Below are 57,671 nucleotides of genomic sequence, written 5' to 3' on the forward strand. Positions count from 1 at the left end.
AAGATCTTTAAAAACCAGAACATTATGATCACCATCGAAAAAGATTTGGCAAAAAAACAACTGTACATTGTACGCGAATTTAAAGCACCTGTAGAAAAAGTATGGCGCGCCTGGACTGAGGCCGAACTTTTAGACAAATGGTGGGGGCCGCGCCCGTGGAACGCCGTAACCAAAACCATGAATTTTACCGAAGGTGGCACCTGGCTTTACGCGATGGTAGGCCCAGACGGCGAGCGTACCTCATGCCGTGTTGATTTTAAAAATATAAAACCCGGCGAAAGCTTTAGCGCAAGCTCGGCCTTTAGCGATGAGGACGGTAATGTATTGGACAGCTTCCCGGTAATGCATTGGGTTAATGTTTTTAAACCAACCGCAACAGGTTGCGTTGCCGAAATGACCATCAGCTTCAATAAAGAAAGTGACTTGAAAACGATTATCGAAATGGGCTTTGAAGGTGGTTTTACTATAGGACTGAACCAATTGGAAGAGTTGCTTAGTTAGCAGTCAATGGTCGATAGACCATAGTCCATACCCAAATCACTATGGACTACGGTCTGTCAACTATGGACTACTCACCAGATAAAGAACGCGCTGTTCAGCGTAACGCGCAGGCGTTTAATGGCTTTGGTAAGATGGCTCTCCACCGTTTTTTCAGAGATACCCAGCTCGATCGCGATCTCTTTGTTCGATTTGTTTTCGCGGCGGCTCAGTTCAAAAACCGAACGGCATTTTTCAGGCAGGTCGTTCAGGCCTTTTTCGATATTCTGCTGCAGGTCACGGGTGTTGATGGTTTCTTCCGTCGAGTTATCGGTATCGATCTTAAACAACTCCAGGAAATGGCCGTAAGCCTTGCGCCGGGTCTCCTTAGCGATATAGTTGAACACCAGGTTACGCACGGCAGTGTAAATATATCCCTCGAACGAGGTTTTGATCACGAGTGTTTTACGACCGGCCCACAGGTTGGTCAGAAACTCCTGCACCAATTCCTCAGATATTTCTTTGCTGCGCACACGTTTGTAGGCGAACGAATAAAGGCTCTTCCAATAACGGTTGTACAGTTCCTCGAAGGCTTCCATGCTATCGTTCCTCACCAAGCCCAGCAACTCACCATCGGGCAAAAGTTTGAATTCGGTATTAGCATTGCTTAAAGGCATGTACAGTCAGTTTATCACTCAGTCCAAAACGGTTAATACAAAAGCCAAACGGAGCTTAATGCATTATCCGGTTCTTATTATATAAGTAATACACAGTTGGGGGTAAAAGGTATTACAATTGGTTTGTAACAAACGTAGTACACTATCAGCATTTAACTGTCATGCACAATCCTGCCCGAATTATGAAGTTCTGAATACCCGATCTTACAGGGTATAGGTGAAGTGGACTACCTTATGCTCTCTGCCACCGCTTGAGCGGTAAAAATCGAGGGCATGCTCATCTTCGGCGTTAGCCTGCACATACATGGCCGACATCCCGCTTTTACTGCAATAATCTTTCGTAAAAGCGATCAATTGTTTGCCGATACCCCGGCGCTGGAACTCCGGTTTTACAGCTATATCGTAGATATACAGTTCTGAAATCTCGCCATTGTACATGGGCGAAATATAGCCCGTTAGCCCACCTGCAAGTTCACCATACACTATCGCGGCAAACGCAACAAAAACAGGGTTGGCTAACAGCCTTTGAGTATAGGTTTTGCTTACTTTAATGGGATGCTCCGCCCCGAAAACCTGTTGCAGCAGGATAAAAAGCTGCTGGGTTAAATCTAAATCGGTTGTGCTTAACTGTTTTATTTCAATTTGACGGGCGAAAGACATGGGCATTTATGGGTATTATTAATTTGCTTTTTGCTGATTTGACGGATCAACACGTAAAACCTTACGAAGTATGCCGATAATAATATTAGCTATAAAAGCTATCTGACTAACAGTAAACAATAATAGGCCTATAATAAATGTAATCACCCAGGCATTGTAACGCGATCCCATACTTTGAAACTCACTAAATGCATAATATCTACGCGGTGGTCCGGGAAATTCACGATAGCCAAATACGACGCAGAAAAATATACCAAGAGAAATCAATGTACCTACGACACATAGTTGACTTAGCCTTATGGATGCTAAATGTTTTTTAAAAACCAGGTTCACCGACCATAAAAACAATAAAGCTCCTGATGCAACCCTGCACAAGCTCACATTGGCGATCACAAAATATGTATCGTGCATGTTAATATCGATCACGCTCTGATTTGACGGCACAAACGAAACCAAAAACAACACCAAAGCCATTATCCCTAACAACTCGTACGGGCGCTTTTTAAGATTAAGAAAGGCAAATAGCTTTGTCATTTTGTTCTTGCTTCTCACTCTTAACCTACTCCTTCTCCAGCATCACCAACCTCACCGGCCCTACCAAACCCGATGGTTTCGGATCCCACTTAATGGCGGTAAACAAACCGTCTTCTCCACGATTATCGCGCAGGCGCGCCGGGAAATTGGTGTTATAAAATATCCGGTACGGGATGTGGCGCTTATCCATATCGCTGATGCGGTTAGCCATCAGGTTTGATACGTTTACCTCGAGCGTATTTACAGGTTTAAGCAGCGTGGCGGGGATATTGTACGAAAAATCCGGACCCAGCAATGTAGCCAGTTTCGCACCGTTCAGGTAAACCTCAGCCGTTTCGTAAACCTTACCCAGATCGAGTTTCCAGGCTGCGGCAGTTTCAAGCGGCTTATTAAAAGTAATGCTGTATTTAGCTGTTCCGCTAAAGCGCTTTACTTCCGGGCCGGGCAATTCTGTCCACGATGTTAAGCTGGTTTGCTTAGCTTCAGCAGGCAGTTCGGGGCCGCCTTCGGTAAAGGTAACCGTCCACTCGCCTTTTATTTCGGTTACCCTGGTTGTGGGCTTGTAATAAGCATACAAATTGCCTTTTACGGCCGTGGCCGATGTTTGCAAGATACAGCTTTCGCCAGGCTGCAGTTGCAGATAAACTTCGGTACCACCTGCCGGTACTTTACGGCTGCGTGCGAGGCCGCTTACTTTAAACATCGGGTCGAATAAGATTACAGATGCCGCATTTCCCGACAAGGGAACCCAACCCTCAACACCTTTGTTGCTTTTATTGGCGATGAAATAATAATCGCCGGCTCCGTAATTACGGCGCACAAACTGTAGTCCTTTTTCAACCATAGGCTCACGGCGGGTTTTGATGGTTCCGAGCAGTTTATCCAGGTTATCACCCATTAATACTGCTCCTTTGCCATAAACAGCTTTTTTTACATCGGCAGCGCCTTTTGCAAAATTCAATTTAGCAATCAGATCGGTCAAAGCGGCTTTACCAGTGCCATCCTTATCCAGGCCGGGTACATCGGCTGGCAAGTTTTTACAGATGATCACTTGCGCTCCGCCTTCGGCCAGCTTCATCAGTTGGCTAAAAGTTGCCAACGGCATGTATTTACAACCCGGCACTACAATGGCCTTGTAACTGCCGCCACCAGTTGTTTTGATACTGTTGCCATTCAGCACGCTTGCCTGTATTTGCTTATCGGATATATAATCGAAACTATAACCTCTGTCCAGCAGGTTTTGCGCGTTATCCTCAAACAAACTCCCCGTAAACTCGGGATGCATGCCATCGTAATGTTTTAACAGGTTACGGCCGGGCTCCATAAAGCTGTCGAATATGGGGTAGTATAGTAATACATCATTATCAGCGCGGCCGCTTTGCAAAAACGACTGGCAGCGGGCGATGTATTCGTTAAGCGTATGGAGATCATGCCATTGCGGATTGCTGGGCACAAAATGTACTGCCGCGTAAAACAGCCATCCCGGCCAGGGTGCGGATGGAGGCGAATAACTGATGCCATGGTAAAACACATGGTTAACGCCACCTAACAACAGTTTATCAATAGCCAGTTTTACATCGCCTAACGATGAAGTAAAATGCTCGTTGAGCCAGGTGGCCGATTCGGAAGAAGCGAGTTTTTTACCACTTACATGTGCTGCTGAAGTGGCAAACCTGTAGCGTAGCGGCTCGTTACCTTCTGTTTCGGGGATGTCGATAGCACTGTACAGATCGAGGATATTTGCGGGCGAACCGTGCGACTGGTTACGGATCAGCGCGCTACGGCCATTGGCCCAGGCATGCCACGGTGAGGTGAAGTTATCCAGCACCAGGTCTGAAATAGTTTCGCGGTAATCGCACAAAACGCGGGCGTTGTTCTTGTTTTCTTTGCTGAACAAGGCAGGCAACTGCGTAAGCAGATCATAGCCACGGCGTTTTTTAAACTCATCAAAAAAATTTGGCGTAAAGTTGGCCTGACCCCGGGCATCGTCCACCTCGTACGAATCGTTAAAAAATGCCCGGATATCTCCAACATCCTTGCTCTTAAAAGCCTGGTCAAACCTGTCGAGATAAACCTTCAATGCATCCTGCGAAAAATGATCGATTACAAAACCCTCACCTCCCGGTGCTGCTCGTTCGACCATTTTGCCATGCAACCCCATAAAAATGGCGCATAGGGTCCAATCGGGTCCGGCCGGGGCCTTCCAGTTTAACTTGCTGGTTTTGGGGTCAACCTTATCTGTCAGGTTTAAAATTTCACCGTTAGGGCCGTAAGCCATCAGCACCTGTAGAGGCAGAGCCATCTGGAAGCGAACCTGATCGAGCGCAAGGGCCTGCAGGTTTTTATTTGACGCGATGGGCAGAACCAGGGCATTGATAGGTGGCGCCTTGCCCTCCGCGCTCACCATTGGCTGCTGTATATAGCGGACTACATCTTTCAGGCTATCGTTACCTTTTACATCATAGTTTTCGAGCACCATGTTTTTGGCAGCGTTATCCACATCTATCCATGGGCCGCCAAAGGGCCAGCCGGTAGCATTGGCCATATCAATGCCCATATCCAGGCGTTTAGCCTCGTGCAGGGTATGGGTAAGCATATCCACCCATTGCGGCGACAGGTATTGAATAAATTTATCCTCCTGGCCCTTTACGCCATAAATAGGTGTGATCTCCAGCCCGCCAATACCAGCTTTGCTATAAGTTTCGAGATTGGTGGTCAGGTCGGGCTTATTTACCGCACTGCCTTGCCACCACCAACGCGCCCAGGGCTTGGCCTGTTTGGTAATGGCCGGCCAGTTGATCTGCGAAAAACTGTGCAGGCAGGTTAACAAAAATATAACGATAAGGTAAATTTTGCGCATCAGGAGTTAAGGTTTATAGGTTAAATATAAGCAATTAAATTGACCCGAACATGCTGTACGATCAGATTGAGTATTTTTTGATCTTTTAAAAACCGGCAGTCACATTAACTGTTGGTTAAATACAGATAAGGTAAATAAAATGAAAACATTCGTCATATTGATCGTCGGTATAGCGTTGACCTCGACAGCTTGCCGGGGCGATCACCCGGCAAATGCGGGCAGGGACACTGCCAGGCAACATTATAATGTTCATTCGACCCTGGATACGAGCAAAATAAATACGCCGGGCGGCGATGCCGGTTTGGATAACGGCGGTTCGGGCGGGACCAGGATAGCAAAGGATACTACACCAATCAAAAACAATAAAAAATAACGGCCATGGCTACCAAAACACAATCACGTAAAAAGCCGGTGCGCAAATGGTCGGCCAGGGTAACACAGACCAGCGATGCGCTCGATTTGGAAAAAGACATTTTCAAATCGAAAAACCCTGATAAGATCGCTTCATCGCTCAAACATTCGGCCGAGGTGAGTCACAAAAGGAAGGCCTCGCCTTTTCAAAGTGCGATGAGCATGCTCAATTTTTATGAGAACCGGGCCGGGAAAAACCTGACCAAAAACCAGAAAGCACCTTTGGAAAAAGCCAAGAAAAAACTGCGGAAACTATTTGGAAGGGAGGAAAAATAACATGACGAGGGTCAGCACGGCGCAATAATCAGGATGGTTTAAAGGCATTATGGCAATAATTGATATATTTAGCCCTGATGAAAAAACTGTTTTACTACCTGTCGCTCTTAGTGTTGCTCATTTCAGCCTGCCATACCGATAGCTCCACCTCGCATAAAACAGTTTATAACATCAATCTGGACGAAGGCCTCACCTCGCTCGATCCGGCTTTCAGCCGCAACCAGTTTGCCATATGGATGGCCAACCAGGTTTTTAATGGCCTGGTGCAGATTGACGACAGCCTGGACATACAACCCTGTATAGCCAAAAAATGGGATATATCGCCCGATGGCACCTTATATACTTTTCACCTGCGCAACGATGTTTATTTTCATGATGACCCACATTTTAAGGATGGTATTGGCCGCAAAGCCGTAGCTTCGGATTTTGTATATAGCTTTTCGCGATTGATCGATCCTAAAGTTGCATCGTCGGGTTCGTGGATATTCAGTGATAAAGTCTCCGGCAAGGAAGCTTTTACAGCTGTCAACGACAGTACCTTTTCTATCAAACTCACCAAACCTTTTCCGCCTTTCATTAGTATGTTAACTGCACAATATTGCTCGGTGGTGCCTAAAGAAGTGGTTGAATTTTATGGAAAGGATTTTCGCGATCATCCCATAGGTACCGGTCCGTTTAAATTTAAATTTTGGAAAGAGGGTGAAGAACTGGTATTACTCAAAAACGAAAAATACTGGGAAAAAGATAGTACCGGCAAAGCCCTGCCTTATCTGGATGCCGTACGCGCTACATTTATCAATGATAAGCAGACCGCCTTTATGGAGTTCCTGAAAAAGAACCTCGATTTTTTTAACGGCGTCGACGGCAGCTACCGCGATGATATCCTCACCAAAACCGGGCACATTACCCAAAAGTACCGGGGCAAGTTTCAGTTTATCAGTCGCCCGTATTTGTGTACCGAATATTTGGGCATGCTGATAGACAGCACATTGCCCATAGTAAAAAGTTCGCCTTTGCGTTATAAAAAAATACGGCAGGCTATCAATTACGCTATCGATAAGCAAAAGATGATCAAATATCTGCGCAATAGCATCGGTACGCCAGGCTACTCTGGTTTTGTGCCCTTGGGTATGCCAGGCTATAATAAAAACGAGGTACGTGGTTACCGGTACGATCCCGAAAAAGCGCGCCGTTTATTAGCTGAAGCCGGCTTTCCGAACGGGAACAATTTGCCTGAGATATTACTAAGCGCCACCACCACCACCCGCGACCTGATCGAATACATCCAGGGCGAGTTAGGTAAGGTTGGCATTAAAACCCGCGTGGAGGTAACCCAGGGCGCCAGCCTGCGCGAACTGATCTCGAAAAACGGGGTAAACTTTTTTCGCGGCACCTGGATAGCCGATTATCCGGATGGTGAGAATTACCTCTCGGTATTTTATTCCAAAAACAAGATACCTTTCGGGCCAAACTATACCGGGTTCAACTGCCCGGCATTTGACGCCTTATTTCAAAAATCATACACCGCCAAAAACAACGAGGACCGTTTTAAACTGTATCGCGAGATGGACAATATTGTAATGGAGCAAGCGCCAGTTGTGGTATTATATTACGATAAACTGGTGAATATGTACCAGAACAATATCAGCGGGTACGGTGTAAATGCGCAGAATTTGATGGTGTTGAAGCGGGTGAAGAAGTCCTGAGTCCTGAGCTCGGAGTCTTGAGTCTTTTGTTCGACGTCAGAAGCCCAGAATATTTTATTACAATATCTTAATTAAAAAGGCACAATACAAAAATGCCCAACTTTTCAGTTGAGCATTTTTTATTATTTATCATCTTGAGCTTCGAATTATTGAAGGCTCTTGGCTCAAGACTCCAGGCTCAAGACTATCTTCCCGACGGGCCGCTGTTACCCTGATCCTGCTTCAGGTCGTCGTTGTTAACACCTTTTTTCTTTTGCTGGGTCGGGTCGTTCGGATCGGCGAATTTGAATTTACCAAACCTGTAGCTGAACGATATCCCGAACGAACGGAACGGAAACTCGGTATTGCTGAACTGGGTGTAGCCCTTACCCTTGCTGCTGCTGTTGAAAGCTTTGTTCTCGGTAAACGGATCGAAAGTATTCACACCTATGCTGGCCTGTTTGTTCCAGAACTCCTTTTTCACACCGATGATCCACAGGCTGAACGATGGGATAGTGCCCTGTACAGTACGTTTCGGTGTGTTAATGATCACGAACGACTCTGCGGCGAAACCATTTTTAAAGTTTAACGAGCCGCTTACAAAAGCGTTAACCGATACATAAGTACCGTTCTGCGAAGCATCGAGGTTGAACACACCTGTCGGATCGGGTTTATAAGTATAAGCATTAACACTACCACGGAAGGTTAAATAGCTTGTCGGTGATATGGCACCGAATACACTGCTGCCGATCGAGCTGTTCGAACCGATGTTTTGATACTGGGTGATGGTCCTTTCGCTGCCTGCGGCTGTAGCTATACCTTCAATAAGGTTATTGGTATATTTATAGTATAACGAAGCATTGATAACCGATGAACCGATATAAGTAGAGTAGTTAAACTCAGTGTACTGCGATATCTCCGGTTGCAGTTGCGGGTTACCTATAGTAGTGGCTACATTGTTGCTTTTGTTAACAAACGGGTTAAGGTAAGTTAAACTTGGCCTTTGTATACGTTTGGTATAGGTTAACTTGTAAGTCGAATTTTTGATGGTTTTCGACACAGCAAAAGTTGGGATGAACACGGTATAACCGTTGCTGAAATGATTCAGGCCGGTAGCCAGGCTCGAAGGCGTACCATCGATCTGGGTATTTTCAACACGCGAACCTAATTGCAGCGAGTAGCTTTTTGGTAAGGTAAAGGTAACTACGCCATAACCCGCATAAATGTTCTGGTTATAATCGTAAGTGTTCGACAGGTACGGTGCGTAAGTAAAGGTATTCGGATCGGCATCGGTATTTACACCGTTCGACAGGCCCTGGTAGCTATCATAAACACTGGTTAAACGGCGGATGATAGTTTTACCGCCGGCTTCGATCTTTACCTTTTCGTTTACAGGCAGGGTATAATCTGCCTGTAAGGTATACTCATTGTTGGCGCCGTTATTTTTTGATAACAAATCGGTATCGGCTTTGATCGAATACAACGAAGTAGAGCTAAAGTCGGTTATACCGTGGCTCCATTCACCTGCTATATCAATTTGATGGCCTTCCTTTTTAAATTTATGCACGTAGTCGTTGTTCCAGTCAAAACCGCCAAAAGTTGTTTTGCTATGATTTTCTGAGAGGTAGTTGATCAGGGTACCGGCTTTATCAAACGCCGATGTCGAATTACCGTCGGCTTTAAAACCACCCTGGTTTAAGGCAATGTTGGAGTTAAAGCTGTTAAAGCTGTTAAAATCGTAGCTTAAAGAACCCGAACCACGGTAGCCGTAACGTGCAATACGTGTCGAACTGTTGGAGTGGGTATAGTTGTTGGCATCAAAATCGGTACCCGAAACGGTGGTACTGGTTTGCGGCCAGGTAAAGTTGCCGCCAAAGTTACCGGTAACGCTCAAACGGTTCTGGTTGATGTTCAGGTTGGCGTTGCCGTTGTTCTGACGTGTGCCCACACCACCGCTTACCGAACCGCTTACACCCGATACTTTATTGCTTTTGGTAACAATGTTGATGATACCAGCCGAGCCTTCAGCATCGTATTTTGCTGATGGCGAAGTGATCACTTCGACGTTCTTGATCTGGTCGGCGGGGATCGATTTCAACACATCGGCCAGGTTATTCGCCATAGCACCCGATGGTTTGCCGTTGATCAAAACTTTAACATTCTGATCGCCACGCAATGATACGTTGCCATTGATATCCACGTTAACCAACGGCACTTTGCGCAATACATCGCTGGCGTTGCCGCCGGTGCTGGTGATATCCTTTTCGGCGTTGAAAACGATCCTGTCGACTTTAGTTTCGATAATCGGGGCTGCGCTGGTAATGCTAACTGTACTTAATGTTTTGCCGGCCGGTGCCACCACGATGGTACCCATGTTAAAATCGGGCTTTTGCGGGGTGGTTACAACCGGGTCGATAGTTTTTGAAGGATAACCTATAAAAGTAATGGTAACTTTATACTTACCGATTTTCATATCGTTGAGTTTAAAATTACCTTTTTCGTCTGTCAAAACACCATTTAAAGGCACTTTACCACCGCTGCGGAATACCGCTACCGTGGCATAGTCCAATGGTTTTTTGGTAACAGAGTCGATAACCGTACCCGATATTTTACCAACGATAGTGGTCCCTCCGCCCAACTGCGCCCTGGCCGATATCGTGATACAGATTATTGCTGCAAGAATGTAAAAACGTTTCATTATTATTTTTTTGTAATTGGAGGCGAAAATACCCGAATTGTTACAAGTAAATGGCGAAAATTTTATAATTATGTTTTGATCGGCGCATTTTTCTTAGCGATTGCTAAATATTGTACTTTAGCGTTATGCAAACCCATACGATCACCAATACTGTAGGTAATACGCCATTAGTAAAACTGCAAAATATAGTACCGGCCGGCTGCGCTGATATTTATGTAAAGCTGGAATACTTTAACCCGACCGGCGCTTACAAAGACCGCATGGCCCTGGCCATCATCGAAGGCGCCGAAAAACGTGGCGAACTGCGCCCGGGCATGACGGTTATTGAATGCACGGCAGGTGGTACCGGCCTGGCCATGGCGCTGGTATGTACAGCAAAAGGATACAAGTTTAAAGCGATCACGTCCGACGCTTTCGCAAAAGAAAAACGCGATAGCTTAAGAATATTCGGGGCTGAGGTTGAACTGATACAAAGCGAAGGAGGAAAGATCACGCCCGACCTGGTGCCACGTATGATCGAATACACCAAAAAGCTAAGCGAAGATCCAAATTATTACTGGACCAAACAGTTTGAAAACACCGATGCATTTAAAGGCTACAACAATTTAGGCCGTGAGATATTGGCGCAGCTCAATGCCCCGGTACATGTGTTCTGTGCGGCACAGGGCACAGGCGGGATGATAACCGGCACATCGCAGGTATTGAAGCAGGCTGATCCTGATACACGTGTTATCGTATTAGAGCCCGAATCGGCTCCCCTGTTAAGCAAAGGCATTAAAGGTGCGCACTCGGTCGATGGAATTGGTTCGGGCTTTATCCCACCCCTGCTGCAATACTGCAATTACAATGAGGCCCAAACAGTTGATGAAGCCGAGGCCCGGAAAATGGCGCGACTGCTTGCTGCGAAAGAAGGCATTTTGGGCGGTACCTCAACCGGGCTGAACGTTTACGCAGCCATCCGTATAGGCAAAGAGCTGGGCCCCGGCCACAATGTGGTTACGGTAGCCTGCGATTCGGGTATGAAATATATGTCGGGTGGGTTGTTTGAGGGATAGAATTAAGATGCAAGAACCAAGATACAAGACACTTTGCATTTGAGTTTTATTCAAAAAAAGGTAAATTTTTTTTGACACGCTACCCGCCTTAAACTTCGGTCTGAAAAGCTATATTTACCTTCCAATAAAATCCGGAAATGAAAAAGTATCTCGCAGTTTTTGTTTTGATCATTGTTTCGACGCTGTCGATCTCCTGGGGCGATAAAGGCCATAGCGCCATCGGGATGATTGCCCAAAATCATTTAAACACCAAAGCGCAGGCCGCCGTTAAAGAACTGCTGGGCCGCGACAACCTTGCCGATGTAGCCAATTATGCCGATGAGATCAAGGGCAACCAGGCCATGCGTTATACAGCGCCCTGGCATTTTGTTGACCTGCCGTCGGGTTATACTTTTGAACAGTTTGCACAGGCTATTAAATCAATGCCTGTTGATAAAGGCAACGTTTATTCGATCATTTTAAATTGTGAACGCGACCTGACTAATCCGAACAAAAGCCGCACCCAAAAGGCCTTTGCTTTGAAGCTTTTGGTGCACTTTGTAGGCGATTGTCATCAACCCCTGCACATTGGCCATGAAGAAGACAAGGGCGGGAACAACATCGGAATAACATTTATAAACGAAGGCGGAAACCTGCACGGATTGTGGGATTATATGCTGATCGATCATGAAAAACTGAGCTACAAACAAATGGCCGAAAAATACGATACGGCTACCCCAACCCAGATCAAACAATGGCAGGCCGACCCGGTGATCAAATGGCTGTACGAATCGTACCTGATTGCCGGAGAATTATACAAAGAGGCTGCCGAAAATCATGATTTTAAAGAAGATTATTATACCGATCATATCGACCTGGTTCATCAGCGGATACTGAAAGCAGGTATTCGTTTGGCAGGCGTGCTTAACGCGACGTATGATGCAGGTGGCGAATAACTGTTAATTCTTAAACAGCCTGGTCCCAGCAGGCTTTAGTTGAGTGGTATCCAGTTTCGTTCCGCTCTTAAGGCGCAGTTCTATCACACCATACTGTGCCACTTTGCCGTATTTAATTATAGCAGAGCTATCCTTCAAAACGTTGATGGCCTCAATATCATTAGGGTTTAACGCTTTTGCATCGGCATCACCTTTATAAATCATCTTATCCTGCAAAAAGATCACCCAAAGCGGGGGCTTGCTCATCATTTGCGCACGGCCCGGTGTACAAATACGAATTGTGACGTTATTCCCTGGTTGCCAGGTTGTTTGCGCTGCCACGATGCCGCAAACAAATAACAGTATAATTATCGCGATGCTTCTTTTCATAAGGTTAATTGATTCACACTAAGTTGAACATTTTAAATCGGTGTAATCATAACAAATCGGTGAAATCCACTAAGGTAAAATTGAAGTTACATAATACTGCTTTCAGGATAGCACAGGATGATTATCAGCCATGCTTGTTATACTTTTAATTATTGCTGATAACATTCTGTAAGCAACAAACTAACCATTAACCTAAAAAATGTCATTGCGATCAATAATACTATTGACTGTTGGCGTATTCTGTATTCGGCAATCCCTGGCGCAAAGTAACTGGCAAAAAATAACGATGCCTGCCCTGGCCGAGGTAAAGGCAAATTTCATGAACCCGCCATCGCAGTATAGCTCCACTGTTACCTGGGGCTGGGATGGCAACATGACGCGCGATGTCATCGCCCGCGACCTGGATAAACTGTACAGTTTCGGCTTCCGTGCGGTAACCATCGAAGCAGGGTATAACATGGCTGGTAAATACCTGAGCGATGCCTGGTTCCAGTCCATAAAAGTGGCCGTCGAAGAAGCCAAAAAACGCGGTATGCATATCTGGATCATCGACGAAGGCAAATACCCCAGCGGTTTTGCGGGGGGCAAGTTTAGCGAGGAACACCCCGAATTGCGCATGCAGGCATTGACCGTCGCCGCACGCATCCATGCCGATGCAGGCGAGACCATTGATCGCGAAGTGCCCGATGCGGTAAGTGCTATCGCGGTAAACACAGCAGATAAAACCAGTAGAAGCATCGACGTAAATAACGGTAAACTCCATTTTACCTCACCTGCCGGCAGTTGGGATATTACCGTGGTTCAGCATCAGTTTAAAACATCCCCTACACGTTCGGCTAATAATCCTGCCAAAGGTAAAGATGGCACCGCTTCGCTGATAGATTACCTTAACCCCGAGGCTACCAAACAATTTTTGGCATACACCGAAGAACAGTATAAAAAGTATATCGGCAGCGAGTTTGGCAAAACCATTTTAGGCTTCCGCGGCGATGAGCCCGCATTTTCGTATACACCGTGGTCACCCAATCTGCCGATGGTATTCAAACAAAAAAAAGGCTACGACATAACACCTTACCTGGCTTCTTTCTTCATCAAAGACCCTTCACCAGAGCAAATCAAGGCCAGAGCTGATTTTTACGATGTATGGTCGGATATGTTTGGCGAGAACTTTTTTAAACCCCAGGGCGACTGGTGCAAAGCCAACGGTGTGGAATACATGGTGCATCTGGATAAGGACGATGATATGCAGCCTTTTGTACGCAGCGGCGGCGACTTTTTTAAGGATATGAAAGATGTCCAGATCCCCGGCGTCGACGTGATCTGGCACCAGATAGGCTGGGATACGGTCGCTAACTTCCCAAAATTCGCCTCTTCGGTATCACACATCTATAACAAACCAAGGGCATTGAGCGAAAGTTTCGCGGCATATCGCCCTAAGCTCGACGATGAACACGCCAAATGGATACTGGATCACCAGATGGTGCGTGGCATCAACCTGTTCGAAATGATGTTCATGGGTTCATCAGCCGCAAGCGGTACTCCCCGGGCGCAAAGCTACATGCTGGAACCGGCTTTCCCCGACCTGGTTAAGTATACCAATCGTGCCTGCTACCTGCTCAGTGCCGGTCGCCCGGCAACTCAGGTAGCCGTTTACCTGCCAACAAGCAGCTTATGGATGGGGGATACGAAAACAGATAAAAGCGAAATAGCCCTGGCTGAGCAATTACTAAATACCCAGCACGATTTTGATTTTGTAAGCGAGCAGGCTTTGGAGACCGACCTCGAACTGACCAAAGGCGAGTTTAAAACAGCATCGGGAACTACCTATAAAACCGTGATTGTTCCGGCAGTAACCGTTATGAGCGAGGTCGCCATCCATCGCATACGTGCTTTTGCCAAAGACGGCGGACAAGTTATTTTTATGGATAAAACGCCCGACATTTTAACTAAGGGCACATTTTTAAAAGCCTACGATGCTGCCCACGGCCCTACTAATTATAAGTGGTGCCGTGTGCAGGTTGGCCCGACAGATTTTGCCAACATCACCAATTTTGATGTAAAGCTGCGCAAACCCGCACCGGCCATAAAATACATACACCGCGTAATCAAGGATGCCGATATTTATTTTTTTTTTAACGAAGGCGCTGAAGAGCAGACCAATACGGCAACTATCACTCAAAATGGCTTTGTATATGCCTGGGATGCCATGACCGGCGACATGACCAACGAGATGGCCTTTAAACAGGGCGAGTACACCAGCTTCCAGCTCAAACTTAAATCACACGAAACCCGCTTTTATGTGGTTGTCAGGAAATAGCTAAAAATAATTGTAATATTGACATGAATTATAAACACCATTTAAAATGAAAATTATTCGTCAAGTTACAGCATTGGCTCTGTTTTGCCTTCCGGCGATGGCATGGGCACAACAGGCAAAAATTATTACCATCCAGGCTGATAAGCCAACAGTTAATGTATCGCCCAATATGTGGGGCATCTTTTTCGAAGATATTAACTTTTCGGCCGATGGCGGCCTGTATGCCGAATTGGTGAAAAACCGCTCGTTCGAGTTTCTAAAACCTATGATGGGCTGGAAAGAAGTGCGTGGTAATGGTGGCTCGGGCAGCGTGTTGATTATTAATCGCGGTAACGAAAATGTTAATAACCCGCGTTTTGCACGCATTACAGTAAAAGGAAATACCGGTTATTACGGTTTGACCAATGAGGGTTTTCGTGGAATGGGCATCAAAAAAGATGAGCAATACAATTTTTCCATCCTTGCCCGTAAAAGCGAAGGAAATGTAAAGATCAAAGTACAATTATTAAGCGCCGATGGTAAAACCGTTTTAGGCGAAAATGCCCTGCAGGGCTTTACCGATAAATGGGATAAATACAAAACATCGTTCACAGCCAATGCTACCGACGCGAAGGGCCAGTTTGCTATTTTATTTGAGGGACAGGGTGTACTGGATATCGACATGGTATCGCTTTTTCCGCAGCATACCTGGAAGGAACGCCCCGGCGGCCTGCGCGCCGACCTGGCTCAAAAGCTGGCCGACCTGCACCCGGGCTTTGTACGCTTCCCCGGTGGATGCATTGTGGAGGGGCGCGACCTGGCCAACCGTTACCAATGGAAAAAAACCGTTGGCGACGTGAACGAGCGCGAACTGATCATCAACCGCTGGAACATCGAGTTCCCGTACCGCTCCGCTCCCGACTATTTTCAGAGCTACGGCCTGGGTTTCTTTGAGTACTTCCAACTGGCCGAAGATATCGGCGCCGAGCCGTTGCCCATTTTAAACTGCGGTATGGCTTGTCAATATAATAGCGCCGAAGTTGCGCCGCTTGATCAGATCGATCCGTTTATACAGGACGCCCTGGACCTGGTTGAGTTCGCCAACGGCGCAGTTACCACTAAATGGGGTAAGCTGCGTGCCGCGATGGGCCACCCCGCTCCTTTCAATCTAAAAATGATGGGCATCGGCAACGAGCAGTGGGATGTGCAGTACCTGGACAGGTATAAGCTTTTCGCGAAAGCATTTGCTGCCAAATACCCCAATATCAAACTGGTAACCAGTTCGGGCCCGTCGCCAAGCGGTGATAAGTTCGACTACCTGCAAAAAGAACTGCGCGCGCAAAAGGCCAACTTTTTAGATGAGCACTATTACCAGTCGCCCGATTGGTTTATGCAAAATGCATCCCGCTACGATAATTACGACCGTAACAGCAGCAAAATATTCGCCGGCGAATATGCCGCGCATGCTAAGGAACCAAAAAACGCCAAAGAAGCCGAAGCCATGAACTGCTGGATAAGCGCCCTGGCCGAAGCCGCCTTCATGACCGGCCTTGAGCGTAATGCCGATGTGGTACAAATGGCCAGCTATGCGCCTTTGCTGGCTCACGTAGATGCATGGCAATGGCGCCCTGACCTGATCTGGTTTGATAACCTGCGCTCGGTTGGCACACCTAATTATTATGTGCAGCAGTTGTTTTCGGCCAATAAAGGCACGCAGGTAGTACCAGCTTTAGCCGATGGTAATGTAATTGCCGGTAAGGATAGTTTATACAGCAGCGCTACTATCGATAAAAAGAACAATACAGTTATTATTAAACTGGTAAATACATCGGCGAAAGCCATGCCGGTTAGTTTAGATATCAAAGGTAAAATAAACGGCACAGGTAAATGGACAGAGTTGACATCGGTAAACTTATTGGATATCAACACGCTGGATGATCCTAAAAAGATTTACCCGGTTGAGAAAGCGATAAACGGACGTAGTGTAACACTGGCGGCACATTCGGTTAATATGATAACGTACGAAACGAAACTATAAAACTATGTTATTGCGAAGGACGAAGCAATCTCTGAGGAAAGCCGGCGACATGTCCTATGAGATTGCCACGTCATCGCTGTTTTCAACGCGCTCTTCCTCGCAATGACAAATGTTAATATAAATGACCAACTGTTTTAGACCCATACTAATAATCGCATTCCTTTTGCAAGGGATAAGCGCCATAGCGCAGTTTAAACCCGATACACAGGGGTACAGCCGCCCAGTATTTGTGCAAAAGCAACATCCTAATAAAAAACATTATCTGATAACTAATTTTGGCGCCGCGGGCGATGGCAAAACGATCAACACTATCTCGATACAAAGAGCTATCGATGAGTGCTCGGCAAAAGGCGGTGGCGTGGTCGAAGTCCCGGCAGGTACGTTCATCAGTGGGTCCATCTTTTTAAAAAAGGGTGCAGATCTGCTTATCGACGCCAAAGGCGTGTTAAAAGGATCACTCAATCCGGATGATTATCCGCAGATACAAAGCAGCTTCGAAGGGGTCGATAGGATGTATACTGCCGCGTTTATCAACGCGCAAAACCTGTCGGGTTTCGAAGTATATGGCGAGGGCATGATTGATGGCTCGGGCGAAGATTATATCGCCGTTCATCGAAATATTACAACTAAACCTAAACCCGGCAAACCAAGATTGATCTGCTTCGATCATTGCAAAAACTTTACCATATCTGGCTTGCAATTGCATAACCAGGCCGTTTGGTGCCTGCACCTGTTTAAATGTACCGATGTTGTTGTTAACGGGTTAACCATAACCGCGGAGCACAACATCCCCAGCAGCGACGGGATAGATATCGACCAATGCACGCGGGTAGTGGTAAGTCATTGTGATATAGATGTAAATGATGATTGCATCTCGATCAAAGCCGGCCGCGAAACCAACGCTGTACCCAATTTGCTTTGCCAGGATATCACCATCGAAAATACCCGCTTTGGCTACGGGCATGGCGGCGTAGCGATGGGCAGCGAAACTTCGGGCGGAATTAAAAATGTTTTGGTAAGCAACTGCATTGCCGAAGCAGGTAACTGGGCTCCGGTAAGATTTAAATCGCAGCAAAGCCGCGGCGGTGTGGTTGAGCATATTGTATTCAAAAACTTTGAACTGAAAGGTGTGACTAAGGCTTTTGAAATGAATATGAACTGGACAAGTTCGCACGGTGTATTGGCTGCGCCATCAAACCCTTTACCGGTTGTGAAAGATGTAGAACTCATCAATGTGTGCGGCACGGCCAAAAGCGGCGGCAGCCTGCGGGGGTTAAAGGGTAGCCCGATAACCAATATAAAATTCACCAACTGTAAGATAGAAGCCCAAACCGGTTTAAAGATGACGGATGTTAAAGATGTGGACTATGCGGGTTTGGATTTGAAAGTTAGTGAAGGTGAGAAAATAATTAATGGAATACCAAAAGAATAACTAATTAAAACGTTGTTGCGAGCGGTAACGAAGACAACCGCACGAAGTAAGCTCATGAATACCTATAAAAAACAAACTATAGCATTCATAATCTCTACATAGGACACTCGATGCTTATAACCGGACCTGTATAGCATAGAGATTGCTTAGTGCCTCGCAATGACGTGATGGAAGAAGAAAAGAAACAACCATGAATAAACTCAACAAATTATCAACGGCATTACTGACAGCGCTGGCCATCACAGGCACGGCATCGGCACAAAAAACCGACTTTAAATTCGAGTTTGGCTCGGGAAAGAAAATTAAAGAAGGCTATACATCGGTAACACCGGCAACTGTCTATACCAAAGATCAGGGGTATGGTATCGATTTTGGGTATCCCGCCGAAGCTGTGGATAACGGCGGCAAGGATCCGCTTAAAGCGAGCAATCTTACCGGCAGCAAACCCTTTTATTTTTCGGTGGATGTACCCGAAGGAAATTATAAAGTAACCGTTACTTTGGGCGATGCCAAACAAGCTACAGTTACTACGGTAAGGGCAGAGTCGCGCCGCTTAATGCTGGAGAAAGTAGAAACCAAACCCGGCGAGTTTGTCACCAAAACATTCGTCGTTAATATCCGCAAACCGCAAATTGATGGTGGCACTAAGGTTGGCTTAAAGGACAGAGAACTAACAAAACTGGATTGGGATGATAAATTGACCCTTGAGTTTAATAATTCCCACCCAGCAGTATCGGCAGTTGAAATAACCAAAACCGACGACCAAATAACCGTTTACCTTGCCGGCAACAGCACCGTTGTCGATCAGGACGATGAACCCTGGGCAAGTTGGGGGCAAATGATCCCGCGCTTTTTTAAACCCGGCGTTGCCATTGCCGACCATGCCGAATCGGGTTTAACACTGGCCAGTTTTAAAGGCTCGCGCCGTTTGGATAAAGTATTCAGTACCGCCAAACCCGGCGACTATCTGTTTGTCGAGTTTGGCCACAATGACCAGAAAGAGCGTGGCCCTAACACCGGTGCCTGGAAAGCCTACACCGAAAGCTTTAAATATTTTATCGAACAGGCCAAAGCCAAAGGCATAATACCCGTCGTGGTAACATCAACCAGCCGCCGCGCTTTTAGCGATACTACCGGCAAAGTGGTAAACACACTGGGCGATTTCCCCGCGGCGGCACGCAAAGTTGCACAGGATGAAAGCGTAGCACTGATAGACGTTAACGCCATGACAGCCGATTTTTACAATGCTTTAGGTAAAGAGGCCTCAACTAAGGCTTTTGTACACTACGCTGCCAATACCTGGCCGGGGCAGGGCAATAAACCGTTGGCCGATAATACGCACTTTAACAGCTACGGCGCTTACGAGATAGCCAAATGTGTGATCGAGGGTATACGCTCAAACCATTTGGGATTGGAAAAATACCTGATCGATGCGCCAAAGTTCGACCCATCGCACCCGGATGACCCGAATATATTTAGCCTGCCGCTTAGCTCGCCAAGCCCGGTATTAAAGGCGGCCATGTTTGCTAAACCGGATGGGAATTGAGTTGTGAGTTGATGGTTGCGAGTTGTGAGTTAAATAAGGCATAAATGAAAGGATAATTAAAGCGTCATTGCGAGGTACGAAGCAATCCACGACTTACAGAGCCGCTCTGCATAGCATAGAGATTGCTTCGTCCCTCGCAATGACGTGATGGAGATAAAGGATGAACAGATGAAAAAAATATTACTGCTTTTGTTGCTACCGCTACTCACCAACGCCCAGGTATTACACAAACCAATACCCGATAAATTAGTGGTACTTACCTTTGACGACGCTATTGTTACGCAGTATACCGTAGTAGCACCATTGCTTAAAAAGTATGGTTTTGGTGCGACGTTTTTTGTGTGCGAGTTTACCAATCCGCCGTTTAGCGATAAAAGTAAATACCTGAGTTGGGAGCAGATCGCCGCACTGAATAAAATGGGCTTCGAGATCGGCAATCATACCCAAAATCATACGCATGTTAACAAAATGGATAGCCTGCATTTTGCCAGCGAGTTAAAGTATATCGAAAGCAAATGCGCACAATACCATATACCCAAACCTGTCAGTTTTGCTTACCCGGGCTATGATGTGGGCCCGAAGGCTTTGCCGGTTTTAAAAGCAGCAGGGTATGTATTTGCCAGGCAAGGTTTGAACCGGCCGTATGATCCGCTTACGGATAACCCGCTTTTGATGCCCGGCCTGACAACGACAGCCGATAACAGCAAAGATGTTTACGATATCTTATCCAAAGCTAATCACGGTAAGATCGTGGTGCTAACCATGCACGGTGTGCCCGACGAAGCGCATCCCTGGGTAAATACCCCGCCCGGATTATTTGAGCAATACCTCAAATTTTTAAAGGATAATCATTACAGGGTGATCGCCATGCGTGATCTGAAGCAGTATATCGATGTTGGGTCGGAAAGTCCGAAAGACCGGAAGTCCGAAAGATGAGCTAATTAAAAACGAATGCTCAATTAATTAATTCCGGACTTTCGGTCTTTCCGACTTCCGGACTAACAATAACCAATTTTATATTAACCTCACAAAAATGAAAAGTCTCAAAAAAATTGTCATCACCAGTTTATGCGGACTGCAAATGACCGCCGCGCTTGTGGCAAACGGGCAGCAAATCCCGGTATTGGAAACCGGCGGCAAAGCCATGCCCGACGAATGGATCGATAAAGACACCGGTCACAAGGTTATTCGCCTGGTACGCAGGCCGGGCACTACCAATGGCAGCTTTTATTTTAACAATTATTGCTTTGTGCCCCGCGGCGAAAAACAAGGCGACCTGATGGTGTTTTCGGGAAGCACTACCAAAGAGATGGGTAATCAACTCTTCACCGTCAACCTGAAAACGCTGGAAGTTAAACAGCTTACCCACCACCCGCACATAGCCGGCGAAATGGTTTGCCCTAAAACACACGATGCTTTTTACCAAAGTGGCGATAGTGTCTGGGCCGTAAACGCCATCACAGGTAAAAACAGGTTCATTTATGCTTTCGACCCGAGCTTTAAAGGCCGTGTAGGTACGGTTAATGCTGATGGCACTTACCTGGCTTGCGTTAAGGCTACCGGCGACCAGGAACGCGAGATACTGAAACAATACCCTGAAAAGAGCCAGTTTTTTAACCGGATATATGATGCCCACATTGAACATACCCTTTATACTCTCAACGTTAAAACCGGAGAATTGAAAGAAATTCACCGCGAAAACGAGTGGACCAACCACCTGCTGTTCTCGCCTGTCGACCCGGATATTTTGTCGTACTGCCACGAAGGCCCCTGGGAAAAGAACGACCGCATCTGGAACATCAACATCAAAACCCTAAAAAATACCCTGATGCACGTACGCACCATGCCCAACGAGATAGCCGGGCATGAATTTTTCGGCATCGGCGGCCAGCACGAGTGGTTCGACCTGCAAAAGCCTAAAGGCAAAACTTTCTTTTTAGCTGCTTTTGATATGAAGACCGGCAAAGAGGACCGTATTTACGAGATGGAGCGCAACGAATGGTCGATACATTTTAACGTGAGCAAAGACGAGCAAACTTTTTGCGGCGATGGCGGCGACCCTGGCCAGGTAGCCAAAGCTCCCGATGGCGAATGGATCTACCTGTTTAAACCTAATGGCGATCGTTTTAAATCAGAAAAACTGGTGAACATGAAAAACCACCACTATAAACTGGAGCCCAACGTACACTTTTCGCCCGATGAAAAATGGATCATCTTCCGTGCTAATTTTGAAGGGGTAGATAACGAGCAGGTGTATGCTGTGGAGATAGCGAAGCACTGATTTTGATGTGCAAATCAGAAAATGTGCAGATGTGCAAATGACTTTAAAATGATTAGTCATTTGCACATTCGCACATTACTTAGCGAAGCGCTCCTTCAAATACTTCCCTGTATAAGAGTTCTTCTCCTTGATTAAATCTTCCGGCACGCCTTCAAACACTACCTGGCCGCCGTTGTTACCGCCTTCGGGGCCAATGTCAATTACCCAGTCGGCACATTTAATAACGTCCATATTGTGTTCTATTACGATAATGGTATTGCCATGATCGATCAGCGCATCGAACGATTTCAACAGTTTTTTAATATCATGAAAATGCAGCCCTGTTGTAGGCTCATCAAATATAAATAAGGTTTTATGCGCGTTATTACCTTTAACCAGGAAAGATGCCAGCTTGATACGCTGCGCTTCGCCGCCTGATAAGGTGTTGGACGATTGCCCTAAATGGACATAACCCAAACCAACATCCACCAAAGGCTTAATTTTGGCAATGATCTTCGGCTCTTTGGCGAAAAATACCAAAGCCTCGTCGATAGTCATATTCAGCACATCATCAACATTTTTTTCATTATAAGTAACATCGAGCACGTGTTGCTTAAAGCGCTTGCCGCCGCAGGTATCGCAGGTCAAAAAGATATCGGCCATAAACTGCATTTCTATCTTCACTTCGCCTTCGCCCTGGCAGGTATCGCAACGGCCGCCTTCAACATTGAATGAAAATGCCGATGGCTTCAGGCCTGTGCCTTTTGCGGCAGGCTGAGCAGCATACAGGTTGCGTATTTCGTCCCAAGCCTTTACGTAGGTTACCGGGTTTGAGCGCGAGGAGCGGCCGATGGGGTTTTGATCCACCAGCTCAACCTGCTCAATTTTGCGGTAATCACCGTCGATACCATCGTAACTACCGGTTTGCTCGCCGGTGTAGCTGCCTAAGGCTTTTTGCAATGCAGGAGCTAAAATACGTTTCACCAGGCTGGTTTTACCAGAGCCCGACACGCCGGTTACTACAGTAAGAACCCCTATCGGGAATTTGGCGGTCACGTTTTTAAGGTTATTTTCGCGGGCGCCTTTTATTTCGATAAAGTCGTTCCATTTGCGGCGGTGCGCCGGGATGGTGATCTCTTCTCTCCTGCTCAGGTATTTACCGGTTAGGCTATGTGCATCTTGCAGTATTTCCTCGTAGGTACCTTCAAATATCAATTCGCCGCCATGGGTACCGGCCTCGGGGCCGATATCGATGAGGTAATCGGCCGCCTGCATAATTTCTTCCTCGTGCTCTACGATGATCACGGTATTGCCCACATCCCGTAAGGATTTTAGTACTTTGATGAGCTTTTGCGTGTCGCGCGGGTGCAGGCCGATGCTCGGCTCATCCAATACATAGATCGACCCTACCAAACTACTGCCCAGCGAGGTTGCCAGATTGATACGCTGTGATTCACCGCCCGACAAGGTATTCGATAAACGGTTTAAGGTCAGATATCCTAACCCTACATCGTTTAAAAATCCGAGGCGGTTAATGATCTCTACCAGCAGACGTTTAGCGATGGTCTCATCATGCTTATCAAGCTTTAGGTCGTGAAAAAACTCAAAAGCTTTGTCGAGCGGCATCAGCACAATATCGGTAATGGATTTACCGTCGATCTTTACATAAGCAGCATCCGGTCGCAGGCGGCTGCCCTTGCAATCGGGGCAATTGGTTTTACCCCGGTAACGCGACAGGATAACCCGGTATTGTATCTTATAGGTCTGCTCTTCAAGCTCTTTAAAAAACTCATCCAGCCCGCGGAAGTACTTATTACCTGTCCACAGCAATTGTTGCTGCTTTTCTGTCAGTTGATTATAGGCTCGATGTATCGGAAAATCGAACTGAATAGCGGTTTTCACCAGTTGATCGTTCCATTCGCGCATTTTTTCGCCGCGCCATGGGGCTATCGCACCCTCGTAAATGGTTTTGCTTTTATCGGGGATAACCAGGTCCTCGTCAATACCGATGATCTTACCGTAGCCCTCACAACGCTTGCAGGCGCCGTAAGGGTTATTAAAACTGAAGAAGTTGGGCGTAGGTTCTTCAAAACGCAGGCCGTCCAGTTCAAATCTGTCGCAGAAGAAACGTTCCTGCTCGCCTTCTTTGTTGTTGTATCGCACAAAGCAATCGCCTTTGCCTTCGAAAAAAGCAGTTTGTACCGAGTCGGCTGCACGGCTGATGGTTTCGTCTTCGTTGTTTTTATTGATACGATCCACAACAATGCGGATCTGGCCGCTGCCCATCGAATCATTGCCGACCGAACTATCTTCCAATAAGTCTTCTATCCGCGAAATCGAACCTAAGTATTCTACACGCACAAAACCTTTCTGCATCAAAACTGCCAACTCTTCTTTTACGCTGCGGTTATTATGCGGGTGCAGCGGGCAGAGGATAGTAACGGTAGTTTCATCGGGCAGGCTGCTGAAAAAGTTCACCACATCGGTAACGGTATCCTTTTTTACCACCTGGCCCGACACCGGCGAAATGGTTTTGCCGATACGGCTGTAAAGCAATTTCAGATAATCGTATATCTCGGTAGAGGTACCCACAGTTGAGCGCGGGTTGGAGGTGATGACCTTTTGCTCGATGGCGATGGCCGGTGCAATACCTTTGATATAATCCACCTCAGGTTTATTCATCCTGCCTAAAAACTGCCGGGCGTAGGATGACAGGCTTTCCACGTAACGCCGCTGCCCTTCGGCGTACAGGGTATCAAAAGCCAGCGAGGATTTACCCGAGCCCGACATGCCCGTAATTACTACCAGCTTATTTTTGGGAATAGCCACATCCATGTTTTTGAGGTTGTGCACCCTGGCCCCTTTGATCAGTATATTTTTCTGCGAATCTATCGTAGTTTCGTTCTTCATCCGTTTGTAAAAAATTTGGTGGATTTTCCTTCTAAGAAAATATAATTCTTAAATTTATATAGCGGCACAAAAATATAGCTTTAATCGTCCGGATAAACCCGAATTATCAATTTTATTTTTTGTTTTGTGTCAAATTATTATTTCATTTGAATCTGTTAAACCATTAATTAAAACAAAAGTCACTATAGAAGCAACTCTACTTAAATAATAATCGTATATCAATTAGTACTTAAAGTTGTATTTCTATGGATTTTCAATCGAAGAGTGACCAGGATCTGATCCATCTGTATGTTGCAGGTAACGAGGCAGGTTTGAAAGAACTCATCCGCCGTTACCAGTCAAAAATTTACACCTCCATTTACCTGCTTGTTAAAGACGAATATCTTGCCGAAGATATTTTTCAGGACGCGTTCATCAAAGTGATCAACACCCTGAAGGCTGGCCGGTACAACGAGGAAGGTAAATTTTTACCCTGGGTTATCCGCATCGCGCATAACCTGGTGATCGATCATTTCCGTAAAGAGAAACGTACCCCGGTTATCAGCAACGGCGACGACTTCGACATTTTTGAAGTGTTGGGCCGTTACGACGAAAGCATTGAGGACCGCCTGGTGCGTGAACAAACCTACAAGGACTTGAAGGCATTGATCCAGCTTTTGCCTGCTGAGCAGAAAGAGGTATTGATTATGCGCCACTATGGTGATATGAGCTTTAAAGAGATTGCTGATATTACCGAAGTGAGTATCAATACCGCGCTTGGCCGCATGCGTTATGCCTTAAATAACCTGCGTAAAATGATGCAAAATAAAGAACTTGCGTTAAAAAATTAATACCCCCGATATACGGTTCACCCATTGTGTCCCCGTAAGGTATGTTGCCATAGAAACGTACCTTACGGGGATTTGTTTTGCAAATCAATTTCATCTTTTTTTCATAATTATTTCATATAGCGTTATACCTAAATGAAATTTTCTCCGTTTCATGAATATCGTTTCTTTTACTCCCGGGCACATTTTCTTACCTGCAGCACTGCATATACAATACCAAGATGAAATTTAGATGAAAAAAAATATGTTTTTGTAAAATAATTTAAATAAGCTTGCGTTAAGATATCATAATTTAACTGCGAAGCGTATGATAGAACTGTTTACAAAAGATTTAAATTCACCTGAAATCGATAACGACATGAAGGATGCTGAAGCCATAGAAAACGTTGGGACCGATGAAATGTTGTTCTACAACTCGATACGTGCTGATCTGCAGCAGATACAGATGAAGCCAAAATCAGAAACCATAGATAACATTCTTCACTATTCGCGAAACTACGCAGGCTGATTATAATGGGGTAAATTAATTACCTTGTTATATTTGCGCATGCTCAAAGCCGAACGTTATCAGCATTTCGTCGAATATTTTTCGAAACATCAGCCTAAACCTGTTACCGAGTTGCATTACGGTAACCCTTTTCAGCTATTGATTGCGGTTATCCTATCCGCACAATGTACCGATAAACGCATCAACCAGGTTACCCCTGCACTTTTTGAACGTTACCCCACGCCCGAATCGTTAGCCGGGTCATCGTCCGACGAAGTATTTACCTATATCCGCAGTGTGAGCTATCCTAACAATAAAGCCAAACATTTGGTCGGGATGGCTAAAATGTTGGTAGAGGTTTTTCATGGCGAAGTACCTTCGGAAGTCAACGACCTGCAAAAAATGCCCGGGGTTGGCCGCAAAACCGCTAACGTTATTGCATCGGTTATTTATGATGCGCCGGCGATGGCTGTGGACACGCACGTATTCAGGGTATCCAACCGTATCGGGCTCACCACCAAAGCTACTACCCCTTTGGCTGTCGAAAAGCAACTGGTAAAATACCTGCCGCAGGAGGTAATAGGCATCGCGCATCATTGGCTCATTCTGCACGGCCGCTATATCTGTGTGGCACGCAGCCCAAAGTGCGACGTTTGCCCCTTAACCTGGTTTTGTAAATATTACGAACAAACACATACCGAGGGTTATCTGCAAAAGGCCGAAGCCGCCGAAAAAAAGAAAGCCGATCAGAAAAAGAAAAAACAAAAGCTCGATACAATCAGCAAAGAGCTTAAAAAACGCAGTGTGGATAAAGATATTTGATGATTGCACGCAGCTTCGTTATGTTTACTTTTCCAAATAAAATAAATACTAAAAAAATTAGTTATTCTAAAAATATTAGTATATTTGTTTCTCAATAATATTTAAGAATGAGCAGCGCAGAAAAATTAAAGGCATTACAGCTTACGTTGGATAAGCTTGAAAAATCATACGGCAAAGGTACCATTATGAAATTGGGTGATACCGCTATTGAACCAATAGAAGTTATTTCGACAGGTTCGTTAGGTTTGGATATCGCTTTAGGAGTTGGCGGTTTGCCAAAAGGCCGGGTGATCGAGGTTTACGGCCCGGAATCTTCGGGTAAAACAACCCTGGCCATCCACGCCATTGCCGAAGCACAGAAAAAAGGTGGCATTGCTGCCTTCATCGATGCGGAGCATGCTTTTGATAAATACTACGCCCAGAAATTAGGTGTGGATGTGGAGAACCTGCTGATATCGCAGCCCGATAACGGCGAACAGGCTTTGGAGATTGCCGATAACCTGATCCGCTCGGGAGCGATCGACATTATCGTGATCGACTCGGTAGCGGCTTTGGTGCCAAAAGGTGAGATCGAAGGCGAAATGGGCGACTCAAAAATGGGTTTACAGGCCCGTTTAATGTCGCAGGCCTTGCGCAAACTAACCGGTACTATTTCAAAAACCGGCTGCTGCTGTATCTTTATCAACCAGCTGCGCGATAAGATCGGTGTAATGTTCGGCAATCCCGAAACTACCACCGGTGGTAACGCATTAAAATTTTATGCTTCGGTACGCCTGGATATCCGCCGCATATCGCAGATTAAAGATACCGACGAGGTATCGGGTAACCGCGTAAAAGTGAAGATCGTTAAAAATAAGGTTGCTCCTCCGTTCAGGATAGCCGAGTTTGATATCATGTTTGGCGAAGGTATCTCCAAATCGGGTGAGATCATTGACTTAGGTGTCGAATATGAGATCATCAAAAAATCGGGTTCCTGGTTTAGTTATGGCGAAACCCGTTTGGGCCAGGGCCGCGATGCGGTTAAGCAATTGATTTTGGATAACCCGGAGTTAGCCGAAGAGCTGGAGGCCCGGATAAAAGAAGTAGTGACCGGCGAAGCCCTGGAAAAGTAATAATTTTGATATAACAAAATAATTAGAAACCTCCCTGAATGTCGCGGGGAGGTTTTTTTGTTTTTCACACATATATGCTACCGTTCTAAAACATAAATTTGTGTTTTGGACGTTATATTGAAAGACTAACATTTGCCTGCGTATTGAGAACATTTATACTTTCTTTACTGCTCACCATTACCGCGATAACGGCATTCGCGCAGGCACCAGCTAACGATGAGGCCGCAAATGCCATTACCCTGACCAGCCTTACATCGGCCTGCTCGGCCGATGGCGCATATACCAATGTGAACGCCACGGCAAGCCTGACTGCCGGCGATAAGGATGTATGGTTTAAGTTTACAGCTATAGCTTTTGATGTGAGCATTACTGTTACCGGCAACGGAGCCACCCCTCTAAACTCACCCGGCATCGACTTGTATTCATCGGTATCGCCAACGTATACGGCAGCTATAGGCTCGGCAGCTAACGGCACAACCACAACAACTTATTATAAAGGAGCGCTTACCATAGGCCAAACCTACTATTTCAGAGTGTACGGGCGCACCGGGAGCACAGGCACATTTAAACTCTGCATCAATAACTATAACCCCATTTTACAGGCCGGGCAGGATTACAGCACTGCATCCATTTTATGCAATAAAGCAAGTTTCACCCAAACCGGGGTTACAGGCGCGGGCGTCAATAACCGCGAATCGGCAGGCACGTGCCTCGATGTGGGCGGCGGTGGCTCGATTGAAGCAAACGCAGCATGGTACAAATGGACCGCCGCCAACAACGGGAGCCTGACTTTTACCATCACTCCAACAGTTGTTGCCCCACTTGCCGACGACATCGATTGGGTTTTGTATGACCTTGGCCCGGGGGGCACACTCCCCCTAAATGCAACAAATGCCATCCGCTGTGATGCCAGCCGGGGCGTTGATTGCGTAGCACCCGATCCTATTTATTATAAAACCGGGCTAAGGACAGGCGAAACAAAAAACAGCGAGCCCCCCGGCTGCGGAATAAACATCAATGGGTTTGATGCCCCGGTAGATATGATACAGGGACACGTATATGCCCTGCTAATCAATAATTTCTCTAACGGCAACAACGGCTTCACCATTGACTTTGGGGGCACCGGCGAGTTTGAGGGCCCGAAAGCAGCATTTAATGTAGTTGGCGGCACGCCATGTACTGCCGGGCAGGTGTTCACTTTCACTAATCAATCGAGCAATTATACCAATCTGCAGTGGAGTTTTGGAGAAGGTGCCACCCCCGCTACTGCAACAGGCGACGGGCCGTTTATGGTTACCTATGCCAACCCGGGTTACAAAACCCCGGTGCTGTTAGCCAAAGGCGGACAGGGCTGCACTGTTGTGGCCGACACGACTTTTATTGTAGGCGTAACACCGCCTAAACCGCAAATAGATACTACCCGCACCGGCTATTGCCTGCTCGATACCTTAACCCTGAGCACACCAACACAGGTGGGATATACCTATCAGTGGACGGGGCCGAACGGTTTTTCGAGCACTGATCCTACCATAAAACTGGCGCTCACATCATATAATATGGCCGGGGCGTATACCTTAACCGTTACCCAATATGGCTGTACGAGCGATGTAGCATCAGTAAACCTGGTAACCATCGGCAAAAAACCGGTGGTTGATTTTACTGTTACCGCCAATAACCAATGTACCCCTCAGGCCAGTTTTACCATCACCAACAACAGTACCGATTATACAAGCCTGCAATGGGATTACGGGTCGGGAGCCAACGCAGCTGTATCAACAGGCCCCAATACGCAGGATATCACGTACAGTACCTACGGGCAAAAAACTATTACCTTGACCGCTACAGGCGATAAAGGCTGCATTACCGTACTTTCAAAAACCATATTTTATCCTTTAAAACCGGCGGTACCAGTGATAAACCCCATCGGTAAGTATTGCGTTGGCGACACCATTAAATTAAGTACTACATCAATTGCCGACAGCTACTTGTGGACCGGGCCGAATGGGTTTACTTCTACATCGGCTATAGCTAAAATTCCGGCAACGGCAGCCGCTGCCGGCACTTACAACCTGGTGGTTACCGCAGGGCCATGCTCCAGCGATGCGGGATCCATCGTGGTCGATCCGTCGCAGATCATCCCGATACCGGTAGCCTCATTTACGGCCACCCCGGTAATACCTTCCAACTTACCCGTACCTACATCAGTAGCCTTTACCAATACCTCAGCATTGGCCGATAGTTATTTATGGAACTTTGGCGATGGCAGCACATCAACAGCAGTGAACCCTGTACATACCTACAGCACAAAAGGCGATTTTACCGTTACGCTTACGGCTACCAGCCAGGGGCAATGCAGCAATAATGTGAGCAAAGGGAAATTGATTTTGCGCTACCAGGTGGTGATCTTCATCCCGAATACTTTTACGCCGAACGGGGATGGTATAAATGATGTTTTCAATGTGAAGATAACGAGCCTCAAAACCTATCACATCAGTATATTTAACCGGCTGGGTGTCAAAATTTTTGATGGTTATGACCTAAGCAATGCCTGGCCAGGTACTTACCAGGGGCACCCGGTACCGATCGGTACCTATTATTACGTGATCGACGCGGTGAGTTTGAATGATGATGCGCTAAAAGAATCGGGTTACGTTACCGTGCTGCGTTAAACCGCATCAACATCAATACCTATTTGCCTGAGCAGTAATGACGCATTAAAGGTTTTACACTCGCCATGTTTGATCTTATAGTCAAACAGCATTTCGCCGTCAATCACCTGGATATCGAAGTAAAAATTACGAACGTACTCCGGGTATTTTTGCTCCAGTTGGGCAATCTGCAGATCGTGGGTAGCTACAAGCCCTACGCCCTTTTTGCTGATCAGTTGTTCGATCATGGCTTTTGAGCCCTTGTATTTGTCGACAGAATTAGTGCCGCGCAGCATCTCATCGATCAAAAAATAAACCTTTTCATGACCGTCGACAGCCGCAAGCAGCATCTGCAAACGATCAAGCTCGGCTTTAAATGTTGAGGTACTTTCGTTGAGCGAATCTTTAATACGCATATAGCTGATAATGGTCATTACCGATACGTTCATGCTTCGTGCACAAACGGGTGCACCGCACAACGCCAGTACAGTATTGATGCCCAGGGTACGCAAGAAAGTACTTTTGCCGGCCATGTTCGAGCCGGTGATGATATCGATCTTCAGCTCATTATTCAGTTCAAAATCATTATCGACACGATTTTTGCTATTGATCAACGGGTGTGCTATGCTTTGCGCAGATAAGGTATAACCGTCGCCATCGGCAATTTCCGGATAGCACCAATCCGGATAATTGATGGCCAGGCTACTCAAACTTAATAAAGCCTCAATTTCGGCCAACACCCCAAAAGCCTGCTCCAGGTTTTGCCTGTTGCTGTGTTTCCATTTTTCGATTGCAATGATCTGGCGGATATCCCACAGAAAAAACACATTCAAAAAAATGCCGATGATAATATTGAGATGATAATTAAGCTTTTCGATCAATCGCGACAGTTGTTTGATCTGTACCGAGGTGCTCCCCAACTGTTCGCTTTTAATTGTACCGGCAAGGTCAATAAGATATTTCGATTGCCATTGTCCATCTTCAATTTTCGCGAAGATATCGGCGTACATACCCAGCACCCTACCTATCTTACCGGCTATCGTATCGGTTTTTTTGATGTATTTACCCCTTGAAGATACCAATCCGATATTAATCAACCCCAACCCTATAGCAGCTTTATCGAAAGGCGAATAAAAATATCCGGCGATCATTAGCAATACCAATAAAAAAGGCGCAATCTTACAATAAACAACGAGCCATTTTTCGCCCGGCATATCGATGGGCAGGCGCAGATAGGATGACAGCTGCCTGATCTGATCTTTATCCTGCTTCATCGCAAAAAGTACTGCCGCCTGGAAATCTGTTTTCCAGGATGATTTGCCGGATAACTCTTTTACTGCCTGCTGGCGTTGCAGTATCGCTTCTTTATCAGCCGCCGAGCTTAGCCAGTCTGCCAGTTTACTGTTGCCATCTGCTGTAGCGCAGCGGTTAATTAACTGAAAAAGTGAAGCTTGACCGAAGATATCCAGATCGGAAGTGTAATAATGTTTTTCATCTGCGAAAGCGGCGCCGTTATCGTAGAGGTTGCCGCGATTCAGGATACTATCGATTTCATTTTCGTTTACTCTTTTCAGGTTTTCAAAGTATTCGCGCTGAGCTTCGAAAACACTCTGCCGTTGTACCAGCCAGGCGAAACTCCCGCCAAGAACAACAAAGGATACTGCGAAAATCAGGTAGCTTTCCTGTTTAACTGCAAAAACAATAAACATTAAAAACAGCAGAAATACGCCCAGCCTGATAAACGAGTAAATATTGACAAGCCTTTTAAACCTATCTGCTTCGCTTTGAGCCGACGCTTTGGCAAGGGCATAATTTTGTAGGATATCGTCGTTCATTTCAAAGCAAATTAATCGAAAATTGATCGCTTTATCGGCATATATTCGTTCTTTTGTTTTAATAATGAAGATCACGCTCCTCGCTATCGGCAAAACCGAAGACAGCTATTTAAAAGATGGCATCGGCAAATACCTGTCGAGGTTAAAGCATTATATTAAGTTTGAGATAGTCGAAGTCCCTGAATTAAAAAACACCAAGGCCCTGAGCCAGGAACAGCAAAAAGCTAAAGAAGCCGAGCTTATCTTTAAAAATACCGCAACTACCGATCACCTTATCTTGCTGGATGAGCAAGGCGCAGAAATGACCTCGGTACAGTTTTCGGTGATGCTCAATAAAAAGATGATCGGCTCGGTGCAGAATTTGGTGTTTATTATCGGCGGGCCCTACGGCTTTGATGATAGCGTTTACAAACGCGCCAACGATAAGCTTTCGCTTTCGCGGATGACGTTTTCGCATCAGATGGTGCGCCTGTTTTTTGTAGAGCAGGTTTACCGCGCCTTCACTATTTTAAAAGGCGAGCCCTACCATCATCAATAACATTGATACACAATTAATACGGCTTTAACGCTTTTAGCGTTATCTTTGCACTATGGGACACGACCACAGCCACCATCACCACCATGGCCACGGCCATCATCATCACGATCATGCACCGAAGATCGATCATATCAATACGGCGTTCGTTATCGGCATCATTTTAAACTCAGCCTTTGTCATCATCGAGGTGATAACAGGTATTGTAACCCATTCGTTATCGCTGCTAACCGATGCCGGCCACAACCTGAGCGATGTGGCTGCTTTGGCGCTGGCGCTGCTGGCATTTAAGCTTACCAGAGTTGCCTCGAACAAACAATATACTTACGGTTATAAAAGCTCAACCATTATTGTTTCCCTGTTGAACGCTTTTGTACTGATAGTGGGTATCGGTTTTATTATATATGAAGCCGTGATGCGTTTTATCAACCCTGCTCCAAGCATTGCGGGCGATACTATTGCCTGGGTAGCTTTTGTCGGCATTGGCGTTAACGCTTTAACAGCATGGCTTTTTACCCGCGATAAGGATGGAAAAAAAGACCTGAACGTAAAAGGCGCTTACATTCACATGGCGGTAGACGCCATTGTATCATTCGGTGTGGTTATATCGGGTGTTATTATCTACTTTACGCATTTATACTGGATAGACAGCGTAGTGAGTTTGATCATCGCCGTAGTGATCTTAAAAGGCACCTGGAGCCTGCTGCAGGATAGCCTGCGCCTGGCTATGGACGGCGTACCAAAGGAAATGAACCTCGAAAAGATCAAAGCCGAACTGATGAAAGTAAAAGGCGTTACCGATGTGCACCACATGCACGTTTGGGCCTTAAGCACTACCGAAAACGCATTGACCGCGCATTTGGTTATCGACCAGGACCACATTTCGACCTTCGATAATATGAAGCACGACCTGCGCCACCGATTAGAGCATCTTGAAATAACCCACAGTACCTTTGAGCCGGAGCTGAGCAGTGTTAAATGCGAACAGGTGGACTGTTAATTCAAAACGCTTATCGCTTTCATAAACCCCTTCCTACACCTTCCCCAAGGAAGGAATCGCACAGGCCAGCGCTTCTTTTTCAATTCCCTCCCATGGGGAGGGGTGTGATGGGCCGTGACGTGGCAGGGAGGGGTTAAACTATGTATTCAACAAAGTACGATCAAACCCCTTCGGTAATTTAATATCCGATTCCTTTCTAACTATTGATAAAACTGTATCTCCCAATGTCCGGAGTACATTTATCAGATCATATTTAACTTCGGCTTCGCTAAAGCGGATAAACCTTACGCCTAAACTCTCCAGCTTTAATTGTCTTTTTTCGTCTTTTATAAATGCCTTCTCATTATTATGAGACATTCCGTCTATCTCGATAGCCAACATCAACTCTTTACAGTAAAAATCTACGATATAGTTATCGATACATCTTTGGCGGTCAAAGTCAAAACCCCATAACTTATCCGATTTCAATTCATTCCAGAGTAATACTTCACCAAAGGTCATATCCTTACGAAGTTTACGTGCAAGTGCTTTCAGTTCGGGATTGTACGGGATAATTTTAGCCATTTTGTTTATGAATGGTTTTTCACCTGTATATCTTAGAAACCCCTCCCTACACCCTCCCAAGGGAGGGAATCGCACATGTCCTTTGCTTCTTTGACTTTTTAATTTCGACTTTACAAAGGAATATTCCCGTGCTTCTTCCTCGGGTTATTTACTACTTTATTTTCGAGCATTTTAAACGCCTGTATCAGTTTAGCGCGGGTATCGGCCGGTTCGATCACCTCGTCGATAAAGCCGCGCTCGGCAGCGCGGTATGGGTTGGCAAAGATATCGGCATATTGCTGCTCCATCTCTTTCCATTTGGCTTCCGGGTCGGGTGCGCTGGTGATCTCGCGCTTAAAGATAATTTCGGCAGCGCCTTTGGCGCCCATCACAGCTATCTCGGCACTTGGCCAGGCGTAGTTCATATCGGCCCCGATGTGTTTGGAGTTCATCACATCGTAAGCGCCACCGTAGGCTTTACGGGTAATTACCGTAACACGCGGAACGGTAGCTTCGCTAAAAGCATATAGCAATTTGGCCCCGTTGGTAATGATGGCGTTCCACTCCTGGTCGGTGCCCGGCAAAAAGCCCGGTACGTCTTCAAACACTAATAAGGGGATGTTAAAACAATCGCAGAAGCGGATAAACCTCGCCCCTTTTTTGGATGAGTTGATATCCAGCACACCGGCTAAAAATGCCGGCTGGTTGGCTACGATACCAATGCTGCGGCCTGCCAATCGCGCAAAGCCAACTACGATATTTTCGGCATAGTCTTTATGTACTTCAAGGAATGAGCCATCGTCAATCACCTCGTCGATCACTTCGCGGATATCGTAAGGCTGCGATACATTTTCGGGCAAAATGTCGTTCAGTTTTGCGCGTTTTTCGTCACCAGCTTCGTAAGGCAGTATCGGCGCCTTTTCCTCGCAATTTTGCGGGATATAGCTCAACAGTTTTTTGATGTGCCGAATGGCTGCAATCTCGTTGGCGCAGGCAAAATGCGTCACGCCCGATTTGCTGGCATGGGTTTGCGCACCGCCAAGTTCTTCGCTGGTTACGATCTCGTGGGTAACGGTTTTTACCACGTTGGGCCCGGTAACAAACATATACGAGGTATGCTCCACCATCAAAATAAAATCGGTAATGGCGGGCGAATACACCGCCCCACCGGCGCAGGGCCCCATAATGGCCGATATTTGCGGGATGACGCCGCTTGCCATGGTATTGCGGTAAAAGATATCGGCGTAGCCGCCCAAGGATACTACCCCCTCCTGTATACGGGCACCGCCCGAGTCGTTCAAACCTACAACCGGTGCTCCGTTCTTCATGGCCAGATCCATAATCTTGCAGATCTTTTCGGCATGGGTTTCGGATAGTGAGCCCCCAAAGACTGTAAAATCCTGCGAAAAAACATATACCAGCTTGCCGTTAATGGTGCCATAACCGGTAACCACGCCATCGCCCGGATATTTTTCTTTCTCCATGCCAAAATCGGTCGACCGGTGCGATACCAGCATCCCGATTTCCTGGAAAGAGCCTTCGTCCAATAAAAAATGTAAACGCTCGCGCGCCGTTAATTTGCCTTTTTTATGCTGACTTTCGATGCGGTGCTTACCGCCGCCTAAATATGCCTGTTCTTGTTTTTGCCTTAGGGTATCCAGTTTTTTATCCACAACGTAGGTTTTATAATTTGTTAGTGGGTTAAAAATATGAATTATATACTAATTCTGTCATTAGTAGCGGCGCCTAATAAATTATTGCTTATATTATCTAAATTTGCGGCTATAATGGTTTTATCATAATTAACTTACCCTATGTGCGCAATAAAAGATGATGCCCCTTCGTCAGAACTTTCTCTTTACGAACAACTGTTAGCGGGTAACCGCGCCTTTGTTAAAGAAACACTCGAAAAAGACCCATTATATTTTGAAACGCTTGCCAAGGGCCAAAAACCACCTGTTTTATGGATAGGCTGTGCAGATAGCCGTGTGCCCGCCAACCAGATAACACATACCAAGCCGGGCGAAGTGTTTGTGCACCGCAATATTGCCAATATGGTGGTGCACTCGGATATGAATATGCTGTCGGTGCTGGATTATGCCGTTAATATTTTGGAAGTGCAGCATGTTATAGTTTGCGGGCACTATGGCTGTGGCGGTGTTATTGCTGCCCTGGGCAATGTAGAAAACGGTATTGTTGACAACTGGCTGCGCCACATTAAGGATGTTTACCGCTTGCACGCGGTCGAACTGGACGCTATAACCGACGAAAAGCAGAAAGCCGACCGCCTGGTTGAGCTGAACGTGATAGAGAATGTTAACAATTTAACGGCTACGTCGATTGTACAAAAAGCCTGGAAGAATGGCAAAAACCTGCATGTGCACGGTTGGGTTTACACTTTAAACACAGGTTTTATTAAAGACCTGAAAGTGAGCTTCAGCAATAACAGCAATGTTGACGCGGTATTTAAGATCAAGTAAGGTGTTTGATTAAGGTTGCAAAAGCGTGTGTCTGGAGATATGATTTTTTTTAATTTGAAAAGTCAATTTTTAAGAACAAATAGAAATATCGCTTAGGGCGTTGCCTGCGGCCGGGCTTTCCGCTCATACTGCGCAGGCATTAACCCATGGCCGGTATCCCTGTCTGCCGGCAGGCAGGCGCTGCTATCCCTCGCGGGCATGGTAAATAAAAAGCGTCATTGCGAGCGGTAGCGTGGCAATCTCTGCATAGGATAATCGATGTTTACAATCGGACCTGTATAGTATAGAAATTGCTACGTGCCTCGCAATGACGCCCGGAGAAGTACCGCCCTTACAACTCCTTATCCAAAAACGGATAACGATAGCTTTTCGGCGGGTCGAAAGTTTCTTTGATCGTCCGCGGCGAAACCCAGCGCAGCAGGTTGATCATCGAGCCAGCCTTATCATTAGTACCTGAGCCGCGCGCGCCACCAAATGGCTGCTGGCCAACTACGGCGCCTGTTGGTTTATCGTTCACATAAAAATTACCGGCAGCATTGCGTAAAGCGTGCGTAGCTTGAGCAACAGCATACCTGTCCTGTGCAATGATACACCCGGTTAAGGCGTAGATGGAAGTTTTATCGATGATGGTTAAGATCTCATCAAAATCTTGATCATCATAGATATAAACCGTCAGCACGGGACCAAACAACTCTTCGCACATGGTTACATAGTACGGGTCGGTAGTTACGATAACAGTTGGATCAATAAACCAGCCCTTGGTTTTATCATAAGTTCCGCCGGCGATGATCTCGACCGATTTATCCTTTTTAGCGTTATCGATGTATTTGGTGATCTTGTTGAACGAGCGCTCGTCGATAACCGCGTTAACAAAATTCTCAAAATCTTCGGGCGGGCCAACTTTAATGGTGGCCAGCTCTGCTAAAAACTGTTCTTTCAATTTAGGCCAAATCGATTTTGGCAGGTATGCGCGCGATGCCGCAGAGCATTTTTGCCCCTGGTATTCAAACGCACCACGGATCAGGGCGGCGGTGAGCACATCAATATTGGCGCTGTTGTGCGCCAGTACAAAGTCTTTACCGCCGGTTTCGCCAACGATACGCGGGTAGGTTTTAAATTTATGGATATTGGTACCGATAGTTTGCCAGATGTTTTGGAACACGCCGGTGGAGCCGGTGAAATGGATGCCCGCAAAATCGGGGTGGTTAAAGATGATATCGCCGGCCATCGGGCCATCAACATAGATGAGGTTGATGACACCCGGAGGTACGCCTGCTTCTAAGAAAGTTTCCATCAGCACATTGGCAGCATAGATCTGGGTTGGTGCAGGCTTCCAAACCACCACGTTGCCCATCATGGCGGCCGAGGTTGGCAGGTTACCGGCTATAGCGGTAAAGTTGAAAGGCGTTATGGCAAACACAAACCCTTCCAGCGGACGGTGCTCAACCCTGTTCCAGATACCTTTTGGCGATACAGGTGGTTGCTGCGCGTAAATTTCGCTCATGTAAGCCACGTTGAAACGCAGGAAATCGACCATCTCGCAGGCGGCGTCAATTTCGGCCTGGTAAGCGTTTTTGCCCTGGCCCAGCATGGTAGCTGCGTTTATTTTGGCGCGGTACGGGCCCGACAGTAATTCGGCAGCTTTCAGAAATATCGCGGCACGCTCTTCCCAGGGCAGGTTTTCCCAGGCAGCTTTGGCAGCCAGGGCAGCATCGATGGCAGCATGTACATGGCTCGCATCGCCTTCGTGATAGGTAGCCAGTAAATGCTGGTGATCATGCGGCGGGCGGATCTCGGCTTTTTTGCCGGTGCGCACCAGCTTGTCGCCGATGTACATGGGTATATCGGTAACTTTTGAACGGCCGTCGGCCAATGCGGCTTTAAGCGCGGCGCGCTCCACGCTGCGCGGGCCGTAGTTTAATACCGGCTCGTTTTGTGGTACGGGGGTGTTAAAAAATCCTTTGGTCATATTTAGTCAGTTAAACTATGGCGCAAAGATAAGGTTTTACCGGATGTGCGAATGTGCCGATACATAAATGTGCAAATGATATGACAATGTGCAGATTATCGCTGCTTCGGCAGCTTTAAACTATCAACGGGTGCCGATGCTGTATCATTTTTGGCAGTTTGGTTAGTAGTTGGGACAAGTATTGTATCTCCCACCAGGTGGTTATTTTCGGCCTGCTGATGGCATGCAGTTAAACCCAAAAACAGCATAGCTGCCGATGCCCATCTGAGCCATGTATTTTGCCGGGGCAGCACTTCTACCCTGCCGGCCTCAAACAGCCCGCATATCCTGTATTCGTTTTTTGCAAACACTTCCAATATCTGTGCCTCGCTCATGCCGCGAAAATCGCGCACAACTTTACGGCAGCCGTCACAGTACCAATCGCCGTTACTAGGTTGCAGTTCGTTCAATTGTTTCGGGCATTTAAAGCTGAGTTTGATATTTTGTAACGTTTCCATGGTAGTAGGTTATCTATTCTCGTTAACGAATATGGCTTACTGCTTAATACCATAGTAATTGTAATGTAACCGTTTTTGTGAAGAGTATTTTTTATAGAGGTAAGTATGCATATGTTATTCTAAGCTGAATTTGATCGGTAACGTATACTGCACTCTATAGGGTTTACCATTTTGGATACCTGGCTTCCATTTCGGCGAATGCTTTAATACCCCGACTACCATACTGTCGATCTTTCTGGTAAGGCCCCGTACTATTTTCACATCAGTTATCGAACCATCAGCTTGCACCATAAATTGAGCATACACCCTGCCTTGTACATCCTCATTACCTCCCCACTTAATATTCTTAGCTAAAAAATCTTTCCAGGCTTTCTCGCCACCTGGAAATTCGGGGTTTATTTCGATGGCGCCTACAAACACGTCTTGTGCGGTATCTTTAGGCTGAGCAGCTTTTATCGTATCTCCCTGCCAAGGTTTTTCAAGTTCGATTTGCTTGCAGGCAGTCAGGCCCAAAAACACCACCGCCGCCGATACCCAGTATCGCCATTTGTTTTGCCGTGGTGAAACCTGGATACGGCCGGCCTCTAATATGCCGCAGGTTGGGTGGGCGTTCGTGTTAATTACATCGATGATCTGTGTTTCGCTCATGCCCCTGAAATCGTGCACAATTTTCTGGCAGCCGTCGCAATACCAGTCGCCGTCGCAGGGTCGCAGTTCGTTTAGCTGTTTGGGGCATTTGAAACTAAGTTTGATGTTTTGTAACGGTTCCATCGGGTTAAAACATTTGTTTTTGAGCTAAAAAAACTGTATATTGTAGAGATGCAATTGAGCCGGCGATTCCATAAAATTTTTGAGAACAGGGGATAAAAATGGTCGAAAAATTTCTTACAATATCCCCCTTGTGGAGGAAGTCGTAAGCCTTGAGTCGGGAGCCCTGAGCCAAAAGACTCCCGACCCCAGGCTCAAGGCTTGGAGCTAAAAATGCGTTAGGGATAGCAACGCCTGCCTGTCGGCAGACAGGGATACCGGCCGTGTGACGGGCTGAGAGCAGGCCGTGGCTAACGCCTTGTGCAGTATGAGTGCCCGCCTGCCGAACGGGCAGGGATAGCCCGGGCCGCAGGCAACGCTCTTTAAAATAGAATCAAGAGTCAAGATATAAGAACCGAGCCTTAGCAAGCTCATTCACTCAGCCAAAAACAAATAATGATGTGAATAATCAGGACGATGATCAATTACCGACAATATCACCCTGTTTCTTTAACGATTGACGGATTGAATGACTGATTGATTAAAAATACCCATAAATCCCCCCCTGCCCGGAATGCAGTGGAATTCGTTACCTGTCCTGTGGGGTGCCGAAACAAGTTCGGCATGACTTCTTAAAAGATCCGAAATTGAAAATCCGAAGTTCGAAATCAAAAATACCCATAAATACCCATGTGTTCTATCAGCGGTCGGTAGGTATATTCATAATCCCCGCTGCAAACTACGGCATGTTTTCATCGGTAAATCTGCCAACCTGTCACCGGGAAATGCGGTAAAACTGCCGGATATTACTTGTTTTTTGCCACTTGGGCTGCCACAATCAATTTGGCACAGGCATTGATTATATGTTGCAGTAATCAAACAAATCAAATAGTAAAATCAATCATATGTCTAAAATCATTGGAATCGACTTAGGAACAACGAACTCCTGTGTGGCTGTAATGGAAGGTAACGAGCCTGTAGTTATTGCTAACAGCGAGGGGAAACGTACAACGCCTTCGGTAGTTGCATTTGTTGACAACGGCGAGCGTAAGGTTGGTGATCCTGCAAAGCGTCAGGCCATCACTAACCCGACCAAAACCATCTCATCTATCAAGCGTTTTATGGGTAACCAGTTTAACGAGGTTGCCAAAGAAATTGCCCGTGTGCCTTATAAAGTGGTAAAGGGCGATAACAACACCCCGCGTGTTGAAATTGACGACCGTAAATATACTCCGCAGGAGATCTCGGCTATGATCCTTCAGAAAATGAAGAAAACCGCCGAAGACTTTTTGGGCCAGGAAGTATCGGAAGCGGTTATTACCGTGCCTGCTTACTTTAACGATGCACAACGCCAGGCTACTAAAGAAGCCGGCGAAATTGCAGGTCTGAAAGTTCGCCGTATCATTAACGAGCCTACTGCCGCAGCATTAGCCTACGGTTTGGATAAAGCTCACAAGGATATGAAGATCGTGGTGTTCGACTGCGGTGGCGGTACGCACGACGTATCTGTACTGGAATTAGGCGACGGTGTGTTCGAAGTAAAATCAACCGACGGTGATACTCACTTAGGTGGTGACGACTTTGACCAGGTGATCATCGACTGGATGGCCGACGAGTTTAAAGCTGACGAAGGTTTTGACCTACGCCGCGACCCGATGGCCCTGCAACGTTTAAAAGAATCGGCTGAGAAAGCTAAAGTTGAGTTATCGAGCTCGGCTCAAACCGAGATCAACCTGCCATACATCACCGCTGTCGACGGTATGCCAAAGCACTTAGTTAAAACCTTAACCCGTGCAAAATTTGAGCAACTGGCTGATAGCCTGATCAAACGTACCATCGAACCTTGCAAAACTGCGTTGAAAAATGCCGGTTTGTCGACCTCGGATATCGATGAGATCATCCTGGTTGGTGGTTCGACCCGTATCCCTGCGATACAGGAAGCTGTGGAGAAATTCTTCGGCAAGGCACCTTCGAAAGGTGTTAACCCCGACGAGGTTGTGGCCATCGGCGCTGCAATACAAGGCGGTGTGTTAACCGGCGAAGTAAAAGATGTGTTGCTGTTGGATGTTACCCCGCTTTCGTTGGGTATCGAAACCATGGGCGGTGTAATGACCAAACTGATCGACGCTAACACAACTATCCCTTCTAAAAAATCGGAAACCTTCTCGACCGCTTCTGACAATCAGCCATCGGTAGAGATCCACATCTTACAAGGCGAGCGCCCAATGGCGGCTCAGAACCGTACAATCGGCCGTTTCCACCTGGATGGTATACCACCTGCACCTCGCGGCGTACCGCAAATCGAAGTAACTTTCGATATCGACGCTAACGGTATATTGCACGTGGCTGCTAAAGATAAAGCTACCGGTAAAGAGCAAAAGATCCGTATCGAGGCTTCTTCGGGCTTAACTGATGCCGAGATCAAGAAAATGAAGGACGAAGCTGAAGCTAATGCCGATGCTGACAAAAAGGCAAAAGAAGAAGTTGAAAAACTGAACAGCGCCGACGCCCTGATCTTCTCGACAGAAAAACAACTGAAAGAGTATGGCGATAAGATCCCTGCCGACAAAAAATCGGCTATCGAAAGCGGTTTGGAAAAACTGAAAACAGCTTATTCGGCTAAAGATCTGGCTACCATTGATACAGCTAAAACTGAGCTTGAAGCTGCATGGCAGGCTGCATCAGAGGATATGTACAAAGCTTCGGCCGATGGTGCACAGCCAGGCGCTGAACACGCTCAAAGCGGACAGGAAGCTCACGGAGCAGCAGGCGGTGATGCAGTTACCGATGTTGACTTTGAAGAAGTGAAGTAAGAGTACATCTCGAATAGATTATAATAAAAAGAGGGAGCCAAGGGTTCCCTCTTTTATTTTGAATAGAATAAGTTTTTCTTTATTAGTTGGCTTTGATAAGTTTGTTTGATAGAGAAAGTGAGCTTACAGAATTGTGTTTTTTGAGGAAACACAGATAGAGAGGCTCCATAATAAGAATTGAACTTGTTATTGGATTTTAGATTATTTGGGCGTTTCCCTACGGGTCGGGCTTTCCCTGACCGTCCGGCAGGCCGGCGCTCATACTGCACAGGCCTTAGCCACAAGGCCGGTATCCCTGTCTGCCGACAGGCAGGCGTTGCAATCCTTAACGCGGATGTACGTTCAGAGAATCCATCACCGTATCACAATAACGATATCTGAACCGATAGTTTCCCGTTTACCAAATAATCTATCCATCTCACATCTCCGTTGGGGTAATAATGGATCTCGTATTTTTTACCAGCGCTTACAGATTCGGGTGCGCCGGTCATGATGTCGGCCTGGTTATTTACGGTGTAATGTACATCAAACTGGTAGCCTTTATCCGTACATAAGGCACAGCCCGTTGCACCGAAACTGCTGACGCGGCCAAATTCGTCATAAGCCAGGTTTTGCGTCCGTTGGCTTTGATTGGTCCCGCTACTCAGGTTTTCAATTTTTTGGCTTTTGTAGACGCCGCTTTGGAATGCGGGGGGTAAGGGCAAGGTGTAGAAATTTTTCGAAACAAAATACAGATCGTAAATAGCCGCTGTATCCTTGATCAGTTCGGTACGGGTGTTCCATATGGAGCCATCGGCATTGTAGGTGATGGCTTTGAACGACATTGCCCTGCCGGCCGTTTGCGCAAAGCAAACAAAGCAGCAAAGCATTAATGCAAGGGTAAAAAGCGATCTCATTTTAGAATACGTTTAACGGACCAGCATTAATGATTTTTCTTTTTGCGCTGCGCATGCCCTGCCGGAACCGTTTCATGGGCATATTTACGCCCGTAATACCTTTCGGCGATGAAAAATAAGGGCCAGGTAAACATAAAGGCAAACCTGCTTAACAACGGCCAAAACGGACAAATAATCACGCCTGCCAAAAATACCAGCGGTGTGATGGTAGCGCGGGCTTTAAATATTTTGAGAAACTTTTGAGTGGGGCGATGCGTGATCAGCTTGCTTTTTGAATTGAATACGAAACTAACGAGCCAATAATTGAAAATACCTGAAAGTATAATGTTACAGTTGTAAAAGTAATAAGGAATATTATGCCCCGAGTATTCGCTGTAATAGGCAGATGAAAAAGGCATGAGCACAATACTGAAAAGGAAAAAGGTATTTAACCAGATGAGCTTTTCGGAGTATTGGCTTACAAAGCCGAAGACCCGGTGATGGCTGCGCCAAAAAGCAGCGATAACGAAGAAGCTGATAATAAAACCGATAAACTTCGGTATCAGTTCGGCCAGGCCGGATAGTATCTCGTCGTTGGTATCATGAGGGCCGATATGCGGCACCTTGATCTCGATCACCAGCAGAGTAATCGCGATAGCAAAAACCGCATCGCTAAAAAGGATGATACGATCTATCTGAAAATCTTTACGCTCCGGGTCGTGCTGTTCTAAAAAGTGTTCGTGCTGTTCCATCAGAAATTGAACCCAAAAGATACAAAATAATCAGAAACGGCCGAAATTGCTTTTAAAATTCAATTATCATTTCCATGCGATTATTGGGTACCGTAACACTAGTACCATGTTTCTTTTCCTGTAATTTGATGCTTTCGCCGTTTACATTGATCGCCTTAAGTTTAGTGTTGAACCCATGCAATACCAACTTAACCTGCGTAAAGCGCGATTCGAAATTACCTTCAACGGCGCTTAATACAATTCGGTTCTTAACCGGTTCAAAGCTGATGATACGTTTGTAATACGTCCCTTTTTCGTAGTTGTAGGTTATGCCGTCGTCTTCATAGTAAGTAAACGCGTTAGGTTCTTTACCATACCAGATATGGAGCTTCAGCATACCACAGCCATGGCCGGCAGTGCTTTGCACCACATCCTGCATCGGGATGATGGCTCCGGCTTTGACAAATACAGGCAGATCGGTTAGCGGTGCATCTGCTTTATGAACTTTGCCGCCTTTTAATTTTTCGTGAGTGCTTAAGCGATACCAGTTGCCTTGCGGCAGGTAAACCTTGATATGACGTTCGGTGCTGGCAGCCGGGGCTATCAGTAAAGCATCTCCGAAAAGGAATTGGGTTTGGTAGTTACCATCGTATACCTTATCGTCATGTGTGTGGTCGATGGCTAAAGTCCGGTTTACCGGCAGGCCGGTTTGGTGCGCCTGGTAAAAGCTCGAATAGATATAGGGCAGCAGGCAATACCGGTGTTCGATATCTTTTTTGATGATAGCCTCGTTCTTTTTGCCCCATCGCCATGGTTCGCGGTAAATGGTACCGATACAGGCATGGTTACGGAACATCGGCGTATAGACGCCTAACGAGTTCCAGCGAACCATCAGTTCGGGCGTGGGGTTACCTGTAAAGCCACCGATGTCTACTCCTGTAAAGGCCACTCCTGTAAGGCCGATGCTGTTTACCAAACGTGCGCCTAACAGCATGTGCGCGTCATTGGCTGAGTTATCGCCCGTCCATACTGCAGAATAACGCTGCACGCCGGGATAAGCGGCGCGGGTCAATACAAATGGTCGCTTGTTGCCGAGCAGTTTTTTAGTGCCCTGGTAAGTGGCACGTGCCATTTCCAGTCCGTAAGCGTTACGCACCTCGGGTATACTTTGTTTGCCGAAGTGTACCAGGCCGGGTATGTTTTGCCCCCAGGCGGCGGGCTCGTTCATATCGTTCCAAAAGCCGGCCACACCGGGTTCGGTTAAGGCGCTGAAAGCTTTACCCCACCATTCGCGTACATCGGCACGGTAAAAATCAGGGAAGTGGCAGCGGCCCGGCCAAACTTTAGCTACGTAGTTCTCGCCGTTGGGATAGGTAGCAAAGTATTTATTGGCGACACCTTCGTTGTATTGCTTGTAACCGTCCTCAACCTTAATGCCCGGGTCAACAATGGTAACCAGTTTAAAATCTATTGCCTTTAATTCATCCATCATCGCCTTAGGATCGGGGAAAGTTTCGGGGTTCCAGGTAAATATCTTGTAATGATCCATGTAGTCGATATCGCAATACATTACATCGGCAGGTATCCGCTTTTTTCGGAAAGTATGTGCCACTTTTAAAACTTCTTTGGCCGACATGTAGCTCCACCGGCATTGCTGGTAACCCAGGCTCCAGAGCGGCGGCATCTCCATGCGGCCGGTTAGCCAGGTAAAATCCTGCAGTATCCCGGCAATGGTTTGCGCCCCGAAAAAGTAATAGTTCATATTACCGCCATCGGCACCGAACCAACTCATCTGCTCATCGGTTGTGGCGCCGAAGTCGAAATAGCTTTTATGGGTGTTATCCATAAACAGCCCATAAGTACAACCGCTGTGTATGCCGATGAAAAACGGGAAGGTTTTATAAAGCGGGTCGGTTTTGATACCATGTTCGGACGCATCGGTATTCCAGTTTACGTAACTGCTGCCGCGCCTGTCGAGATTGCCGGTTTTCTCGCCCAGGCCGATGAATCGTTCATCCGCGAAAAGTTTGCGGTACGTGATTACCTTTTCACCCTGCCAGGTAGTGCCAAAGCGGCTATCGTCTTCGCTTAGCGGTTGCCCGCCTGGTGTGTAGAAATTGAAACGTAAAGGCGATTTGGTAATAATGAGTTTGAGATCGGAAGTGTTGACCTCGATGCTCTGTTTGTTCTCGATATAAGTTATCCTCCTGCCCGGCTTTTGTATTACAGCAAAGGATTGATCGTTAGCTGATGGGCGTTTGGTAATGTTAACCCTGATGATGGCCGGACCATAAACCCATATATGGGCTTCGGCTTCGGCAGTGGTGATGACCAGTTTCCCCGACTGCTCTCCTGAGCTTTGTACCTTGCTCAACATTTGTGTTCGCATGTTGATACAACAGTGCAGGCTTTTGAAGGTTTACATTATTTGACATTGGGATTTATGGCAGGATCCTGATGGGCGTACCTACAGGAACATGCGCATACAGATCATCAATCTCCTCATCAGTAACACCGATGCACCCATCCGTCCAATCACGCCAGCGGTGGAATTTGCCGATGAAGCCATGGCCGTTCTTTAACCCGTGTATCTTGATATCGCCTCCGGTGGCTTTACCAAGCAGTTCGGCATTCGCCTTATCGGTTTTGTTTGGATAGGAGATGCCCAGGTTTTTATGGCAAATGCTGTTAGGATTTTTGGTATTGATGGTGTAGTCGCCTTCAGGCGTTTTTCCGTCGCCATCCACCTGCTTTTTGCCTGTCGGGCAAAAGCCTAAGGATATTTGGTAGCTTTTCAATAGCTTATTATCCTCATACGCAAGCATGCGATGTTTTGACTTAAAAACGAGCAGCTTATTTATGCGCGCATTCCCAGGAAGTTTAGGTTCGGGGTAACAGGCATAAATAGCACATGCTATCAGCACGATAAGAGTGCAATAAGCTGCTGCCTTTTTTATCATTTGATATAAAACTAAACAAACCTGTTTAAAAACAAAAAAATCCCACCGAAGCGGGACTTTTTAAAATATCACAGATCAACTTACGACCATAAGTTAGCCGGGTATACACCACTGGCTACTAAGTCGGATATTGATTTTTGTACGATAGGTTTATCTTCTTTATAAGTTACACCGAACCATTTTGAGGCAGTCGGGATAACTTTAAAAGCGGCTTCGCCGGTTTTGATCAGCTCGTCGGCAACCAGCGGAATAAAGAACTCGGCTTTCGGGTTGGTTTCGTTGGCGTCAACAAACTTTTTAAACATTGGCTCGCTTTGCTTAAATACTGCCGGGTTAAAACCCCAGAAGTTCATCGATACACGGGTATCGTTCGGCAGCGGGTGCTCGCCTGTAGCATCTTTATAAGCTACTTTGCTGCCTTCGGTAAAGTAAACTTCGGTGCGTTCGTTAATCTCCACCATGTTTCCCTTATCGTCAACCTTACAAACACCACGGGATACCGAGCCGTAATCCGATAAGGTCTTATCGATCTGGTAGCCTATCAGCGAGTATTGGTGGTCGGTCACCTCCGTGGTTAAAAATTTAGCCATTTTCTCAAAAGAGTCATAACCGTAAAAATCATCGGCGTTGATCACGCAGAAAGGCTCTTTGACCTGGTTGCGCGCAGCCAAAACAGCGTGGGCGGTGCCCCAAGGTTTAGCGCGTTCGATGGTTTTATCAATGCCGTATTGGTGCAGGTCGTAGTTTTGAAAAACGTAGTCGGTTTCCACGCGCCCTTTTAATTTGGGCTCAAATATGGCTTTAAAGCTATCTAAAAACTCCTCGCGGATGATAAAGGTCACCTTACCAAAACCAGCCTTAATAGCATCATAAATTGAGTAGTCGATAATGGTTTCGCCATTGGGGCCAAAGCCATCAACCTGTTTCATGCTTCCGTAACGGCTGGCCATACCGGCGGCCAGGATCAATAATGTTGGTTTCATATGTATGCTACTATGCTTATAGTTTTTAATTTAACGTGTTTCCGGGTTTAAAGTTGAATATTTTAATCAAATTATCCTAAGAAAATCAGGTTATCATATCCTTTTCGCCTGTTAATTTTTTATTAATCTTCGTCGGGCAGGCGGTTATACCTGAAATCGTGACCGGGCTTAATGTTCAGTAAAGTCTCATAGATCAGGCTGATCACATTGTCCACGTCCTCTTTGTGTATCATCTCTACAGTGGTATGCATATAGCGCAGCGGTAACGATATCAGGGCCGATGGTACACCATCGTTTGAGTAAGCAAAAGCATCGGTATCCGTTCCGGTTGAGCGCGATGATGCCTGGCGCTGGAACGGTATCTTATTTTTTTCGGCAACCTTTACCAGCAGTTTATTCAGGTTGGTTTGCACCGCAGGTGCGTATGATACCACGGGGCCACGGCCGCAAGCTAAATCTCCCTGGGTAACCTTATTGATCATCGGAGTAGAGGTATCGTGCGTAACATCAGTAACGATTGCTACGTTTGGTTTGATGTGGTGGGCTATCATTTCGGCACCCCGTAAACCTATTTCTTCCTGCACGGCGTTTACGATGTATAAACCAAAAGGCAGTTTCTTTTTATTCTCTTTCAGCAGGCGGGCAACTTCGGCAATCATAAAACCGCCGGCACGGTTATCCAAGGCGCGGCCGACATAGTAACGGTCATTCAGTACCATAAACTCGTCTTCGTACGTAATTACGCAGCCTACGTGGATACCCAGCTTCTCAACCTCTTCTTTCGAGGTACAGCCGCAATCCAGAAAGATGTTTTTGATGGTGGGCGCTTCTTCCTTCTCGCCGCTGCGGGTATGGATGGCCGGCCAGCCAAATACCGCTTTTACAATGCCTTTTTCGGTGTGGATGTTTACGCGTTTTGAGGGCGCTATCTGGTGATCTGAACCGCCATTGCGGATCACATAGATCAAACCATCGCCGGTGATGTAATTCACAAACCACGATATCTCGTCGGCATGGGCCTCAATAACAACTTTGTAATCGGCCTTGGGGTTGATGATGCCTACTGCCGTGCCGTAGCTGTCGACATAGGTTTCATCGATATAAGGTTTCAGGTAATCGAGCCACATTTTCTGGCCGGTCCATTCAAAACCTGTCGGCGATGGGTTATTGATATATTCTTCGAAAAATTTAAGTGATTTTTTAGTAACTACCGGAACGTGTTTTTTTTCCTCTGATTTCTTTTTAGCCATGATGGTCATATTTACATAAACGGGCCCGTAAGCCCTTAGCAAATATAGTAAACCAATTAAAAGCACATAAAAAGCATGTGTTTTTTATGTGCCCGATTTATTGTTGGCTTAACATTTACTTTATGGTAGATGGCTTTATTTGTGCCAAGAGAAATTTTGTTTACGTTTCAGTTTAGTTAGTTTAGGGAGGCCGGTTTGTATTTGAGTGATGCAAACCGGTTTTTTATAAATCCTTCTCTAATATCTCGTAATCGATGCCGCTTTTACTGAAGGTTTGCCCGGTTTGGGTAAAGCCCGATTTGTTATAGAAACCGATGGCTGATAACCTTGCATTGCACCACAAATGTTTCGCGCCTTCGCTTTTCGCAAACAATGTAATATGATCCAGCAATTGCCTGCCGATGCCCTGGCCCTGGAAAGCCGGATCAATAGCAAATTTGCGAAACTGCCAGCTTTCGCCGTTAGGGAACAGTGATACCACGCCTATAAGCTGCGTAGCCGTAAATGCGCCAAAGTGATAGCCTTGCAGGTCCTCATCCATTTCCATATCATGCAGATAGCTGCCGGGGTAAAGCACATCGCGGCGTAATTGCCAGGTAAGCTGCGGGGTTATTTGTTCGATGTGGATCATTTTTATGAGGTAAAAGCTTAAAGCACAAAGCACAAAGGCCTAAGAAAAAAAGCCCCGAAGTATCCGGGGCTTGCTCTATTTTGTATGGTCAGGCGCCTCTTTTGGCTACTACCGTAGGTTTTGCTTTGCCTTTGCTTACCGGTTTAGCTTTCTCGGCTGCGGGTTTCGCCTTTTCGGCTTTAGGTTTCGGCGCTGGCTGGGCTGGCGTTTCGGCGGCAGTTTCGGCCTCCGGAGTTGCGGGTTCTTCGTTAAACAAAGGAAGCTCTTTCAGGATATTGAACCAGGTAATGATCTTCTTCATATCCGAAGCATATACCTTTTCCTCGTCGTGATCAGGCGCTACTTCCCTGAAAAACTGGCGCAGTTTACTGCCGTCGGCTTTCGCATCGGGGATGTTGGTTGCCGATTTCATACGCTCCAGGACGTCTTTCAATAAAATATCCTGGTCGTAGCTAAAGATGGTGATCTCTTCTAATGCAGCAAGCTTGGCTGTCGACAGGTTGGCCACCAGTTTGGTTTTTTGTGCGTCGAGGCTTTCTAAGATAAAACCTGTTTTATTTTGAGCCAATGCTTTCCATAAGCCCGGCTTGCCCGATACGGATACTATTCCCTGTAGGTTCATTTTGTTGATTTAATCTTCTAAAACTTCAATACCGGTAATTTTGTCGCCCTGGCGGATAGCGTCCACCACGTCAACGTTTTCAATCACTTTGCCAAAACAAGTGTGGTTCCTGTCAAGATGGGCAGTGTTAGCACGGCTGTGGCAGATAAAGAACTGCGAACCGCCGGTGTTGCGGCCTGCATGCGCCATCGATAATACACCACGGTCGTGGTATTGCAATTCGCCGTCCAGTTCGCACGGAATGGTGTATCCCGGGCCTCCCGTACCTGCGCGGTGTGCGGTTTCAGGGTTTTTTGAGTTAGGGCATCCGCCTTGTATCATAAAATTAGGTATCACACGGTGAAAGGTTACACCATCGTAGAAACCTTCTTTGGCTAATTTTTTAAAGTTGGCTACAGCTTTAGGCGCATCTTTCTCGTAGAACTCTACGGTCATGTTGCCTTTTTCGGTTTTAATTATCGCTTTACTCATTGTTTTAAATTTCGAGAGGGGCAAAGTTAGTAAAAGGAGCTGAAAGCCGAAAGGTAAAAGCTTAAAGCAAAAAGTTTTGATTAGGCAAATGATCATAATAGCATTCCCAATTTTTCGTTAGTTTTGAAGTATGCGCTATTCAAAATTCCTTTTACCTTTCGGCTTACTGCTTTTTGCTTTTGTGGCGAGAGCAACATCCATCCTCATCCCGATGGATGACCAGCAAAAGGACCATTTGAAATCGTACGGCATTGCTTTCTGGACGCTGAAAAACGATCAGGAGGTCGACTGGCTGCTCAATTACCGAGGCGGCAGCTTTATGATGAAATATGACCAGAAGCTGGAGAACGAGTGCAAGGTGCGCGGCGTAAGCTACGAAGTTTTGCCCGATGCCAAAGTAAGCGCTATTATTGCCGAGATAACCGACCCATCGGTAAACATGGATGTGGTAAAGCTCGAAAAAGCGCCCAAAATTGCGGTGTATTCGCCCAAATCAAAACTACCCTGGGACGATGCCGTTACCCTGGTACTGAAATACGCCGAGATACCTTATGATGTGATCTATGACGAGGAGGTAATACATGGCGACCTGCCCAAGTACGATTGGCTGCACCTGCACCACGAGGATTTTACAGGGCAATATAGTAAGTTCTATCAGCCGTTTCGCTCGGCCGCCTGGTATATCGAAGATGTAGATACCCAGGAAGCGATGGCCAAAAAATTAGGCTTCAAAAAGGTATCGCAAATGAAGCTGGCCGTAGCCCAGCATATCCGCGATTTTTGTGCCGGCGGCGGCTTTTTGTTTGCCATGTGCTGCGGTACCGATACTTTTGATATTTCTTTAGCCGCTGCGCATACAGACATCTGCGAAAGCATGTTCGACGGCGACGCAGCCGACCCCGAAGCGCAATCGAAGCTGGATTATACGCAGACTTTCGCCTTCCAGAATTTTGTGTTGGATCAAAACCCTTTATCGCACCAGTTCAGCGACATCGATGTTACCCGTACGCGCCAGGTCGACCGCCCGCACGACTTTTTTACGCTGTTCGATTTTTCGGCCAAATGGGATGTGGTACCCAGTATGCTAACCCAGGATCACGACAAAGTGATCAAAGGGTTTATGGGCCTGACCACTGCTTTTAAGGAAAATCTGATCAAACCCAACGTAACCATTATGGGCGAAATGAAAACCGCCAACGAAGCCCGTTATATCCACGGCGAATACGGCAAAGGGCAATGGACATTTTACGGCGGCCACGACCCGGAAGATTATCAGCACCAGGTAGGCGACCCGCCCACCGACTTGAGCCTGCACCCCAACTCGCCCGGCTACCGGTTAATATTGAACAATGTACTTTTCCCGGCAGCTAAGAAGAAGAAACAGAAAACTTAGCCCCCCTAACTCCTAAAGGGGGAGTTTTTGAAAAGCCTATTTGATTTTCTTATCCCCACTTTAGGAGTTAGGGGGCTCAATCGTAAAAATTCCACAATACCCCATATTTCAAAATTGCGTTAGGCATCGGGTAGCGGTTTACCGTATAATAACCCTGGCTCAATAGGCCCTGGTTAGCGTAATCGTACATCACAAACAGGTTTGTGCGTTTTAAGGTAGCTTTCAGATACACCGTACTGACAGGGTATGATGAAAACTTCACTGCCGGACCATTATAAAACTGATCGATGCCGGTAGCATACGATGGCGCTGTATAGGGTGTGTTGTATCGTACGTTAACGCCGATAGTGGTGTTGAGCACATCAAAAAACAACTTGTTATAATACAGGCTGCTGTAAATGTACAGGTCGGGTGTGCGTAAAGTGCTCTGATAGTCGGTTTTTTGATATACGCCGTAATTATCAAAGTGCCACCTGCCAAATTGCAGGTTTTTGCCTACGCTGATCTTGATGAGATTGATAGGCGCCGGTACCTGCATTGGGTACGCATCGATACCATTACTGGTGGCCGAAGCAAAGTACAGATAGTTATTGATCAGGAAATACTCGGCTTTTATGTTAAACTGGAACTTATCATTAATATAATTGAACGAGGCGCTGCTGGTTTTGACGTTTTTAAAGTTATTGTTCCAGATAAAGTGGTTGGATATCCAATGTGTATACAACAACGGCGGCGTACTGTTCTGGGTATACGCATCGATGATGATCTTGCCCAGCGTTTTACCTGCCGAAAGGTTAATACTGGCATCGTACAGGTAATCGCCAAAATCGCGACCGAGGGTTATCTGCTGAAAATCGGCGTTGAGACCTATTTTATCGCTGAAACGGTAGCTTACCCTGGCTTTCAGGGTAATATCCTGGAAGGTGTTATGCTGTACCCTGTCCAACTGTGGCAAACCGGTAGTTGCCAGGGTATCGCGCACGTATTGCGAATAATTGTAATAATCGTGCACCAGGCCCAGGTCGAGCTTCGCTTCATTTTTTACAAAGCTTAAGGTTTTACCCCGCAGGTAAAAACTGTATGAAAATTCGTTTTGAAAGTGGGTTACCGAAAGCGAATCGCGCGAGGTGGTTTGATCGAAATACGTATCGGGAAAAACTTTGTACTGATCGGCCTCATCCTGCAAAAATTTGTACTTGCGGGTATTGTAGTAAAAAGTATAAGCCACACGCTGGGTAGGCAGTACCTTAGCCGAGCTGGTGCCTGTGGATGTACTATCGATACGGCCCAGGTAATAAAACTGCTTCAGGTAAAAGCCGTTATCGCGCCAGTTGGTGCGTGAGTTATTTAACCTTACAGTCGCCGTACTGGGGTCGAAAACGGTGCCCGTATTAGCCGTGTATATCGCATTGTTGGTTATCGATCCGTTATCTGGGGCCTTCAGGTTGTTAAATATCAAATTACCCAGGATATTGTAACGTTTATCTTTCGATTCGTACCAGCTAAAAAAAGCTGCCCCCAGGTGATCGGCATGCTGGTGGGCATAAACCCCGTACGAGCCAATGCGGTTATAGTTAACACCAAAGTTCCAGTTGGGTTTAATGTTTTGTGTATGGATAACCCTGAACACCTGTTCGGTTAACCCGCCGGCAACCAGGTACAGGCTGGTAAAAGGGGTACGCGCCCGGTAATATTGTATATCCTGTGGGTGCAATAAATATGCATCTAACTGGTGCATTCCTACATCAAAACCTATGGTGCGGCTGGGCTCAAAAAGTAAGTCGCGTTCGGATAAGCCAAGATTACCGATACCAATTTTAGGGCTGTGCGGCTGGTAAAGCACGCTGTAGTTCTCAAAACCTGTCAGCGTGGTATCCAAAGGAAAAACCTGTGTGCTGTCGTTCAGCAGGCGCTCGTTAGTTACCTTAATGTATTTAGATGTGAAAATTATGGTGTCTTTTTTCTTGTCCTGCTGTTTGCGCAGGGTGTCGAGCATATCTTCTTCGCTTAAGGGCTTACGTACTGTAGTGGTATCGCGTATGCGGTTATTGATGATAGGCTTAACCTCCTGTGCATGCGCAAACATTGCCGACAAACTTATCAGCAATAGCAAAACATATTTAAGCTTCTTAGTGATCAAAGTTGGCTAACCAGTTCTTTTAGTATCAGGGTAAGTTTTGGTTCGGCGGCTGTGGCCACGGCAAGTATCTCTTCAACCGATACCGGTTTCAGAGTTTCGGGGAAGCCCTCGTCCGTTAAAACCGAAATGGCGAAAACAGGCAAACTCATGTGGTTAGCTACAATTACTTCGGGTACGGTGCTCATACCTACTGCGTCGCCACCAATTATCCGTAAAAACTTATACTCGGCACGGGTTTCGAGGTTCGGGCCCGTAACCGATACATAAACACCTTTATGGCACGGAATATTGTGATCGGCAGCAATTTTTAGCCCTTTAGCTATTAAAGCCTGGCTGTAAGGCTCGCTCATATCGGGGAAACGCGGTCCAAGAGCGTTCTCGTTATTGCCAACCAGGGGGTTATGGTGCTGCAGGTTGATATGATCTTCGATGATCATCAGGTCGCCTTTTTTAAAGGCAGGGTTTAAGGCTCCGCTGGCATTCGATACAAACAGGGTTTTAACACCCAGCATTTTCATTACCCTTACCGGGAAAGTGATCTGCTGCATGGTATAGCCTTCATAATAGTGCAGGCGGCCCTGCATAGCCACAACCTTTTTACCGGCCAGCGTACCGAATATCAGTTTACCCGAGTGGAACTCCAGGGTCGAGATCGGAAAATCAGGAATGTTGCTGTACATCATCTGCTTTTCAACCTGTATCTCGTTAACCAAACCACCCAAACCGGTGCCTAAAATAATACCCACCTCGGGTTCAAAATCGCCTATGCGGCTTTTAATATAACTTGTTGTACGTTGTATGTTCTCTAACATAATTCTTTATTATTTGATCAAACTGCTGCCCGTTTTCCAAAAACTCAACCTGTATGGGCAGCACCAGGATATCAAGTTGTTTAACTATTGTTTGTAAAGCCTGTTCACCTAAACGCTGCGCATCCTTTTCTGTTGTAATAACCAGTTTTTTTTGTGCGCTACAGGCTTTAAAACCATCGGCAAGTTTAGTGATATTTTTTAAGGTATAAGGATGATGATCGGGATAATTATGATGAATAAGCTGTTTTGCCTGTTTTTGCAGATGGTTTACCAATGGTTTGGGATTGGCTATCCCGCTCAATAAAAATACGGTAGTTTCGTCGTCGATTACCCGGTTTGATTTGTCGCCGTTTAAACCGTGCAAAGCAGTATAGCTTATCCCGGCAAAAAATAGCTGTTGCCCGGCAAAAGGTTTTATCCTCGTCTTGATTCTTTCTTTTCGGATATCGGTCAAATCCATCGGGCATTTGGTCACTACAATCGCATCGGCTCGCTTGCGCCCGGCAAAAGGCTCGCGCAGGTTACCGGCCGGCAATAAAAAATGAGGTTCAAATATGCGGCTGTAATCGAACAATAAAATGTTCAACCCGGGTTTTACTGCACGGTGCTGATAGGCATCATCTAAAATAATCAGATCGTGGTTATCCTTCAGGTGTTCAATACCTGCAACACGTTTCTCGCAAACGGCAACGGTAATGTCAGGAAATTTGTGCTTAAACTGGGCCGGTTCGTCGCCTGATTCAGTGGCAGTAGCAGTTGCAGAAGCAGTTAAAAAGCCTTGTGTTTTTCTTCCATATCCTCGGCTGAGGGTAGCCAGTTTGTGATCGCCTTTCAATAAGCGGATCAGATATTCGGTCATTGGGCTTTTACCTGCGCCGCCAACATCCAGGTTACCTACCGAAATAACCGGTATATCAAAGCCCTGGCTTTTAAACAAGCCGGCATCATAACACAGGTTACGAATGATGATAACCAATGCATAAGGCCACGAAAAAGGCAGTAAAAGCCAGCGCAGGTATTTTAGCATATCAGGCCGTAAAGATACGAAACAGCTACTTAGCAACCACGCGGCCTAAAAAAGTAAAACCCGGCCATTACAGCCGGGCTTACTCACTCAACTAATCAAACCTCAAAATCTTAGTTGTGGCTTTTAAATGGCAGCGACGAAAATACATTGATGGCCAAAGTATGGTTGTTTTCGACTACCTGGCTATAGGCAGCGGTGAGGTTGCGCTGCTGTACATATTGATACAGATAGCCCAGTTCGACCTTGGTGAATTTGCCGGTATTTAAGCCGAGCCCTATTCCAAAGCGATTCTGATCGAACGTATTATATTTGACGTTTTTGCCAAAGGCGACAAAAACTTCA

General features: G+C 46.3%; 49 protein-coding genes (2 of these 49 cut by a window edge). 23 read left to right on the top strand and 26 right to left on the bottom strand.

Annotated elements, in window-relative coordinates; translation table 11 throughout:
• Together BEL04_RS16975 and BEL04_RS16980 are read left to right on the top strand one after the other, a co-directional pair.
• Window positions 1-11, top strand: partial view of a helix-turn-helix transcriptional regulator gene (locus tag BEL04_RS16975; RefSeq protein ID WP_066005975.1) — the final stretch only. It extends 295 nt beyond the left edge of the window; 11 of the gene's 306 nt are visible here — the last part of the coding sequence; its start codon lies off the left edge, out of view; the stop codon is at window positions 9-11.
• A gap of 13 nt (window positions 12-24) precedes the next feature.
• Window positions 25-501 (top strand): SRPBCC domain-containing protein, encoded by a 477-nt coding sequence (locus BEL04_RS16980; RefSeq protein WP_066005976.1) that lies wholly within the window; start codon window positions 25-27, stop codon window positions 499-501.
• A gap of 71 nt (window positions 502-572) precedes the next feature.
• On the opposite strand, the gene BEL04_RS16985 is transcribed toward BEL04_RS16980, so the two are convergent.
• The 4 genes from BEL04_RS16985 to BEL04_RS16995 all read right to left on the bottom strand — a co-directional run bounded on the left by BEL04_RS16985 (window position 573) and on the right by BEL04_RS16995 (window position 5,208).
• Window positions 573-1,154 carry an RNA polymerase sigma-70 factor gene (locus BEL04_RS16985; protein WP_066005977.1) on the bottom strand — a complete coding sequence of 194 codons (582 nt, stop codon included), beginning with the start codon at window positions 1,152-1,154 and terminating at the stop codon, window positions 573-575.
• A gap of 204 nt (window positions 1,155-1,358) precedes the next feature.
• Window positions 1,359-1,814 carry a GNAT family N-acetyltransferase gene (locus BEL04_RS16990; RefSeq protein WP_066005978.1) on the bottom strand — a complete coding sequence of 152 codons (456 nt, stop codon included), beginning with the start codon at window positions 1,812-1,814 and terminating at the stop codon, window positions 1,359-1,361.
• An 18-nt stretch (window positions 1,815-1,832) separates the two neighbouring features.
• A complete protein-coding gene (locus BEL04_RS24055) occupies window positions 1,833-2,348 on the bottom strand; it encodes a hypothetical protein (protein WP_139113082.1) in 516 nt (171 codons plus the stop codon).
• A 25-nt stretch (window positions 2,349-2,373) separates the two neighbouring features.
• Entirely contained in the window at window positions 2,374-5,208 is a 2,835-nt protein-coding gene (locus tag BEL04_RS16995; RefSeq protein ID WP_083227968.1) for a glycosyl hydrolase, read from the bottom strand.
• Between the two features lie 139 nt (window positions 5,209-5,347).
• On the opposite strand from BEL04_RS16995, the gene BEL04_RS17000 reads away from it, so the two are divergent.
• The 3 genes from BEL04_RS17000 to BEL04_RS17010 all read left to right on the top strand — a co-directional run bounded on the left by BEL04_RS17000 (window position 5,348) and on the right by BEL04_RS17010 (window position 7,601).
• A complete protein-coding gene (locus tag BEL04_RS17000) occupies window positions 5,348-5,581 on the top strand; it encodes a hypothetical protein (RefSeq protein WP_066005980.1) in 234 nt (77 codons plus the stop codon).
• A 5-nt stretch (window positions 5,582-5,586) separates the two neighbouring features.
• On the top strand, window positions 5,587-5,895 hold the full coding sequence (locus BEL04_RS17005) for a DUF3175 domain-containing protein (protein WP_066005981.1): 309 nt from the start codon (window positions 5,587-5,589) through the stop codon (window positions 5,893-5,895).
• Window positions 5,896-5,972: 77 nt separating this feature from the next.
• Complete coding sequence (locus BEL04_RS17010) at window positions 5,973-7,601, top strand: ABC transporter substrate-binding protein (protein ID WP_066005982.1); 1,629 nt, start codon at window positions 5,973-5,975, stop codon at window positions 7,599-7,601.
• Between the two features lie 184 nt (window positions 7,602-7,785).
• Here BEL04_RS17010 and BEL04_RS17015 read toward each other — a convergent pair whose 3' ends face one another.
• Window positions 7,786-10,278: a TonB-dependent receptor domain-containing protein gene (locus BEL04_RS17015; protein ID WP_066005983.1), complete on the bottom strand. Its 2,493-nt coding sequence runs from the start codon at window positions 10,276-10,278 to the stop codon at window positions 7,786-7,788.
• Window positions 10,279-10,403: 125 nt separating this feature from the next.
• Here BEL04_RS17015 and BEL04_RS17020 point away from each other — a divergent pair, with 125 nt between their 5' ends.
• Window positions 10,404-11,333: a PLP-dependent cysteine synthase family protein gene (locus tag BEL04_RS17020; RefSeq protein WP_066005984.1), complete on the top strand. Its 930-nt coding sequence runs from the start codon at window positions 10,404-10,406 to the stop codon at window positions 11,331-11,333.
• A gap of 137 nt (window positions 11,334-11,470) precedes the next feature.
• On the top strand, window positions 11,471-12,268 hold the full coding sequence (locus BEL04_RS17025) for a S1/P1 nuclease (RefSeq protein WP_066005985.1): 798 nt from the start codon (window positions 11,471-11,473) through the stop codon (window positions 12,266-12,268).
• Window positions 12,269-12,271: 3 nt separating this feature from the next.
• On the opposite strand, the gene BEL04_RS17030 is transcribed toward BEL04_RS17025, so the two are convergent.
• Window positions 12,272-12,637: a hypothetical protein gene (locus tag BEL04_RS17030; protein WP_066005986.1), complete on the bottom strand. Its 366-nt coding sequence runs from the start codon at window positions 12,635-12,637 to the stop codon at window positions 12,272-12,274.
• A gap of 199 nt (window positions 12,638-12,836) precedes the next feature.
• On the opposite strand from BEL04_RS17030, the gene BEL04_RS17035 reads away from it, so the two are divergent.
• The 6 genes from BEL04_RS17035 to BEL04_RS17060 all read left to right on the top strand — a co-directional run bounded on the left by BEL04_RS17035 (window position 12,837) and on the right by BEL04_RS17060 (window position 22,230).
• Window positions 12,837-14,954, top strand: coding sequence for a glycosyl hydrolase (locus BEL04_RS17035; RefSeq protein WP_083227969.1), 2,118 nt, complete (start codon window positions 12,837-12,839; stop codon window positions 14,952-14,954).
• A 46-nt stretch (window positions 14,955-15,000) separates the two neighbouring features.
• Entirely contained in the window at window positions 15,001-16,971 is a 1,971-nt protein-coding gene (locus BEL04_RS17040) for an alpha-L-arabinofuranosidase C-terminal domain-containing protein (RefSeq protein WP_066005987.1), read from the top strand.
• Between the two features lie 163 nt (window positions 16,972-17,134).
• Entirely contained in the window at window positions 17,135-18,403 is a 1,269-nt protein-coding gene (locus tag BEL04_RS17045) for a glycoside hydrolase family 28 protein (protein ID WP_066005988.1), read from the top strand.
• A 190-nt stretch (window positions 18,404-18,593) separates the two neighbouring features.
• Window positions 18,594-19,949, top strand: coding sequence for a rhamnogalacturonan acetylesterase (locus BEL04_RS17050; RefSeq protein ID WP_066005989.1), 1,356 nt, complete (start codon window positions 18,594-18,596; stop codon window positions 19,947-19,949).
• A gap of 168 nt (window positions 19,950-20,117) precedes the next feature.
• Complete coding sequence (locus tag BEL04_RS17055; RefSeq protein WP_066006254.1) at window positions 20,118-20,885, top strand: polysaccharide deacetylase family protein; 768 nt, start codon at window positions 20,118-20,120, stop codon at window positions 20,883-20,885.
• 97 nt (window positions 20,886-20,982) lie between these two features.
• Complete coding sequence (locus BEL04_RS17060) at window positions 20,983-22,230, top strand: oligogalacturonate lyase family protein (protein WP_066005990.1); 1,248 nt, start codon at window positions 20,983-20,985, stop codon at window positions 22,228-22,230.
• 75 nt (window positions 22,231-22,305) lie between these two features.
• Here the strand turns inward: BEL04_RS17060 and uvrA are convergent, their stop codons facing one another.
• Window positions 22,306-25,119: an excinuclease ABC subunit UvrA gene (uvrA, locus tag BEL04_RS17065; RefSeq protein ID WP_066005991.1), complete on the bottom strand. Its 2,814-nt coding sequence runs from the start codon at window positions 25,117-25,119 to the stop codon at window positions 22,306-22,308.
• A 245-nt stretch (window positions 25,120-25,364) separates the two neighbouring features.
• On the opposite strand from uvrA, the gene BEL04_RS17070 reads away from it, so the two are divergent.
• The 5 genes from BEL04_RS17070 (at window position 25,365) to BEL04_RS17090 (ending at window position 31,036) form a co-directional block, all read left to right on the top strand.
• A complete protein-coding gene (locus tag BEL04_RS17070; protein WP_066005992.1) occupies window positions 25,365-25,949 on the top strand; it encodes an RNA polymerase sigma factor in 585 nt (194 codons plus the stop codon).
• A gap of 355 nt (window positions 25,950-26,304) precedes the next feature.
• Window positions 26,305-26,454 carry a hypothetical protein gene (locus BEL04_RS24420; RefSeq protein ID WP_175404102.1) on the top strand — a complete coding sequence of 50 codons (150 nt, stop codon included), beginning with the start codon at window positions 26,305-26,307 and terminating at the stop codon, window positions 26,452-26,454.
• A 39-nt stretch (window positions 26,455-26,493) separates the two neighbouring features.
• Window positions 26,494-27,255 carry an endonuclease III gene (gene nth / locus BEL04_RS17080; RefSeq protein WP_066005994.1) on the top strand — a complete coding sequence of 254 codons (762 nt, stop codon included), beginning with the start codon at window positions 26,494-26,496 and terminating at the stop codon, window positions 27,253-27,255.
• 107 nt (window positions 27,256-27,362) lie between these two features.
• Window positions 27,363-28,367 (top strand): recombinase RecA, encoded by a 1,005-nt coding sequence (gene recA / locus BEL04_RS17085; protein WP_066005995.1) that lies wholly within the window; start codon window positions 27,363-27,365, stop codon window positions 28,365-28,367.
• A 143-nt stretch (window positions 28,368-28,510) separates the two neighbouring features.
• Window positions 28,511-31,036 carry a PKD domain-containing protein gene (locus BEL04_RS17090; protein ID WP_066005996.1) on the top strand — a complete coding sequence of 842 codons (2,526 nt, stop codon included), beginning with the start codon at window positions 28,511-28,513 and terminating at the stop codon, window positions 31,034-31,036.
• Here BEL04_RS17090 and BEL04_RS17095 read toward each other — a convergent pair.
• Window positions 31,033-32,850, bottom strand: a complete 1,818-nt coding sequence (locus BEL04_RS17095) for a hypothetical protein (protein WP_066005997.1) — start codon at window positions 32,848-32,850, stop codon at window positions 31,033-31,035. The genes BEL04_RS17090 and BEL04_RS17095 overlap by 4 nt on opposite strands.
• A 64-nt stretch (window positions 32,851-32,914) precedes the next feature.
• Here BEL04_RS17095 and rlmH point away from each other — a divergent pair, with 64 nt between their 5' ends.
• Both rlmH and BEL04_RS17105 read left to right on the top strand, forming a co-directional pair.
• The gene (rlmH, locus tag BEL04_RS17100; RefSeq protein ID WP_066005998.1) at window positions 32,915-33,388 is read left to right on the top strand and encodes a 23S rRNA (pseudouridine(1915)-N(3))-methyltransferase RlmH; all 474 of its coding nucleotides are present in this window, start codon (window positions 32,915-32,917) and stop codon (window positions 33,386-33,388) included.
• Between the two features lie 52 nt (window positions 33,389-33,440).
• The gene (locus tag BEL04_RS17105) at window positions 33,441-34,385 is read left to right on the top strand and encodes a cation diffusion facilitator family transporter (protein ID WP_066005999.1); all 945 of its coding nucleotides are present in this window, start codon (window positions 33,441-33,443) and stop codon (window positions 34,383-34,385) included.
• Between the two features lie 138 nt (window positions 34,386-34,523).
• Here the strand turns inward: BEL04_RS17105 and BEL04_RS17110 are convergent, their stop codons facing one another.
• Window positions 34,524-34,949: an endonuclease domain-containing protein gene (locus BEL04_RS17110; RefSeq protein WP_066006000.1), complete on the bottom strand. Its 426-nt coding sequence runs from the start codon at window positions 34,947-34,949 to the stop codon at window positions 34,524-34,526.
• 110 nt (window positions 34,950-35,059) lie between these two features.
• The gene (locus tag BEL04_RS17115; protein WP_066006001.1) at window positions 35,060-36,601 is read right to left on the bottom strand and encodes an acyl-CoA carboxylase subunit beta; all 1,542 of its coding nucleotides are present in this window, start codon (window positions 36,599-36,601) and stop codon (window positions 35,060-35,062) included.
• A 141-nt stretch (window positions 36,602-36,742) separates the two neighbouring features.
• Here BEL04_RS17115 and can point away from each other — a divergent pair, with 141 nt between their 5' ends.
• Entirely contained in the window at window positions 36,743-37,408 is a 666-nt protein-coding gene (gene can, locus BEL04_RS17120) for a carbonate dehydratase (protein ID WP_066006002.1), read from the top strand.
• A gap of 331 nt (window positions 37,409-37,739) precedes the next feature.
• On the opposite strand, the gene pruA is transcribed toward can, so the two are convergent.
• The 3 genes from pruA to BEL04_RS17135 all read right to left on the bottom strand — a co-directional run bounded on the left by pruA (window position 37,740) and on the right by BEL04_RS17135 (window position 40,645).
• A complete protein-coding gene (gene pruA / locus BEL04_RS17125) occupies window positions 37,740-39,377 on the bottom strand; it encodes an L-glutamate gamma-semialdehyde dehydrogenase (protein ID WP_066006003.1) in 1,638 nt (545 codons plus the stop codon).
• A 95-nt stretch (window positions 39,378-39,472) separates the two neighbouring features.
• A complete protein-coding gene (locus BEL04_RS17130; RefSeq protein WP_066006004.1) occupies window positions 39,473-39,874 on the bottom strand; it encodes a hypothetical protein in 402 nt (133 codons plus the stop codon).
• A 114-nt stretch (window positions 39,875-39,988) separates the two neighbouring features.
• On the bottom strand, window positions 39,989-40,645 hold the full coding sequence (locus tag BEL04_RS17135) for an energy transducer TonB (protein WP_066006005.1): 657 nt from the start codon (window positions 40,643-40,645) through the stop codon (window positions 39,989-39,991).
• 881 nt (window positions 40,646-41,526) lie between these two features.
• On the opposite strand from BEL04_RS17135, the gene dnaK reads away from it, so the two are divergent.
• Entirely contained in the window at window positions 41,527-43,434 is a 1,908-nt protein-coding gene (dnaK, locus tag BEL04_RS17140) for a molecular chaperone DnaK (protein WP_066006006.1), read from the top strand.
• Window positions 43,435-43,796: 362 nt separating this feature from the next.
• Here dnaK and BEL04_RS17145 read toward each other — a convergent pair whose 3' ends face one another.
• From BEL04_RS17145 to BEL04_RS17185, 9 genes are all read right to left on the bottom strand, one after another.
• Window positions 43,797-44,330 carry a hypothetical protein gene (locus BEL04_RS17145; RefSeq protein ID WP_139113083.1) on the bottom strand — a complete coding sequence of 178 codons (534 nt, stop codon included), beginning with the start codon at window positions 44,328-44,330 and terminating at the stop codon, window positions 43,797-43,799.
• Window positions 44,331-44,356: 26 nt separating this feature from the next.
• Complete coding sequence (locus BEL04_RS17150; RefSeq protein ID WP_066006008.1) at window positions 44,357-45,061, bottom strand: TMEM175 family protein; 705 nt, start codon at window positions 45,059-45,061, stop codon at window positions 44,357-44,359.
• A 52-nt stretch (window positions 45,062-45,113) separates the two neighbouring features.
• Complete coding sequence (locus BEL04_RS17155) at window positions 45,114-47,429, bottom strand: glycoside hydrolase family 31 protein (RefSeq protein ID WP_083227971.1); 2,316 nt, start codon at window positions 47,427-47,429, stop codon at window positions 45,114-45,116.
• A gap of 52 nt (window positions 47,430-47,481) precedes the next feature.
• Complete coding sequence (locus BEL04_RS17160) at window positions 47,482-48,000, bottom strand: murein L,D-transpeptidase family protein (RefSeq protein WP_066006009.1); 519 nt, start codon at window positions 47,998-48,000, stop codon at window positions 47,482-47,484.
• Between the two features lie 80 nt (window positions 48,001-48,080).
• Window positions 48,081-48,983, bottom strand: coding sequence for a sugar phosphate nucleotidyltransferase (locus BEL04_RS17165; RefSeq protein ID WP_066006010.1), 903 nt, complete (start codon window positions 48,981-48,983; stop codon window positions 48,081-48,083).
• Between the two features lie 122 nt (window positions 48,984-49,105).
• A complete protein-coding gene (locus tag BEL04_RS17170; RefSeq protein WP_066006255.1) occupies window positions 49,106-50,233 on the bottom strand; it encodes a M42 family metallopeptidase in 1,128 nt (375 codons plus the stop codon).
• Between the two features lie 223 nt (window positions 50,234-50,456).
• A complete protein-coding gene (locus BEL04_RS17175; protein ID WP_066006011.1) occupies window positions 50,457-50,864 on the bottom strand; it encodes a GNAT family N-acetyltransferase in 408 nt (135 codons plus the stop codon).
• A gap of 88 nt (window positions 50,865-50,952) precedes the next feature.
• Window positions 50,953-51,486: a DUF5606 domain-containing protein gene (locus BEL04_RS17180; RefSeq protein ID WP_066006012.1), complete on the bottom strand. Its 534-nt coding sequence runs from the start codon at window positions 51,484-51,486 to the stop codon at window positions 50,953-50,955.
• Window positions 51,487-51,495: 9 nt separating this feature from the next.
• Entirely contained in the window at window positions 51,496-51,957 is a 462-nt protein-coding gene (locus BEL04_RS17185) for a peptidylprolyl isomerase (protein ID WP_066006013.1), read from the bottom strand.
• 211 nt (window positions 51,958-52,168) lie between these two features.
• On the opposite strand from BEL04_RS17185, the gene BEL04_RS17190 reads away from it, so the two are divergent.
• Complete coding sequence (locus BEL04_RS17190; RefSeq protein WP_217493657.1) at window positions 52,169-53,350, top strand: asparagine synthetase B; 1,182 nt, start codon at window positions 52,169-52,171, stop codon at window positions 53,348-53,350.
• Between the two features lie 76 nt (window positions 53,351-53,426).
• On the opposite strand, the gene BEL04_RS17195 is transcribed toward BEL04_RS17190, so the two are convergent.
• The 4 genes from BEL04_RS17195 to BEL04_RS17210 form a co-directional block, all read right to left on the bottom strand.
• Entirely contained in the window at window positions 53,427-55,436 is a 2,010-nt protein-coding gene (locus tag BEL04_RS17195; protein WP_066006015.1) for a putative porin, read from the bottom strand.
• A gap of 50 nt (window positions 55,437-55,486) precedes the next feature.
• The gene (locus tag BEL04_RS17200; RefSeq protein WP_066006016.1) at window positions 55,487-56,302 is read right to left on the bottom strand and encodes a purine-nucleoside phosphorylase; all 816 of its coding nucleotides are present in this window, start codon (window positions 56,300-56,302) and stop codon (window positions 55,487-55,489) included.
• Window positions 56,265-57,329, bottom strand: coding sequence for a tetraacyldisaccharide 4'-kinase (gene lpxK / locus BEL04_RS17205; RefSeq protein WP_066006017.1), 1,065 nt, complete (start codon window positions 57,327-57,329; stop codon window positions 56,265-56,267). Before lpxK ends, BEL04_RS17200 begins: the two co-directional genes overlap by 38 nt.
• A gap of 110 nt (window positions 57,330-57,439) precedes the next feature.
• Window positions 57,440-57,671, bottom strand: the 3' portion of a protein-coding gene (locus tag BEL04_RS17210) for a DUF2490 domain-containing protein (protein ID WP_083227972.1). The gene runs 557 nt beyond the window's last position; only the last 232 of its 789 coding nucleotides appear in the window; its start codon lies off the right edge, out of view — the gene reads right to left on this strand; it ends in the stop codon at window positions 57,440-57,442.

This window comes from Mucilaginibacter sp. PPCGB 2223, assembly GCF_001705515.1.
In the GTDB taxonomy this organism is placed as follows: Bacteria; Bacteroidota; Bacteroidia; order Sphingobacteriales; family Sphingobacteriaceae; genus Mucilaginibacter.

What these genes read in the sequence shown, in the direction of transcription:
- BEL04_RS16980 (WP_066005976.1), top strand. Translation starts at nt 25, where the DNA reads ATGATCACCATCGAAAAAGATTTGGCAAAAAAACAACTGTACATTGTA.
- BEL04_RS16985 (WP_066005977.1), bottom strand. Translation starts at nt 1,154, where the DNA reads ATGCCTTTAAGCAATGCTAATACCGAATTCAAACTTTTGCCCGATGGT.
- BEL04_RS16990 (WP_066005978.1), bottom strand. Translation starts at nt 1,814, where the DNA reads ATGTCTTTCGCCCGTCAAATTGAAATAAAACAGTTAAGCACAACCGAT.
- BEL04_RS24055 (WP_139113082.1), bottom strand. Translation starts at nt 2,348, where the DNA reads ATGACAAAGCTATTTGCCTTTCTTAATCTTAAAAAGCGCCCGTACGAG.
- BEL04_RS16995 (WP_083227968.1), bottom strand. Translation starts at nt 5,208, where the DNA reads ATGCGCAAAATTTACCTTATCGTTATATTTTTGTTAACCTGCCTGCAC.
- BEL04_RS17000 (WP_066005980.1), top strand. Translation starts at nt 5,348, where the DNA reads ATGAAAACATTCGTCATATTGATCGTCGGTATAGCGTTGACCTCGACA.
- BEL04_RS17005 (WP_066005981.1), top strand. Translation starts at nt 5,587, where the DNA reads ATGGCTACCAAAACACAATCACGTAAAAAGCCGGTGCGCAAATGGTCG.
- BEL04_RS17010 (WP_066005982.1), top strand. Translation starts at nt 5,973, where the DNA reads ATGAAAAAACTGTTTTACTACCTGTCGCTCTTAGTGTTGCTCATTTCA.
- BEL04_RS17015 (WP_066005983.1), bottom strand. Translation starts at nt 10,278, where the DNA reads ATGAAACGTTTTTACATTCTTGCAGCAATAATCTGTATCACGATATCG.
- BEL04_RS17020 (WP_066005984.1), top strand. Translation starts at nt 10,404, where the DNA reads ATGCAAACCCATACGATCACCAATACTGTAGGTAATACGCCATTAGTA.
- BEL04_RS17025 (WP_066005985.1), top strand. Translation starts at nt 11,471, where the DNA reads ATGAAAAAGTATCTCGCAGTTTTTGTTTTGATCATTGTTTCGACGCTG.
- BEL04_RS17030 (WP_066005986.1), bottom strand. Translation starts at nt 12,637, where the DNA reads ATGAAAAGAAGCATCGCGATAATTATACTGTTATTTGTTTGCGGCATC.
- BEL04_RS17035 (WP_083227969.1), top strand. Translation starts at nt 12,837, where the DNA reads ATGTCATTGCGATCAATAATACTATTGACTGTTGGCGTATTCTGTATT.
- BEL04_RS17040 (WP_066005987.1), top strand. Translation starts at nt 15,001, where the DNA reads ATGAAAATTATTCGTCAAGTTACAGCATTGGCTCTGTTTTGCCTTCCG.
- BEL04_RS17050 (WP_066005989.1), top strand. Translation starts at nt 18,594, where the DNA reads ATGAATAAACTCAACAAATTATCAACGGCATTACTGACAGCGCTGGCC.
- BEL04_RS17055 (WP_066006254.1), top strand. Translation starts at nt 20,118, where the DNA reads ATGAAAAAAATATTACTGCTTTTGTTGCTACCGCTACTCACCAACGCC.
- BEL04_RS17060 (WP_066005990.1), top strand. Translation starts at nt 20,983, where the DNA reads ATGAAAAGTCTCAAAAAAATTGTCATCACCAGTTTATGCGGACTGCAA.
- uvrA (WP_066005991.1), bottom strand. Translation starts at nt 25,119, where the DNA reads ATGAAGAACGAAACTACGATAGATTCGCAGAAAAATATACTGATCAAA.
- BEL04_RS17070 (WP_066005992.1), top strand. Translation starts at nt 25,365, where the DNA reads ATGGATTTTCAATCGAAGAGTGACCAGGATCTGATCCATCTGTATGTT.
- BEL04_RS24420 (WP_175404102.1), top strand. Translation starts at nt 26,305, where the DNA reads ATGAAGGATGCTGAAGCCATAGAAAACGTTGGGACCGATGAAATGTTG.
- nth (WP_066005994.1), top strand. Translation starts at nt 26,494, where the DNA reads ATGCTCAAAGCCGAACGTTATCAGCATTTCGTCGAATATTTTTCGAAA.
- recA (WP_066005995.1), top strand. Translation starts at nt 27,363, where the DNA reads ATGAGCAGCGCAGAAAAATTAAAGGCATTACAGCTTACGTTGGATAAG.
- BEL04_RS17095 (WP_066005997.1), bottom strand. Translation starts at nt 32,850, where the DNA reads ATGAACGACGATATCCTACAAAATTATGCCCTTGCCAAAGCGTCGGCT.
- rlmH (WP_066005998.1), top strand. Translation starts at nt 32,915, where the DNA reads ATGAAGATCACGCTCCTCGCTATCGGCAAAACCGAAGACAGCTATTTA.
- BEL04_RS17105 (WP_066005999.1), top strand. Translation starts at nt 33,441, where the DNA reads ATGGGACACGACCACAGCCACCATCACCACCATGGCCACGGCCATCAT.
- BEL04_RS17110 (WP_066006000.1), bottom strand. Translation starts at nt 34,949, where the DNA reads ATGGCTAAAATTATCCCGTACAATCCCGAACTGAAAGCACTTGCACGT.
- can (WP_066006002.1), top strand. Translation starts at nt 36,743, where the DNA reads ATGTGCGCAATAAAAGATGATGCCCCTTCGTCAGAACTTTCTCTTTAC.
- pruA (WP_066006003.1), bottom strand. Translation starts at nt 39,377, where the DNA reads ATGACCAAAGGATTTTTTAACACCCCCGTACCACAAAACGAGCCGGTA.
- BEL04_RS17130 (WP_066006004.1), bottom strand. Translation starts at nt 39,874, where the DNA reads ATGGAAACGTTACAAAATATCAAACTCAGCTTTAAATGCCCGAAACAA.
- BEL04_RS17135 (WP_066006005.1), bottom strand. Translation starts at nt 40,645, where the DNA reads ATGGAACCGTTACAAAACATCAAACTTAGTTTCAAATGCCCCAAACAG.
- dnaK (WP_066006006.1), top strand. Translation starts at nt 41,527, where the DNA reads ATGTCTAAAATCATTGGAATCGACTTAGGAACAACGAACTCCTGTGTG.
- BEL04_RS17145 (WP_139113083.1), bottom strand. Translation starts at nt 44,330, where the DNA reads ATGAGATCGCTTTTTACCCTTGCATTAATGCTTTGCTGCTTTGTTTGC.
- BEL04_RS17150 (WP_066006008.1), bottom strand. Translation starts at nt 45,061, where the DNA reads ATGGAACAGCACGAACACTTTTTAGAACAGCACGACCCGGAGCGTAAA.
- BEL04_RS17155 (WP_083227971.1), bottom strand. Translation starts at nt 47,429, where the DNA reads ATGCGAACACAAATGTTGAGCAAGGTACAAAGCTCAGGAGAGCAGTCG.
- BEL04_RS17160 (WP_066006009.1), bottom strand. Translation starts at nt 48,000, where the DNA reads ATGATAAAAAAGGCAGCAGCTTATTGCACTCTTATCGTGCTGATAGCA.
- BEL04_RS17165 (WP_066006010.1), bottom strand. Translation starts at nt 48,983, where the DNA reads ATGAAACCAACATTATTGATCCTGGCCGCCGGTATGGCCAGCCGTTAC.
- BEL04_RS17170 (WP_066006255.1), bottom strand. Translation starts at nt 50,233, where the DNA reads ATGGCTAAAAAGAAATCAGAGGAAAAAAAACACGTTCCGGTAGTTACT.
- BEL04_RS17175 (WP_066006011.1), bottom strand. Translation starts at nt 50,864, where the DNA reads ATGATCCACATCGAACAAATAACCCCGCAGCTTACCTGGCAATTACGC.
- BEL04_RS17180 (WP_066006012.1), bottom strand. Translation starts at nt 51,486, where the DNA reads ATGAACCTACAGGGAATAGTATCCGTATCGGGCAAGCCGGGCTTATGG.
- BEL04_RS17185 (WP_066006013.1), bottom strand. Translation starts at nt 51,957, where the DNA reads ATGAGTAAAGCGATAATTAAAACCGAAAAAGGCAACATGACCGTAGAG.
- BEL04_RS17190 (WP_217493657.1), top strand. Translation starts at nt 52,169, where the DNA reads ATGGATGACCAGCAAAAGGACCATTTGAAATCGTACGGCATTGCTTTC.
- BEL04_RS17195 (WP_066006015.1), bottom strand. Translation starts at nt 55,436, where the DNA reads ATGTTTGCGCATGCACAGGAGGTTAAGCCTATCATCAATAACCGCATA.
- BEL04_RS17200 (WP_066006016.1), bottom strand. Translation starts at nt 56,302, where the DNA reads ATGTTAGAGAACATACAACGTACAACAAGTTATATTAAAAGCCGCATA.
- lpxK (WP_066006017.1), bottom strand. Translation starts at nt 57,329, where the DNA reads ATGCTAAAATACCTGCGCTGGCTTTTACTGCCTTTTTCGTGGCCTTAT.